This is a genomic window from Xanthomonas sp. NCPPB 3442 (genome assembly GCF_056725145.1).
Genome location: NZ_CM161514.1, coordinates 4,304,732 through 4,362,402 on the forward strand (window position 1 = coordinate 4,304,732; position 57,671 = coordinate 4,362,402).

The following is a 57,671-nucleotide window of genomic DNA, read 5'->3' on the forward strand; positions in this document are numbered from 1 at the left end:
TTTGCGCCGAACGTGCTGTGACACAGTGGTGCAGACGGTCGGGAAAGATGTTTCAGCAATGCCGGGCGTGTGCTGGACCCCGATCGCTGCGCCGCTGGTGCAGCGCGATGCGCTAAGGCAAGCAACACCGCGCGGTGGCGCCACGCATTTCTTCTTCCGCCGGGAGCAGGTGTCCGAAAGGCGGATGCGGATACGGCGAGCCCCCTTTGAGACGCGTCATCGCGTCGGCAGTGAGTTAACCATTCCGATGCCCGATCGGCTGCACGTTACCCGCGTTGCACAGGCACAACGCGCGCCTGGCCCTCCCATTGCGCGAGCAACTGCGTGCAATTGTGCAGGCGCCAGTCGGCGAAACCGGGCCAGGGATCGCCGGGTGTATTGACCAGCACAGTGCACGCACCGACGGCGCGGCCGCAGGCCAGGTCATTGTGATGATCGCCGACCATGACCAGCGCGCTGCCCTGCACCGACCAGCGCTGCGCGAAATAGTGCAGCCCGTCGGGCGCTGGTTTTGGGGCCGCCTCGTCGCGGCCGACGATGTCGTCCCAGGCGAACGCATCGTCCAGACCGATCGCCTGCAACGTGATCTTTGCCAGCTCGCGTGCGTTGCGGGTGAGCATGCCAAGCCGGCAACCGGCAGCATGCAGCGCGCGCACCAGCGCCACTGCGCCCGGCGCGGCGCGTGCGCCTTGGGCAAGCGCACGCTCGTGTTCGAGCAACCAGGCATGCTTGGTCGCCGCTTCGTCGGCCGGCAGCGCGGCCAGGTGGTGCAGGATGTCCGCCTCTGGCGGGATGTCCAGCGCGCGGCGGATCAGGGCGAAATCATGCGCAGCCTCGGTCAGCGTACCGTCCATGTCGAAGACCCAATGGCGGTAGTCGGACAACGTGGGAGCGCGCGCGGTGAGTGTCATGCTGTCCATCCGTGCAAAGACAAGAAAGTGATCGATTCGATGCGGCATGCGGCGGTGCGGCCAACTTGCAGGGCGCCATCAGCGACTTGGCCCAACGCGGTCGACATGGCGTCTGCACGCACCGCCAAGCCGGTGCGTGTGGCGCCCGGTCGGCATGTACTTGCGCGGACACTCCAACGCGCGCGCCCCTGCCACCGAACGAATGCGCGCCAGCTTTGCCGACCGCCCCGAGCGCGCAGTGCCGACGCGCTGCAGCGCCATCACAGCGGGGTACCGCACAGTCGATCAAGCCCGCCAGTGCTGCACTAGCCCGCACACACGTTCGATGTACGCCGGCATGTCATCGCGAGCCGGCCTACTTCCACCCGGGCATCTGCGTGGTGTCCAGGCCGCCGACCTCGAACTCTGCGGTGCGCGTACCGCCGGCCTTGACCGGGAACGTGATGCTGATGCGCTTGGCGTTGCGTACGAGCTTCCACAACGCCTTGTCATCGTCGATGAACATGGCAATGGCTTCGTCGGTGTCCGGGCGGTGCGCCGCCATGGCACGCGGCGCGCCGCCATCGGCCGCCACCTGCACCTTGCAGCCACCGTAGCAATTGAAATCGCCGGCCTTGAGCACGAGGTAGCTGTGGCGCTTCCACTGCGGATGATCGCGAAACACCAGGCTGACCGGCTTGGGCCCGCTGCCATCCACATCCACACGTTGCTTGGCGTCGATCATCGCCGAGCGCTGCGTACCGCCCTTGGCCGGCACCTGCGAGTACTGCCACAGCGCCTGCATGCGGCGCAGCTCGCGCGCCTGCTCGCCCTTGGCCTTGATATCGGCATAGCCCGGTTCGATACGCGTGGCAGCCGCGGTGCCGGCATAACCTTCGATCAAGGCCGCACCATGCGCACGCGCCATGTCCCAGTTCTGCGCTTTCACCGCTTCGTCGTATTGCTTGGCGAGCGCATCGGCCTGGGCTTCCCTGGCCTGCGCCTGCGCGGTGGCCTGCGCCTGACGTTGCGCCTCGCGGTCGGTGCAGGCACTCAAGGCGGCAACGCACAAGGCCGCGCTCAGCAGATACTTCATCGTCGACTCCGGAGAGAATTCAATGTCAACGATACCAGCCTGCCTGCCGTACCCGCGATCAAACCGCCGGCGACCGTAGGAGCGCACCTGGGCGCGATGGAGCATTCCCGGTAAAGCCACCTCGCGCCCGGGTGCGCTCCTACGGCAGCGATGGAGGTGGCCGGAGGGCGTCTGCAACGCCCTCCGCTGCCCTTACGGCTGCGCCGGCGGTGCCGCCTTGGCCTTGGCGATCATCTCGGCCACCGATGCGGTGGTGATCGGGTGGTAGCTGGGCTTGGCCTTTTCGAAAGCCTGTTCGGCGAACGCGATGCCGTCGGGCGTCTTCAACAATTCGGCGTAGATCGGCAGCACCAGCTTGCGGCGGCCGACGCGTTCGATGAACTCGCCCGCGGCAGCGCGCGCATCGGTGTAGCCGCTGCGAATGGCCAGCGGATACCAGCGCATGGCGATCTCGCCATTCGGCGTGCCGGTGAAGTGGTACGCCTCATCCAGCTGCTTGAGCTGCTCGGGCTTGAGCGTGGCGCCCATGCCGCTGAGGAAGTGCACCCATTCCTGCGTGCCCCACTCGCTGGTGACCTGCTTGTTCGGCAAGGTGCCGCTGCCGCTCCAGGCGATGCGTGCGGTATCCACGATCGAAAAGCTGCGCGAGCGCGCCTTGGCGGCGAAGGCCGGAATGCCAGGCTGCTTCAGCCACGCATCCACTTCGGCTGCGCTGACCGTGTTGGGATGCTTGTCCAGCAGGTTCTTCTTCAGGTAATCGACGAACTGGTCGGTGGTGGCGCTCTGGAAGGCATGATCGTCGAACCAGCCGCGCAGGAACGGGTCGAATACTTCGCGGCCGAAACGCTGCTCCAGGAACTGCAGGAACCACGCGCCCTTGACGTAGGCAACCTGGCTCAAGGCCTCGTCAGGGTCGCGCTGGGCCAGCGGCGGCAACTCCAATACCTGGTCGGCCGGCGGCATGTCTTTGACTTCGGCCAGCAAATCGCCCTGATCGATTTCGCGCTCCATCTCGGCCATCTCGTTGCCGTACAGCGCCTCGGTGATGCGGCCCTGCACGTAGGTGGTGAACCCTTCGTTGAGCCAGATGTCCTTCCAGCTGGCATTGGTCACCAGGTTGCCGGACCAGCTATGCGCCAGTTCGTGCGCGACCAGCGAGACCAGCGACTTGTCGCCGACGATTACGGTAGGCGTGGCGAAGGTCAGGCGCGGATTTCCCATGCCGCCGAACGGAAACGACGGCGGCAGCACCAGCATGTCGTAACGGCCCCAGCGATACGGGCCATACAGTTTTTCGGCGGCACCGATCATCTTTTCGGTGTCTTCGAATTCCTTGGCGGCCTTGTCGGCCATGGCCGGCTCGGCCCACACGCCCGAGCGCGCGGAAATCGGCTTGAACACCACGTCGCCGGCGGCGATCGCCAGCAGGTAGGACGGAATCGGCTCGGGCATCTTGAAGCTGTAATCGCCGTCGCGTGCCACCTTGGGGTCGTTGTCGGCGCTCATCAGCACCATCACGTCCGGGCGCGAGGTGACATGCGCGCTATAGGTGAAGCGCACGCTCGGGGTGTCCTGCAGCGGCACCCAGCTGCGCGCGTGAATCGCCTGCGATTGGCTGAACATGAAAGGCAGTTGCTTGCCTTCGGTCATCGACGGCTCCAGCCACTGCAGGCCCGAGGCGGTGGGTGCGGTGTGATAGGTGATCACCACCTTGCCCGGCTGATTCGGCGCTTCGATGGTGAGTTTGCTACCGAAGGTCTTGTCGGCCGGTGCCAGGGCGAACTGCAGCGACGACAGGCCGCCCTTGCCATCGTCCGCCTGTACCTGCGCAATGCTCAACTCGCGCGTATCCAGTACCAATTGTTTGGCGGCCTTGTCCTTCCACTCCAGCGTGTAGGTGGCAGTGCCGCCGATCTGCTTGGCATCGAAATCCAGCTTCAGGTCCAGCGCCAGGTCCTTGATGACCACCAGCTGCGGCTGGGCGTAGGAACTTTCGTCGTGGTTGCGGGCGTCTGCTTTCACGGGGGCCTTGGCAGTGGCGGCCGGCGCGGTGGGGGAGGCCGACGGCGTGGAGTCATTGGAACAGCCGGCCAGCGCGATGGACACGGCCAGGGACAGCGACAGGAACGGGAAGCGCATCGACGGCACCGCAGCAAGGAGAATGAGGCATTTTAACGCCCTGCGCCGCAGCCTGCCCGTGCCATCGGTGGCCATGCGCGCGATGGCCTGCCACGCGCTGTCGCAACCGGCTTGCCCAGGTCAGGCCACCGGATGGCCGCGCGGGGCGTCGTGCCCGTCGCGCACCAGACGCCGGCCGCCGGAGAACTTGGCGCGGTACATCGCCGCATCGGCGCGGCGATACAGTTCGGTGGCATCCAGCCCTTGTTCGCACACCGCACTGCCGGCGCTCACATGCAGCGGCGCCTCGTCGGCATCTTCGCGCTCGAGCATCGAGAGCCATTGGTTGAGCTTGAGCGTGGCGTCGTCTTCGCTGGCATGGATGCCGATCAGGAATTCGTCGCCGCCCCAACGCCCGACCCAGTCCTGCGCGCCCAACCAGCCGTACGCCGAGTTCACCAGACGCACCAGCACGCGGTCGCCAGCCAGATGGCCGAAGCGGTCGTTGATCTGCTTGAGGTTGTCCATGTCCAGCACGAACAGCACGAACGGCCAGCCTTCGCGCTGGGAGGCGATCACCGAATCGCGCATCGCCTGTTCGCAGCCGCGCCGGTTCAGCGCTTCTGTCAACGGGTCGAACAAGGCGTGTTTCTTGAGATCGCGCATGCCGGCATCGATGCCGCGCAGGCTGCGGTTGATGCCGCGCAACAGGCGGCCCAATTCATCGTCACCCTGTTCGGGAAGCGTAGGCAGGCGTTGATCGGCGTAATACGAATCCAGCGCATCGGCAGCGATGCGCAGCGGCGCCAGCAGCCGGTACAGCGCGACCAAGGTTAGCGCCGTGCCGGCCAGGGTGGCCAGCAATGCCACGATCACCACCGACCACAGCGGGCGCCCGTCCAGTTCGCTCTGCGCTGCCAACCAGGCGATCAACAACAGCAACGGCAGATGGATGCCCAGGAAGGTCACCGCCAGCAGTTTGGCGCTGAAGGAGCGGGGAAACACGCGCGAGAGCCCGGCGTACAAGCGCATCCAACACTCCGGCAAAAGAGCGTTTAGTGTCGCCGAGAGCGTGTGGAGCCAACGCGACGGAAGTCTCAGAACTTCGCTGGTGTATCCATGTGCGACACCGCTTCCACGCCACACGCGATCCCGTGCACGCGGTGGGCGAGCGCCAGCGCACGCTACGCGCGCCGACGCCAACCGGGCTGAAACGACCTGCTTAGATCTTGTAGCCGGAGTGGATGGCCACGATGCCGCCGGTCAGGTTCTTGAAGTGGCAACGCGCAAACCCGGCCTCGCCCATCATGCCCTTGAGCGATTCCTGCGGCGGATGCTTGCGGATGCTTTCGGCCAGGTATTGGTAGCTATCGGCATCGCGTGCGAACAGCTGGCCCAGCTTGGGCAGGATCTTGAACGAGTGGAAGTCGTAGATCGGCTTGAACCACTCGGCGGTGACTTCGGAAAATTCCAGCACGCGCGCCTGGCCGCCGACCTTCAGTACGCGGTACATCTCGCGCAAGGCGGCGTCCTTGTCGGTGACGTTGCGCAGGCCGAAGGAAATGGTCACCAGGTCGAAACTCTGGTCCGGGAACGGCAGCGCTTCGGCATTGCATTGCACGTAGTCGAAACCGGACACCAGCCCGCGGTTGGTCAGCCGGTCGCGGCCCACCGACAGCATGCCGGCATTGATGTCGCCCAGCACCACCGCACCTTCATTGCCCACGCGCTCCTTGAGCAGCACGGCGATGTCGCCGGTACCGCCGGCCAGGTCCAGCACGCGGTCGCCTGGCTTCACCTGCGCGGTCGCCACGAAGTAGCGTTTCCATGCGCGGTGCACGCCCAGGCTCATCAGATCGTTCATCAGGTCGTAGTTACGCGCGACCGAGGTGAACACTTCGCCGACCAGCTTCTGCTTGTCCTTGGCAGCGACATCGCGAAAGCCGAAATGGGTGGTACCGGAGGTATAGGGGGATTCGCTCATGGCTGGATTATCGCACTGCTGACGCCGCCATGACCGCAACCGGACCACAATCGCGTTTTCACCTGCGACCGGCCCTGCGAGCACTCAGTGCGCGACAAGTACGTCCAGCGCGACTGGCAGCCCCACGAGCGGCCCACCCTGCCCGGGTCGGCCTCCACCCCCCTGCACCCTATCCGGCGGCGTATTCAGTACGGCCTGGTGGGCGCGGTGGTGGCGCTCACCGGAGGGCTGAGCAACGCCCTGGTCACTGCCAACCTAACCTACCTGCAAGGCACGCTGGGCGCCTATGCCACCGAAATGGCGTGGCTGCCGGCCGCCTATGTGATGACCAACATGTCGGCGAACCTGCTGCTGGTGAAGTTTCGCCAGCAGTTCGGGTTGCGCCGGTTCACCGAAATCTTCCTGGCGCTGTACGCGCTCATCGCCTTCGCGCACCTGTTCGTGCACAGCCTGAGCTCGGCGATCACCGTGCGCGCCGCGCATGGATTGGTCGGCGCCGCGCTCAGCTCGCTGGGTCTGTATTACGTGATCCAGGCGTTCCCGAGCAAATATCGGCTCAAGGCCGTGGTACTGGGCCTGGGCATGACCCAGCTGGCGTTGCCGCTGGCGCGGGTGTTTTCCACCGACCTGCTGGAATTTGGCGAGTGGCAAGGCCTGTACCTGTTCGAGTGCGGGCTGGCGGTGTTCGCGCTGGCCTGCGTGCTGGCGCTCAAGTTACCGCCAAGCGACCGGTATCGCGTGTTCGAGCCGCTGGATTTCCTCACCTTCAGCCTGTTCGCCGCCGGCGCCGCCGGCCTGGCCGCGGTGCTCTCGCTCGGGCGCCTGCTGTGGTGGACCAGCACGCCGTGGCTGGGCGTGGTGCTGGCCGCGTCCATCGTGCTGCTGTGCACGGCGGCCTGGATCGAACACAACCGCCGCAATCCGATGATCAACACGCGCTGGCTGGCCAGTGCGGACATGTTGCGGCTGGGGCTGGCGATCCTGTTGATCCGCCTGGTGCTGTCGGAACAAAGCACCGGCGCCATCGGCTTCTTCCAGACGCTGGGCCTGGCCAACACGCAACTGCAGACCCTGTTTGCGCTGATGCTGCTGGGCGCGGTGGTCGGCGTGGCGGCCAGCGCGTGGCTGATCAACCCGGCGCGGGTTGCCGAACATCTGATCATCGCGGTAGCGGCCATCTGTGTGGGCTGCTTCATGGATGCCGATGCCACCAGCCTCACCCGCCCCGAACAGATGTATGTGAGCCAGTTCCTGCTCGCCTTCGGCAGCACGTTCTTCATCGGCCCGGCGATGGTGGCCGGCATCGGCCGGGTGATCGCGCAGCCGGGCAACCTGATCAGTTTCATCGTGCTGTTCGGCATGGCGCAGAACATGGGCGGCCTGCTCGGCAGCGCCCTGCTCGGCACCGTGCAGGTGGTGCGCGAGAAATACCATTCCAGCCAATTGGTGGAACATCTGGCGCTGACCGACCCGCAGGTGGCCGCGCGCGTACAGGCCTATGCAAGCCTGTATGGCCGCAGCATCGGCGACCCGGCACTGCGTCAGGCCCAAGGCGTGCGCACGCTGGGCACGGTCGCCACGCGCGAGGCCAATGTGCTGGCGTACAACGACGTGTTCCTGTTGATCGGCTGCATCGCCATCGCCACCGGCGTGTGGATCCTGTCCGTGCTGCTGTGGCGCCGCTATCTGCGCCCCTCGGTATCGCCCCCTCCTCCTCCTGCTCCCACTGCGCGCCCATGAAGACACCAGCAGATTCCTCCCCGCCTGCCGACCGGCAACGTCGTCGGCGTCGTCGTCTGGCCGGGGTCATCGGCTTCGGCGGGCTTGCCCTGATCGGCGTGGCGCTGGTGCTGTATGCCTGGCGCCTGCCGCCGTTCGTCAGTGCGATCGAACGCACCGAAAATGCGATGGTGCACGGTCAGATCACGGTGATTGCGCCGCAGGTGAGCGGCTATGTCACGCAGGTACCGGTGCAGGACTTTGCGCACGTCAAGCGCGGCCAGTTGCTGGCACGCATCGACGATCGCATCTATGCCCAGCAACTCGAACAGGCCAAGGCGCAAGTGCAGACCGCCCAGGCCAACCTTGCCAACTGGGATCAACAACGCCACAGCGCCGAAGCCACGATCGCCGAGCAACGCGCGGCGCTGAGCAGCAACCAGGCACAACGCGAGCGCACCCATTCGGCCTATGCACGGACGCAGCAGCTGGCCAGCCAGCAACTGGTCTCCGAGCAGGACCGCGACACCGCATTTGCCGCGCGCGCGCAAGCCGATGCCGGCGTGGCGCAGGCACGTGCCGCAGTGCAGGCTGCCGAAGAAAACGCCCGCAGCGTGACCGTCAACCGCGCCGCGTTGGAAGCCGCGCTCGCCAATGCGCAGGCCGCCGTGCAGCTGGCACAGATCAACCTGGACAACACGCGCATCCTGGCCCCGCGCGACGGCCAGCTCGGCCAGCTTGGCGTGCGCCAGGGCGCCTACGTCACCAACGGCACGCAGCTGATGTCGCTGGTGCCGGACACGCTGTGGATCGTGGCCAATTTCAAGGAAACCCAGATGGCCAGGATCCGCATCGGCCAGCGCGCCAGCTTCACCGTGGATGCGCTGGACAACGCGCGCCTGCATGGCCGCGTGCAAGACATCTCGCCGGCTGCCGGCTCCGAATTCAGCGTGCTGCCGGCCGATAACGCCACCGGCAACTTCGTCAAGATTGCCCAACGCATTCCGCTGCGCATCAGCGTCGATCCGGACCAGCCGTTGGCGCCGCGGCTGCGGCCGGGCATGTCGGTGGTGGTGGCCGTCGATACCGACAGCGCAGTCGACTAGGCACAAACCGGTATCCGCGCGTGGGCACCAGTGCCGGCGCAGGTCAGGCAGCCAGTACCCCACACCGGCATGACGTCGCAGCTCAACGGCGGCACTGCCGCTATCATGCAGTGATGCCCACCATGCCCCTTCCTGCCCTGCACTGGCAGCACCTGCGGTTTGCGCAACTGAACACCACGCAGCTGTATGCGCTGCTGCGGCTGCGCACGGATGTGTTCGTGGTGGAGCAGCAATGCGCCTATCCGGAACTGGATGGCAAAGATACCGATCCGGCGGTGCTGCATCTGCTGGGCACCGCCAATGACGCCGCGTTGGCGGCTTACCTGCGCGTGCTGCCGCCGGGCTTGAGTTATTCCGAACCGAGCATCGGCCGTGTGGTCGTCGCCGCTGCATTTCGTGGCACTGGACTTGCGCATGCGCTGTTAGGCGAAGGCATCCGGTTGGTGCACACGCAGTGGCCGGGTCACGCGATCCAGCTCGGTGCGCAGGCGCACCTGCAATCGTTCTACGCGGCGCACGGGTTTGCACCTGCTTCCGCACCGTACCTGGAAGATGGTATTCCCCATCTCGACATGCTGCGCCCTGCCGGCGCGGCCCCTTTGGAGTTCGCATGATCACCACCCCCGACTACCGCGCATTGCTGGACACCGCCATTACCGAAGCACGCCAGGGCCTGGCCGAAGGCGGCATCCCGATCGGCGCGGCGCTATACCACAACGACGGGCGCCTGCTCGGCTGCGGCCATAACCGCCGCGTGCAGGAAAACGACCCCTCGGTACACGGCGAGACCGACGCATTTCGCAAGGCCGGCCGCCAGCGCCGCTACAAGGACACCATCATGGTCACCACGTTGGCGCCGTGCTGGTACTGCAGCGGGCTGGTTCGCCAGTTCAACATCGGCACGGTGGTGGTCGGGGAATCGGTCACATTCCAGGGCGGCATCGCGTGGTTGCGCGAGCACGGCGTCAACGTGATCGATCTGCAGAGCCAGGAATGCATCGACCTGCTTGGCGGCTATATTTCCGCCAACCCGGATGTGTGGAACGAAGATATTGGCGAGGATTGAGGTCAGCGTCACTGCAGGTGCGTAGCCGTACGCGGTGACAGATGGCAGGCAATGCCACTGCGCAGTGGCGCTGCTGTTTGGCTTGCGTCGCAGTGCTAGTCTGCACCAAGACCTGGCTTGTTCGCAGTGCCTTCTGCAAACAAAAGACCCGCCAATGGCGGGTCTTTTCTAAACCGTTCGCACGTCACCGTGCAGCACCGTCAGAGGATGTAGCGGCTCAGGTCCGGATCCTGTACCAGCTCACCCAGCTGCGCATCCACATAAGCTGCATCGACGGTCACGCTCTGCCCATCGCGATCGGGCGCTTCATAGCTCAACACATCCAGCAGACGCTCCAACACCGTGTGCAGGCGACGGGCGCCGATATTCTCCTGGCGCTCGTTGACCTGCGCGGCAATCTCGGCAAGCCGATCCACCGCGTCAGACGCAAACGTCAATGCCACGCCTTCGGTCTGCAGCAAGGCCTCGTACTGCTTGATCAAGGCGGCCTTGGGCTCGGTGAGGATGCGCACGAAATCGGCCTTGGTCAGCGCGGTCAGTTCCACGCGGATCGGGAAGCGGCCCTGCAGCTCCGGAATCAGATCGCTGGGCTTGGCCAGATGAAACGCGCCGGATGCAATGAACAGGATGTGGTCGGTCTTGACCGTGCCGTACTTGGTGGACACGTTGGAGCCTTCCACCAGCGGCAACAGATCGCGCTGCACGCCTTCGCGGCTGACATCGCCGCCGCTGGAGCCGGCTTCGCCGCGCTTGGCCACCTTGTCGATCTCATCGATGAACACGATGCCATGCTGCTCGCACGCCTCGATGGCCGCAGTGCGCACGTCGTCTTCGTTGACCAGCTTGCCGGCTTCTTCCTCGATCAACAGCGGGCGCGCCGCCTTGATGGTGAGCTTGCGCTTCTGCGACTTGCCGCTGCCCAGATTGGAGAACATCTGCCGCAATTGCTGGCCCATTTCCTCCATGCCCGGCGGGGTCATGATGTCCATGCTGGCGTTCACCGCCACGTCCAGTTCGATCTCGCGCTCGTCCAGCTCGCCGTTGCGCAGCATGCGACGGAACTTGATGCGGGTTTCGTTGTCCTGCGACGAGGGCTCGTTGCGCGCCGCTTCCGGATCAAACCCAATCCCGGCCGCGCGACGTGGCAGCAATGCGTCCAGGATGCGGTCTTCGGCACGCTCTTCGGCCTGGTTGCGCACGCGCACCTTGGCCTGCTCGCGATACAGCTTGACGGACGTATCGGCCAGGTCGCGGATGATCTGCTCCACATCCTTGCCCACATACCCCACTTCGGTAAAGCGCGTGGCTTCGACCTTGACGAAGGGCGCATTGGCCAACGTCGCCAGGCGCCGCGCAATCTCGGTCTTGCCCACGCCAGTGGGGCCGATCATCAGGATGTTCTTGGGCATCACTTCGTTGCGGAGTTCTTCCGGCAACTGCATGCGGCGCCAGCGGTTACGCAGCGCGATGGCAACCGCGCGCTTGGCATCGTGCTGGCCAACGATATGACGGTCGAGCTCCTGCACGATTTCGCGCGGAGTCATGGTGGCGGTGTCGGGATTTGGCATTAGGGATTTGAGATTCGTAAAAGCGGAATGGGAACGATCGATGGATATCCGGGCGGAGGGAAAGGAGCGCTTTTGCGAATCCCCAATCCCGAATCCCGAATCACAGCTCTTCGACCACCACGTTGCGATTGGTATAGATGCAGATATCGCCGGCAATATTGATCGCTTCGGTGGCGATGGTCTTGGCATCCAGCTCGGTGTGCGCCAGCAGCGCGCGTGCGGCCGACAAGGCGTACGAGCCGCCAGAACCGATGGCGATGATGCCGTCTTCCGGTTCGATCACATCGCCGGTGCCGCTGATGATCAGCGAAGTTTCCTTGTCGGCCACGGCCAGCAGCGCTTCGAGCTTGCCCAGCCGGCGCTCGGTGCGCCAATCCTTGGCCAGTTCCACTGCAGCGCGCGTCAGCTGGCCGTGCTTGTCGAGCTTGGCTTCGAACAATTCGAACAAGGTGAACGCATCGGCTGCCGCACCGGCGAAACCGGCCAGCACCTGGCCCTCGCGCCCCAGCCGACGCACCTTGCGTGCATTGCCCTTCATGACCGTATGGCCAAGGGTGACCTGGCCATCGCCGGCGACGGCGACATGCCCACCGCGTCGAACCGAAATGATGGTGGTGGCGTGAACGATATTGGGGTTCTGGCTAGGGTCCATGGATCCTCCGAGGGTTTCCAAGGAGGTGGGGACGCCCATGCCGGGTTCAAGCACGCCGCGACCAGTCGCCGCAGGCAGGGATGGCGGCGCTCACTTGCGAGACAGCAACACGGTTGCACGCGACATGCAGACCGACCTGCGGCAATGAACCGCACGAATCGATGACGCCGGCTGCCGGCTGCTTACAGCTTGGCGCTCACTCTGCAGCTTTCTTGCGCCTGGCACGCGGATGCGCGGCATCGTAGACCTTGGCCAAGTGCTGGAAATCCAGATGCGTGTAGATCTGGGTGGTGGCGATGTCCGAATGGCCCAGCAACTCCTGCACGCCGCGCAGATCGCCGGACGATTCCAGGATATGGCTGGCGAAGCTGTGGCGCAGCATATGCGGGTGCACGTCCTTGAACATGCCCTGGCGCACGGCCAGCTGCTTGATGCGGATCTGCACTGCACGTTGCGAAATCGCACCGCCGGCACGGCCAGGGAAGACATGGCTGTCGGCGCTTGCACCACTGTCGCGTCGCCACTCGCGCAAGGCGGCGATCGCGTGCGAGCCCACCGGCACCAGGCGCTGCTTGCTGCCTTTGCCGAGCACCATCACCAGGCCGCTGTCCAGGTCCAGGTCGCGCCAGCGCAACGCGCACAACTCGCTCAGGCGCAGCCCGGACGAGTAGAACACTTCCAGCAGCGCGCGGTCGCGCAGGCCAAGTGGCGCATCGGTCGGCACTTCCACCAGACGCACGGCTTCGTCGGCGTCCAGCACCTGCGGCAACTTGCGCGGCGCCTTGGGCGCACGCAGCGCCGCCGCCGGGCTGGCCGAAATGCGGCCATGCTTGAGCAACCAGGCGTAATAACTGCGGCATGCCGACAGGCGGCGCTGCAGGCTCTTTGCCGACAGCCCGCGTCGATGCTCTGCCGCAACGAATTGCCGCAAGTGCGCGCTGTCGAGCTGTGCAGTCTCGCCAGGCACTGCAGCGTCCTGCACGCCAGCTTCGGTCGCCTGCTCGGCCGCCCAGACGACCAGGGCTGCAAGGTCGCGCCGATACGCGTCCAGCGTGTGCGCCGATACTTGCCGCTCGACCTGCAGGTACGTCAGGAACTCGTCGACCGATGACACCTCAGCGCTCCCGATTGCGCGGGGTGACTGCCGTCATCTGCAACACGCGCGCGACGCGCGCGCCCTGCAGGTGCAGACAACGCAGAGACTCGACTGCCAACACCTCACTCTCCCTGCTGCAGACGCAGCACCACCACCAGCGCCCCATGTCGCCAACGCCTGTGTGCGCAGCCATGGGCCTCACACGTCGAAGCGCTGCAACGCCACGCTCAACGATTCGCCCATCATGCGCAGGAACAGCGTGCCCATGCCGGGATAGAACCGGTTGGCATCGCTGCTCCCCACCACGATCAGGCCGATGCCCGGCAGCGGCAGCAACGCGGTGGAGTGCACCTGCCCCGCTTGTGCGCCGTAAAGCAGCGTGTGTTTTTCAGCTTGCAGGCGGCCGCAGATGGGCTCGCCATCGTTGAGGCAATCGCGAAACGGCGCCAGCCGTGCATCGTCGATTGCGATGGTCTGCAGCCAGTCCGCATCCAGCGCATCGACGGGCTTTAGCAACACCAGCCGCACCAGTTCGCCGTTGAAATCTTCCGCCAGCGAGGCGGCCATCGCCTTGAGCGTGTCGGCCGCGCTGGTCTGGCGCATCAACGCAAGCGTGAGTTGATGCGTGCGCACTGCCAGCCGCTCGTTTTCCTGCGCGTTGCTGCCGAGCTCGTGCAGGCGGCGCGAGAGTTCGCGGTTCTTGTCGCGTAGCACTTCCAGCTGATAGGTGGCCAACGAAGCGGTGGGACCGTCGTCGCGCGGCACCAGCAAGCTCACCGCCAGATCCGGGAACTGCTTGAGGAAGGTCGGGTGACGTCGCAACCAGGTGGCCACTTCGTGCGCGCCGAATTTGTCCGTGTTCTCGCTCATCGGTTCCATTCTCCATCGAAGACGAACACCGCCGGGCCGGACATGACCACCTGCTCCTGGTCGCCGGGCCAACGAATGCGTAACTCGCCACCGGGCAAGGACACCTGCACATCGCGCTCGACACGGCCGCGTTGCATCAACACCACCGCGGCCGCACAGGCGCCACTCCCACAGGCCAGCGTTTCGCCCACCCCGCGCTCGAACACGCGCAAGCGCACATGCGCGGGGTCGACCACCTGCACGAAACCCACATTGACCGAATCGGGAAACGCCGCGTTCTGCTGCAGCAGCGCGCCTACGCGTTCCACCGGTGCTGCATCGACGCGACCGACTTCGACCACCGCGTGCGGGTTGCCCATCGACACCGCGCCAAAGCGCACGGTCTCGCCGTGCACCGGCAGCGCATATTCGTCGCGCGCATGCGCAAACCCGGCCAGCGGAATCTGGGCGGGCTCGAACTGCGGGACACCCATCGCCACCGCGTAGCGGTCGCCGTCGAGGCGCTCGACCGCGTGCGCGGACATTGGGCTGTCGATGATGAAGCGCTCGCCCTGGGCCGTGCCGTCGCGCACCAGCCAGGCGGCGACACAGCGTGCGCCGTTGCCGCATTGGCGGGCGGCCGAGCCATCGGAATTCCAGATGCCGTAGGCCGCCACGGCACCTTGGCTGCGCGGTGCCTCGATGGTCAGGATCTGATCGCAGCCCACCCCGAAGTGGCGGTCGGCCAGCTGCGCCGCCAGTGCGGCATCCGGTGGCGGCGTACCGTCGCGCAGGTCCAGCACCACGAAGTCGTTGCCGGCGCCATGCATTTTGGTGAAACGCAGACGCCCGCTGCGACCGTCAGCGCTCATTGCCGCTGCTAGCGGGCTGGTCGGTGGTGGATGCGGGCTTGGTAGCGCCATCCACCGGCGCAGGCGCAGGCGTGGACTCGTCCAGCGGTTGCGACGCATCCGCCGGCTGCGGCACCGGCTGGGCTTCCACCGGCACCGGCTTCTGCGGCATCACCAGCGGGCCCTTGTTGCCGCAAGCGGCAAGCAGGAGAAAGGTCGCACCAACCAGTGCGAGACGAACAGACGGTCGGGACATGATGCTCATGGGCCGAAGTATAGCCAGAACGCCGTTACGGCCGTGCGCTGGCAGGCGCGCCGCGTTCAGTGCGCACCCGGCAGCGGGCGCGGCGGTGGCTCGGGGCGCAACCACAGCCAGATCGCCACCACGGCCATGCTGCCGATCGACAGGCATTTGACCCAGAGCACCGGCACGCACCACAGCATGATCGCGGCGCAGACCGTCATGGTCAGCGTCGCCATCCACTTGGCCTTGCGGCTGACTGCCCGGTAGGTCTGCCATTCCACGATCGCCGGGCCGAAGCGCGGATGCGACAGCAGCCAGTTGTGCAGGCGCTCGGAGCCATGCGAGGCCGCCCAGGCAGAGATCAGGATGAAGACCGTCGTCGGCAGCCCCGGGACGAAGATCCCGACGATGCCGGTAGCCAGGCTGGCGTAGGCCAGCAACCACCAGGCCCAGCGGAATCGAGTCGGTCGTGTCATGCGCAAATGATACGGCCAGCGCTGCGGTTTAGTGAGTCGGCCTTGAAGCGATGATTCTATCGCTGCAGAAGGGCGCGCTCTGCGCAGCGGGCGGCGTACAGCGCGCGCTGGCCGCCAGATCTGCCGCGTCGCCCCACCGCGCCGCGGTCAGACACGCAGCCCCAGCCGCAGCGACGCCTGACTGCGATGCCCGGCTCGCTGCAGGGCGAGGCAGCGAACGCACCGCGCCGATAAGGAAAAACGAAGGCGGTGAGGCGGAAAATGGAAGACGTGCAAGCCGCTCGCATCCCAGCGAGCAGCCAGCTCCCGCCCAAGCCATCCGCTCTAACGAATCCCGAATCCCGACTCCCAATCCCGGCCGTCCAGCTACTTCACGCCCAACTGATCCAGTACGAACGCATACGATTCGGCCAGCTCGCGGTAGCGGCGGAAGCGTCCGGATTTGCCGCCATGCCCGGCTTCCATATTGGTGCGGAACACGATCGGCTGGGTGCCGGTGTTGTCGTGGCGCAGCTTGGCCACCCACTTGGCCGGCTCCCAGTACTGCACCTGCGAATCCCACAGGCCGGTGCCCACGAACAGCGCCGGGTACGCCTGCTTGCGCACGTTGTCGTACGGCGAGTACGACAGCATGTACTGGTAATCGTCCTGGGTTTCCGGGTTGCCCCACTCGTCGTATTCGTTGGTGGTGAGCGGAATGCTGGCGTCGAGCATGGTGGTGACCACATCGACGAACGGCACCTGCGCGACCATCACGCGATAGTCCTGCGGCGCCATATTGGCCACCGCGCCCATCAGCAGACCGCCCGCGCTCCCACCGGATGCGGCAACCCGGTCCTTGGCGGCGTAACCTAGCGCGACCAGACCGCGGGTGACATCGATAAAGTCGTTGAAGGTGTTTTGCTTGTGCAGCAGCTTGCCGTCGTCGTACCACTGGCGCCCCATTTCCTGGCCGCCGCGGATGTGTGCGATGGCATACACCACACCGCGGTCCAGCAGGCTGATCGCCGGCAGATTGAATGCCGGGTCCATCGACATGCCGTAACTGCCGTACGCATACTGAAACAGCGCCGCGCTGCCATCCTTCTTGAAGCCCTTTTTGTACACCAGCGACACCGGCACCTTGACCCCGTCGCGTGCCGTCACCCACACGCGTTCGGTCACGTACTTGCTGGCGTCGTAGCCGATCACCGGTTGCTGCTTGAGCAACCGGCGCTCGCCGGTCTGGGTGTTGAGCTCGTAGGTGGTCACCGGCGTGGTCAGCGAGGTGTAGCTATAACGCAGCCAGACGGTATCCGGCTCGGCGTTGACAGATAGACCCATCGAATACGCCGGTTCATCGGCCTTGACGTATTCATGGCTACCATCGCGCATGAGCAAGCGCACACGCTCCAGTCCGCCCGAACGCTCTTCGATGGCGGTGAATCCATCGAACAATTCGAAGTCTTCGATGTAGACGTTGTCGTCGTGCGCCACCCAGTCGGTCCACTGCGTGCGCGTGGTCGCATCGGTGGGCGCAGTGACCAACTTGAAGTTCCTGGCGTCGTCGGCATTGGTGCGAATCACCCAGCGGCCATCGAAATGCTCGGCGTGGTATTCCACATCGCGCTCGCGCTTGGCCAGCACCGTGAAGGTGTCCGGCTTGGCGGCCAGCGCATAGCGGGTTTCCGAAGAAACCGTGCTTTCCACCGCGATGGTGATGTACTTGTCGTCGCGCGTGCGGCCGATGCCCATGTAGAAGCTGTCGTCCTTCTCTTCGTACACCAGCACATCGTCTTTGGACGGCGTGCCGAGCACATGCTTTTTCACGCGCACGGTGAGCAGCGTTTCCGGGTCGTTTTCGACATAGAACAGCGTCTTGTTGTCGTCGGCCCACACCACATTGGCCGAGACGGCTTCCACGGTATCCGGATAGAGTTCGCCGGTGTCCAGGTTCTTGAAGCGGATGGTGTATTGACGGCGGCCAACGGCATCGTCGGCCCAGGCGAGGATGCGGTTGTCCTGGCTCACCGCGGCATCGCCCACGCTGAAGTAGCCCTTGCCCTGCGCCATCTGGTTGACGTCGAGCAGGATCTGTTCCGGCGCCTCCATGCTGCCCTTGCGACGCGCCTGGATCGGATAATCCTTGCCGGTTTCGAACCGCGTGTAATACCAATAGCCGCGCTCGCGATACGGCACGCTGGCATCGTCCTGCTTGATGCGCCCGACGATCTCGGTGTACAGCGCCTCCTCCAACGGTTTCAGCGGCGCCATCACCTTGTCGGTGTAGGCATTCTCGGCGTCGAGATACGCCAGCACCGCCTTGTCTTCGCGCTTGTCGTCGCGCAACCAGTAATAGTCGTCGTTGCGGGTCGCACCGAACGGCGCCTTGACCACATGCGGGTGCTTGGCGACGTCTGGCGGCGACGGAAGGGCGGCGAAGGCAGGGGATGTGGTCATCAGGCTGGCGATCAGAAGAGTGAGGACGGCTTCATCAGATTGGGGTCCATTGGATGAACGCAATGCCATCCCGGCACCGGAGTGTGTGAGAGCCCCTTGTCGGGCGCCATGTGTCCTGGGTCATGCTGGTCTATCATCGAACCAATGGATTCCACACTTCCGTGCGCAGGCGGCTATAGCCGTCGCAGCCAGGACATCGCCCCGTTTCATGTCATGTCGCTGCTGGCGCGCGCCAATGCGCTCGAGCAGGCCGGCCACGACGTGATCCACCTGGAAATCGGCGAGCCCGACTTCACCACTGCCGCGCCGATCGTCGCTGCCGGCCAGGCGGCATTGGCAGCCGGCCACACCCGCTACACCGCCGCACGCGGGCTGCCGGCGCTGCGCGAGGCGATTGCCGGCTTCTATGCGCAACGCTACGCCTGCAACCTCGATCCGGAGCGGATTCTGGTGACACCCGGGGGGTCTGGCGCATTGCTGCTGGCCAGCAGCCTGCTGGTGGATCCGGGCAAGCATTGGTTGCTCGCCGACCCGGGCTACCCGTGCAACCGGCATTTTCTGCGCCTGGTCGAAGGCGCCGCGCAATTGGTCCCGGTCGGCCCGGACAGCGATTATCAGTTGACCCCTGCGCTGGTGGAGAGCGCCTGGAACGCCGACAGCGTGGGCGCCCTGGTGGCCTCACCGGCAAATCCCACCGGCAGCGTGCTGTCGCGCACGCAACTGGCTGCGCTTTCGCAGGCGCTGCATGCGCGCGGTGGCCATCTGGTGGTCGACGAGATCTATCACGGCCTGACCTACGGCCTGGACGCGCACAGCGTGCTGGAGGTGGACGATGGCGCGTTCGTGCTGAACAGTTTTTCCAAGTACTTCGGCATGACCGGCTGGCGGCTGGGCTGGCTGATCGCACCGCCCGACGCGGTGCCGGAATTGGAAAAGCTTGCGCAGAATCTCTACATCAGTGCCTCGACAATTGCCCAGCACGCCGCACTGGCCTGCTTCACGCCCGAGAGCATCGCCATCTTCGAAGCGCGCCGCGGTGAGTTTCAGCAGCGTCGCGATTACCTGCTGCCGGCCTTGCGTGCGCTGGGCTTCGAGATCGCAGTCGAACCGCAAGGCGCGTTTTACTTGTATGCCGACATCAGCGGATTTTCAGATGATGCGCAGGCGTTTTGCGCGCATTTTCTGGAAACCGAACATGTTGCGTTTACGCCCGGCATCGACTTCGGCCACTACCGCGCCAACCAGCACGTCCGCATTGCCTACACGCAAAGCCTGCCGCGTCTGCAGCAGGCGGTGGAGCGGATTGCGCGTGGGTTGAAGCGGTTGTAGCAGGCTGCGTGACCCGCAGTGCGCTGCACGGACGTTTTGCGTAAGGCGCCGACGCCTTGCGCATTGCGTAGCACGCGCGTTCTCCACTGCGCACCCGCTGACCGCCAACGCCATCGGCAAGGCCAACATCGCGCACGCTCGGGCATGTTGACCCACGACAAAACCCTCTGACGACACGAGGCCGCTGCAAACTGCCAGCGGCCTCGTGTCGCGCGACGCATCATGCCGCATGTGGACGGCGCCTCAGTCGGCCAACCGCTCCCACAGGAAGCTGTACGCCAGCGCCGCCATATGCGCGGCCTGTGCGTTGTTGGCCGCGCCGCCGTGGCCGCCTTCGATGTTCTCGTAATAGGTCACGTCCTTGCCGGCCTCGATCATCTTGGCGGCCATCTTGCGCGCGTGGCCGGGGTGCACGCGATCGTCGCGCGTGGAGGTCAGGAAGATCACCGGCGGATAGGTCTTCTTCGCATCGAACAGGTGGTACGGCGAGAAGGTCTGGATGAACTTCCAGTCGTCGGTGTCCGGGTTGCCGTATTCGGCCATCCACGAGGCGCCGGCCAGCAGGTGGCTGTAGCGCTTCATGTCCAGCAGCGGCACCTGCACCACCACCGCACCGAACAGCTCCGGATACTGGGTGAGCATGTTGCCGGTCATCAGGCCGCCATTGCTGCCGCCCTGCACGCCCAGATGCTTGGTCGAGGTGATCTTGCGCGCCACCAGATCCTTGGCCACCGCGGCCATATCTTCATACGCCTTGTGGCGGTTCTGCTTGAGCGCGGCCTGGTGCCAGCGCGGGCCGTATTCGCCACCGCCGCGGATATTGGCCACCACGTAGACGCCGCCCTTCTCCAGCCACGCGCGCCCCAGGCCACCGGAGTAATTGGGCGTCATCGAAATCTCGAAACCGCCGTAGCCGTACAGCAGGGTCGGCGCGCTGCCGTCGAGCTTCAAGGTCTTCGGGCGTACCAGGAAATACGGCACGCGGGTGCCGTCCTTGCTGGTGGCGAAGTGCTGCTCGATGGTGTCCTTGCCGGCATCGAAGAACGCCGGCATGGTCTTGAGCGGCTGCGGCGCAGAGCCCACCTCCACCCACGACAAGGTGGTGGGGGTCAGGTAATCGGTGACGGTGAGCCACAGCGCGTCGCTGTCGTCGCTATCCACCGCGCCGACATCCACCGTGCCGAAGCTCGGCGCACCGACGAACGCGCTCTTTTTCCAGCCATCGCGCGAAGGCGTGATCACGCTCAGACGGTTCTTGACGTCTTCCAGCACGTTCAACACCAGGTGCGACTTGGTCCACGCCATGCCGGCCAGCGAGGTGGTGTCGGTGGGTTCGAACAACACATCGAAGTTGCGCTTGCCGGCCATGAAATCGTCGAAACGCGTGGCCAGCAAGGTGCCGGGTTTGTAGGTCTTGCCACCCACCGTCCACGGCTCGCGCAGCTCCAGCGTCAGCCACTGGCGCTTGACCGACTTGCTGGCCGAATTGGGCACGTCCACCTTGACCAGCTTGCCGTCGGCGCCCTTGAGATACAGCTCGTCGTTGTAGAAGGCCAGCGTGCGGCTGACGAAATCGCGCTCGAAACCGGGCGTGTCGTCATGCATGGCCGCGATGTACATATCGGTCGGCTTGCCTTCGTACACCACGGTCGCAGCAGTCAGTGGCGTGCCGCGCTTCCACTGCTTGGCGATGCGCGGGTAGCCGGAGCTGGTCATGCTGCCGGCGCCGAAATCGGTGAACACGTAGACGGTGTCCCGGTCGATCCAGCCCAGCCCGCCCTTGGACTCGGGGCGGAAGAAACCGTCCTTGACCCATTGCTTGCTGCCCAGGTCGAACTCGCGCGTGACATCGGCATCGGCACCGCCGCGCGACAACGCGATCAGGCAGCGCTGGTAGTCCGGGCGCAGGCAGTCGGCACCGTGCCACACCCAGTTTTCGCCTTCGGCCTTGTTGAGCGCATCCAGGTCCAGCACCGTTTCCCACTTGGGCGAAGCCTTGCGGTACTCGTCCAGCGTGGTACGCCGCCACAGGCCGCGCTCGTGCTGCTTGTCCTTCCAGAAGTTGTAGTAGAACGCGCCGATCTTCTGCACGCCGGGAATCTTGGCGTCCGAATCCAGCACTTCGCGCATGCTGGTTTCCATCTGCTTGAACGCCGGCGTGCTGGCCAGCCGCGCCTCGGTCTTGGCGTTCTGGGTCTTGACCCAGTCCAGCGGCTTGGCGCCGGTGACATCTTCCAGCCAGGCGTAGGGATCATTGGACACGGGGGGTTCCTCTGCAGAGACGGCGCCAGCGGTGATCAGGCCGGCAACCAGGCAGATCGAGGCGAACTTGGACATGAATGTTTCCGGAAACACGAATGCCCGGAACGTAGCACAGCGCCCCGCCGGCCAACCCTGCCGAAGGTCAGGCTGCGCGCGCCTGTGTCGCCGTACGCGAAGCGCTGCGCCGGCGCTGGGCCTGCGGGCCACGCCGCCGGGGCGCAACACGGCGCGCGCCACGCGTTGCCAACGAAGGCAGGGCAAACCGGTGCAGGCTCCACCACGCCAGCATCGGCATGCCGACCAGCCACAGCGGCAACCAGCCGATCCACTCGCTGCTGCCTCGCGCGGCCGGCCAGACCAGCACCAGGGCCAGCCCGGCCAGGGCGATCTGCCGCACCGGGCGCAGCACGCGCGGGTCGGGACGTTCGGAACGGGAAGCAGGACGATGCGACATGGCGGCACTCCGTGGCAGGAAGGATCACAACAGGCGCGCAGGATTGCCGCAGCCCATCTCACAGGCTGCGACCTTGACGCGGGCATCCTGCGGGGCGCGATTGCGGGCGCCTGCCCAGGCGCGTCACCGGCCTCCACGCGTGCTGCTGACCCCTGCAACGTCGGCGCGCGGCACCGGCCCGACGCCGCGCGGCGCAGCCAGCCGGTCGATCGCGGCGCCGGCGCCTGATCGGCGCCCGCCAGCCGGCCCCAGCCGCCCGGCGTCTGCCGCGGATTGCCCCGGCTGCCGATGCCAGACCCGACCGTTGACGCGAACTTGCCCCCTGCATGCGGTAGTGTGCTGCTCCGATTGCCTCTTTGTGATGTTGCGATGCGCCTGACCGTTACGATCGCCCTCGCTGTTCTGCTCGTCCTCGGCCTGCCCGTGGCACATGCCAAGGACACGTCCGCCACGGAGCCGGCAATCGACCTGTCCAAGATCATGGGCACCTGGTACGTGATTGCGCGCATGCCCAACGCGGTCGAGCGTGGCCACGTCACCAGCCGCGACGAATACACCCTGGTCGAAGACGGCAAGGTGGCGGTGCGCTATCTGTACCGCGACGGGTTCGGCGAACCGGAAAAGCAAGTCAATGCGCGCGCCTCGGTGGATGCCGACAGCGGCAACCGCGACTGGCGCGTCTGGTTCTACAAGGTCATCCCGGCCAAGCAGCGCATCCTGGAGATCGCCCCCGACGGCTCGTGGATGCTGATCTCCTACCCGGGCCGCGACCTGGCCTGGATCTTCTCGCGCAAGCCGGACATGAGCCGCGACCAGTACCGCATGCTGGTCCACAAGATGCGCGACGACTATTCCATCTATACCGACAAACTCAAGCGGGTACCGCAGCTGCGCGAACAGGTGGACCGCCTAGGCTTTGAAGTGCCGAACAAGCGCTAGCGCGATCGGACGTCATCCGTTGGAGGTGTGGCTTGAAGGTTCAGTACCTGGAGATCGTTACCTGCAACACGGAGGAGGTCTGCGCCGCCTACGCGGTGCAGGGCGCTGAATTCGGCGAGCCGGTACCCGAACTGGGTAACGCCCGCACCGCACACCTGGCCGGCGGCGGCCTCGTCGGTGTTCGCGCACCTCTGCGCGAGTCGGAACGGCCCGTTGTTCGCCCCTACTGGCTCGTCGAAGACATCGAATCGGCTGTTTCGGCCATCGTGGAGGCAGGCGGCACGGTCGCAGTCCCACCGATGGAACTTCCCGGCCGGGGTCGATGTGCCATCTACCTGCTCGGCGGAAACGATCACGGCCTGTGGCAGAGCTAGCTCCTGTGATCGAGCCTGTCGCGCGGCCTGGCAATTCGTCCAAGCCGACGCCGCGTCGCGGCTCGGCTAACCCAGGTATCAGGCTCCATGCCGGAGCAAACCACAACTGACAGCATCGGCCTGGTCGTTCGGGTCGGTACGCGCGTCCAGGTCACGCATCTCCGCCAGTCCACTGTCTGCCACCTGCCGCAACTGGAAAGAGACCGGCTTCTCTCGATGCTCGGCGAAACGTTCGAGGTTTACGAGGTGGATCGGTGGGGACAGGCCTGGGTAGAGCAGCAGTGGCATCAGGGTGAGGATTTGGTTGACTTCCACTGCCTGGGCTTGCAGCCGCAGCAGATGCTCGCGGTGCAAGATGGGGCCTGAGACGTCATAAGGCCGAATCCGCTTCGCACCTCGGCCACTTCAGGCCTTGGGCGCCATTGATCGCATCTGCGCCTACCAGGGCTGATGCAGCTTCCAGACGCGTGCACGTGCCTGCCGCAACTGCGGCCCTGCCGTATGCGTCAACTGTCTACCACGCTCAGTCGTAATTGCTCAGCGCCAGCGACAACAACGCCTTGGCCTGCTCGCGCAGCGACATGGGCTCGACAATTTCTGCGTCCGAGCCGTAGTGCAGCACGTCCATCAGCAATTCGCGCGAGTTGCTGTAGGGCAACTTGAGCTCGTAGCGGCCATCGGGCAGAAAGCGGCCCTGCTGCTTGGAATGCCAATGTTCGTCGGCAACCCAGCGCGCGGCCTTGGAGCTGAACACGATGGTCGCCCACCCCTTGGGCGCCCCGGAAAAAATGCCGTAGCTGGCGGCAAGCTGCTCGTCCAGTTCGCTGTCGGGCACATCGCGCGGCGCCGCATCGAGCAGACGCGCGTGGTTGATGCGGTCCACCGCAAAGCTGCGCACGCCGTCGCGACCGTGATCCCACGCGTCCAGATACCAGTTGTCGCGGTAATGGGTGATGCGCTGTGGCGACACCGTCCGCTTGGTCGATTCGTCGGTGGAACGCGCACGGTAGTCGAAGCTCAGCTGCTTGCGCTCCAGCACGCCGGAGGCCACGGTGCGGAAGCTGGCTTCGTCCAGCTTGCGGCCGCGATGTGGAATGACCCGCACCCGATCCACTGGCCACTGCGAGACGCCGGCCTGGGCAGCCAGCAGTCCTTCGATGCGCTGCTGCAGCGGTGCCAGCATCGAAGACAACACTCCGCCGCCGGTGCGCGCGAGCAGCTGTTGCGAGGCCAGCAGCGCGTGCAGTTCTTCCGAACTCAGCCACAGGCCGGGCAATTCGAAGCGGTCGCTTTCGCCGGAGAGATAGCGAAAGCCCGATTCGCCGTCGCCTTCCACCGGTGCCATCAGCGCGTCGCGCAGAAACGCCAGATCGCGGTAGACAGTCGCGCGGGAACAGCTCAGCTCGTCCTGCAGCCGCGCCACCGTGACCGGGTAGCGTGCCGATTTGAGCAAGCGATGCAGGGAGTTGATGCGTTCGTAGCGGTCCATGCGTCGATTATGTCCGAGTCTTTGCGTGGCGGGGTGAGCATCGCGATGTGACGGCTGGCAGACAGCGGCAAGCGCCCGGAGGATGTGCGATGCAGCGGCCTGGTCTGTTGGGTCGGTCGCACAGCCACTGCGTGCCGGGGTCGTGCGCGCGGTCGCGCAGGCCCCGGGTTGGCAGGCATCGCCGGTAACGCTGGCACGCGACGCCCCGGGCCGCTCAGGCTCCTGCCACTGGCTGGCCAGAAGTCCTGATGACATCGCCAGGCCGCCTGCCATGCGCACGCGCACCCGGGCAGGTCGCTGCGGTTCACGCCGGGCATTCGCCCCGAACCACCATTCATTCCCCTGACAACGACCTCGCAGGTCGCTCCAGCCACTGCGACCACATCGCCGACCGCTTCAAAAATCGCCTTTCATCGCCGCACCCGTCTGCAGGGCCGCTCCGGTCCATGCCGCCTTCGGCGTCCCAACCGGCAATGAAGCGGATATTCACTTGGCGATGACGTCACCGCACAGTCCGTTATCATGAAATCGCTTCCACCCCTCTCCCGCCTTCCAAAGCGAGCTGCCCATGTCCCGCCGTGTCCCGTTGTCTGCCCTGTTGCCGCTGTTGTTGATCACGCCCTCCGTCTGGGCCCAGGCAGTCGCACCGGCGCCGGCAGACCCGGCCGCCGTGGTACTGCCGTCGCCGTGGAGCGGCAGCAGCGGCGAGCTCGGCTACGCAGCGGCGCATGGCAACAGCACCACCGACAGCCTCAACGGCCGCGTGCGCCTGCGCTACACCGACGGTGACTGGATCCATAGCCTGGATGCCACCGCGTTGCGTTCGAGTTCGGAATACACCAACACCAACGACGACGGCAGCACCACGCGCGAGCGCCAGACCACCGCCGAGCGTTACACCGGCAGCGTCGGCAGCGCACTGCAGCTGGGCGAACACCGCCAGCTCACGGCCACCGGCCGCTACGAACACGACGACTTCGCCACCTACGACCGTCTGGCCACCTTCGGTATCGGCTATGGCACGCGCCTGATCGACGCCGACCGCTTCTACCTGGATGCGCAGGTGGGCCCGGGTGTGCGCCGCGCGCACAACAGCGACGAAGACCGTAACGAAACCGGGTTGATCGGCCGCGGCCTGTTCGACCTGAAGTACACCGTCACCGACAACACCGATCTGATCAACACGCTGCTGGTGGAATCGGGCGAGTACAACACCTATGCGCAAAACGATTTCGGCGTGCAGGTCAGCATGAACTCGCACTTTGCATTGAAGGCGGCGTGGCAGATGCGTCACAACAGCGACGTCAGCGACGGCGACAAGAAGACCGATACGCTGACCACGGTCAATCTGGTCTACACGTTCAAGTAAGCGACCGCGAACGGTAGGAGCGGACCTGGCCGCGAGGGCGTTCCCGATAAAGCCTCTCGCGCCAGTGCCGCTCCTACGAAGAGCGGGCGCTGCGTGGGGGCGGCATTGCGTGTGTAGCGGCTAGGTCTGGAGCTTGCGCTTGGGCGCCGGCGTCGATGTCGGTCGCGTTACACGTTGACGCGACAGCGCGTTACAGCTCGGCCAGCAGCTGCGCGGCGCCCTTGTCGAACAGCCCTTGCGCAACGCGGCGGCCAAGCGCTTCGGTATCTTCGGCGCTGCCGTGCGCATCGGCGTGGATCAGGCGGCCGTCGCTGGCGCTGCCCACCATGCCCTGCAGGAACAGGCCCTGCCCTTCCCAGCGCGCGAAGGCGGCTACCGGCACATGGCAGCTACCGTGCAGGGCGCGGTTCATGGCGCGCTCGGCTTCTACGCAGGCACGCGTGCGGCCAGCATCCAGCACCGCCAGCAGACTGTGGATGCGTGCATCGTCGCCACGGCATTCCACCGCCACCGCGCCCTGCGCAGGTGCCGGCAACCATTCCGGCGCGTCCAGCCGCGCGCTGATGCGTGCTTCCAGCCCAAGCCGCTGCAGGCCGGCGCAGGCCAGCACGATGGCGTCGTAGCCGCCGTTGTCGAGCTTGGCCAGCCGCGTGTTGACGTTGCCGCGCAGGTCGATCAATTCCAGATCCGGGCGCGCGGCACGCAACTGGGCCTGGCGACGCAACGAGGAGGTGCCCACGCGCGCGCCCAGCGGCAGCGCCTGCAGGCTGGCGTAGAGATTGGACACCAGCGCATCGGCCGGGTCGCCGCGTTCCAGGATGGCCGGCAGCACGAACGGGGCGTCCAGTTCCATCGGCACGTCCTTGAGCGAATGCACCGCGCAATCGGCTTCGCCGCGCAACATCGCCAACTCCAGCTCCTTCAGGAACAGGCCCTTGCCGCCAATGGCGGCGAGCGACCGGTCCAGCACTTCGTCGCCGCGGGTGCTCATCGGCACCAGCACCACCTCCAGGCCGGGATGGTGCTGACGCAGCGCGGCGGCGACATGTTCGCTCTGCCAGAGGGCAAGCGGGCTTTTGCGGGTGGCGATACGGAGCGTGGTCATGCCGGCATTATCGCGGAGCCGGCACCGAACTCACAGTTGGCGTAGTTGATCGCGCAGGCTGGCCACGCAGCGACGACTCACTTCCAGGGTCTGCGGCACGTTGCGCAGCACCGCGTGGACCTGGCCATCGCCGCTGCGGCGCAGTTCCACCAGTTCATCGCGGGCCACCAGACAATTGCGATGGATGCGCACCAGGCGGTCGGCAAATTCGTCTTCCAGCGATTTCAGCGACTCTTCGATCAAGTCCTCGCCACGCGTGTGATGGACGATGACGTATTTCTCTTCGGCCTGCAGGTAGCGAATGTCGCCGATGGCGATCAGCCGCAGGCTGCCGCGCAGGCGCGCGCACAAATGGGTGCGCAGCGGCCTGGACGCGGTGCCGGGCACGCGGCCGGCCAGGAAGGTGGCAACTTTCTCCAGTGCAGATGCCAGCCGTTCCGGGCGCACCGGTTTCATCAGGTAATCCAGCGCGGCCGCGTCGAACGCCGACAAGGCATGCTGGTCGTAGGCGGTGCAGAACACCACCGCCGGCGGCGGCTGGCTCTGCCGCAGCAGCCGCGCGGTTTCCAGGCCGTCCACGCCGGGCATGGCGATATCCAGCAGCACCAGGTCCGGGCGCAGCTGTTCGCACTGCTGCAGCACTTGCTGGCCGTTTTCGGCCTCGCCGATCACCTCGACCTGCGGATGCTCGCCCAGCAGCATGCGCAGGCGCTCGCGCGCCAGTGGCTCGTCATCGGCGATCAGCACCCGCACTTGCGTGGCCGTCATGGACTCCCCCTCGCTGCAGTGACTTTCCCCTCACGGCAGCGGCAATGTGATCTCACAGGCATAGTAGCCTTCAGCCCAGCTGGCCGCCATCCGTGCCCCGGCGCCGAACTGGAACGCCAACCGGTGCGAGATGCTGGCCTGGGCATGCCCGGCGCCGGCCAGCAGCGGCAACTGGGTGCCGGGCTGCGGCGCCGGGTTGACGATGCGGATCTGCAGCTGGTTGCCGCGCTGACGCAGCGACAGGTACAGCGTACCGCCTTCGGGCATGCGCGAAACGCCATGCAGTACCGCATTTTCGACCAGCGGCTGCAGCACCAGGCGCGGCATCGGCAGCTCCCACGGCAACGGTTCCTGGCGGTGCCAGCGCACTTGCAGGCGCTCGCCCAGGCGCAGCGATTCGATTGCCAGATAGCGTTCGGCCAGTTCGCATTCGGCACGCAAGGTGGAGACGCCCTCGCCGGCGCCGAGGGCGGCGCGGAACAGATCCGACAGGTCCAGCACCGCCTGTTCGGCCACCACCGGATCGCGCCGCAGCAGGCTGACGATGAGGTTCATGCTGTTGAACAGGAAGTGCGGGCGAATGCGCGCCTGCAGGGCATCCGCCTCGGCGCGTGCATTGGCCTGCACCTGCGCCTCCCAGCGGTCGCTGACATAGAAGTAGCGCAGCGCCAGCGCAGTGATCAGCACCACCGTGGCCGCACTGCCGAGCGTGAACCGCCAGAAGCCGACCTGCGCGCCCAGCGGGACCTGCCCGAGCACCGCATACAGGCCGTGCACGATGCCGGCACCGAGCATCGCCACCACGGCAGCGATCAGCAAGGCGCTCAGCCCGCCCAGCCGTGGCGGCAATCGCGACAAGGTGGGCCGTAACACGCACAGCAGCACAGTGACCGCCAACGCCAGCCACAGCGCCAGGCCGCTGGCGGAGAGGAACCGCGACAATGTGATGTTGCGCGCGCCGGCGTCGGGGACCAAGGTCACCACCAGCACCACCAACTCGGCCAGGCCCAGCATCGCGCCCAACCGCGGCAGCCGGCACAGGTCCGGCATCCAGGCGATCTGCGGTGCGCGCTGGGCCATGGGCTCAGGCAGCGGTGAAGCGTGCCTGCATCCAGTTGCGCAAGGCCTCGATCTCTTCCAGGCAGACCTGGTGACCCATCGGGTAGGTGTGCCAATCCAGTGCGAAACCCAGCGTGCGCAAGGTCTGCATGCTGGCCTGGCCGGCCGCGAACGGCACCACCGGGTCGGCCGTGCCATGCGCCATGAACAGCGGTTGGCGCAGGGCGGCCGGCTGCAACTGGCTGGCGGCCGCGGCCGGATCCGGCAGATAGGTGGACATGGCGATCAGCCCGGCCAGCGGCACGCTGCGCTGCAGGCCAACGGCCAGGGTCACGGCGCCGCCTTGCGAGAAGCCGGCCAGCAGGATGCGCTTCGGCGCGATGCCGCGGCTCTGCTCATGGGCGATCAAGGCCTCGACCTGGGTGACCGATTCGGCGATGCCGGCCTTGTCGGCGCGCTGGGCGAAATCCATGCCGACGATGTCGTACCAGCCGCGCATGCGCACGCCATTATTGATGGTGATCGGGCGGATCGGCGCATGCGGGAACACGAAGCGCAGCGCGGGCCACTGCGGGCGTACCAGCTCGGGCACCATCGGGGCGAAGTCGCTGCCATCGGCGCCCAGGCCATGCAGCCACAGCACGCTCCATTGCGGGTTCGGTCCGGTCTCGCGTTCGATCACTTCCAGCATCATCCAGCTCCGCTTGCGGGCTGGGCATTATGCCTTGCGCGAGGGGTGGGCCAGATCAACCGGCGCCAGAGGCTTGAGGCCCGCCGATCGCCACGGGCCTCTGCAGGCGACCGCGCCACAGCGCCGGCCAATGAGGCCGGCGCCGACGCACACTCAGATCAGCGACGGTTCCAGCGCAGCGGCGCGGCGCAGCTCGGAGGCACGCACCAGCACCTTGGGCGGGTCGAGTTCTTCGGGGATGCAGAAAATGCCGGCGCGGCGTAGCGCCATGCCGGTGCGACGCAGCGAGGTCAGCGCCACCACCGGAATCGACAACGCCATGCCGACGATCACAGGCCCCATCCAGGCGGCCAGCGCGGGCGAGACCGCGTAGGCCACCGCGCCCATGAACAGGCCGAACACGGTCAGACCGCCATAGCTGCGAAACAGCGCCGGCCACGACAGCTTGCCGTCGTCGCGCACCTGCGCATCCCAGCCCGAATCCTTGCCCGCCAGGACCTCGAACACACCGCGCGACTGCAGGTACATCACCACCGGCGCCATCAGGGCGGCCAGCACGGTCTCCAGCAGGATGCTCACCGCAGCGCGGAAGGCACCACCGCAGGCGCGCAGTTCGCGCGGGTTGAGCAGCAACGCGATGTAGCCGAGCAGCTTGGGCGCCAGCAACACGAACATGGTGCAGATGAAGATCCAGATCGCATTGCCCTGGCTGCTGCCGTGCCAGTAACGGGCGGGCGAGAACGGCAGGTCGCCGGCCAGATCGATACCGCCGCCGGCCAGCGGAATGCCGATGCCGATCAGCATCAACAGACCCCACATCGGCGCGGTGAAGTAATGCCCGATGCCGATCAGCATGTGCATGCGGCTGATCCAGTGCAGGCCTTTGGCGCTCACCACCTTGGCGTGCTGCAGGTTGCCCTGGCACCAGCGGCGGTCGCGGATCAGCAGGTCGGTCAGCGTGGGCGGGCCTTCTTCGTAGCTGCCCTGCAGGTACGGCACCATGTGCATGGCCCAGCCGCCGCGCCGCATCAGCGCCGCTTCGACGAAGTCGTGGCTGAGCACATGCCCGCCGAACGGCTTGCGCCCGCGCAGCGACGGCAGGCCGGCGTGATCGGCGAAGGCCTGGGTGCGGATGATGGCGTTATGGCCCCAGTAATTGCTCTCGGCGCCGTGCCACCAGGCCACGCCGAAGGCGATGATCGGCCCGTACACGCGCCCGCCGAACTGCTGCATGCGGGCGAACAGGGTCTGCCCGTTGACCACTGCCGGCAAGGTCTGGATCAGGCCCACGTCCGGGTTGTTTTCCATGCCGGCGACCAGCCGCACGATGGTGTCGCCGGTCATCACGCTATCGGCGTCCAGGATCAGCATCTGCGGGTAGCTGCCGCCGAAGCGACGCACCCAGTCGGCCACATTGCCGGCCTTGCGCGCGGCGTTGTCGGCGCGGCGGCGGTAGAAGATGCGGCCGTGCCCGTCGACGCGATCGCAAAGTTCGTTATAGACCAGCTCCTCGGCGCGGCCGATGTGCTCGCGGGTGGTGTCGCTGAGCACGAAGAAATCGAAATGCTCCAACTGGCCGGTCTCGGCGACCGATTCGTAGATGGCCTGCAGGCCGGCCAACAGCCGGCGCGGGTCTTCGTTGTAGGTGGGCATCAGCAACGCGGTGCGCGAACGCAGCGTGGGCAGGGGTTGCTCCGGGTCGATGCCGAGCTTGCGGCCGGCGCGCGCCACCACGGTGACGAAACCAGCCACCGCGCTGGCGAAGGACATGGCGATCCAGGCGAACAGCAACACGAACAGGCCGAGCAGGCAGCCTTCCAGCACGCTGATGCCGTCGGGCCACAGCACGCTGAGCATCACCCACACGGCGATGGCGGTGGTGGCGAAGGTGCCGCCGATCAAATAGAAGCGGCGCACGCCGATGCCGGGCGGCGAAGTGCGCTGGTGGCGCACTTGCAGGCTGCCTTCGCGCAGGTTCTGTTCGGGCATCGCCAGCGGTGCTTCCGGCGGCAGCGTGGGCGTGCCGGCATCGAGGGCGGAAACGGGGGGCATTGCAGTCGTTGTCGGGGAAGGAGTCACGGTGCCATCCATCAGGGCTGCCCGTCGCGCGAGGACGACAGTGCGGGCTGACACGGGAGGTCCATCCCCGCCATGCAGTGCGATGTTGCCTGGCACGCGGCCGAGCGGGCGAGCCCGACGGTGTACGACCAAGACGCTCTGAAACCACTCCGATGCACAAGTTCTCCTGGCTGCAATCTCACCTCGCAGCTCATCCTAAAGAATCGACCGTTAAAGGAACGAACGCCGCGTACGGTCTTCGCCCTCCCCCACGAGGACCGCGCGGCAGACTACGCCGCACCGACCGAACGCAACCCCAACAGATTGCAGCCTAGCGCAGACGCTGTCACGGACCGCTGGCCGGGCCATCCTGCCGGAGAGGTGCAATTGGTGTGCCATGGCGTGCAATCGGTTGCGGCGACGGGGCGCTGGCGTTGCGTTGTGCCGATGCGGTCAGAGGTTGGGACAAGCGATTGGTTGGTCGCTCTGCATCGCTCAAGGCGCTCTGGAATTCCAGGCATTGCGGTGGTCGAACGTTCTCAAGGCCTGCGGCAACAGCTTGATTGGTCGAGTATGCGGCGTCCTCGCCGCACCAGACAGTTGCGCGATGCCCGGGAAAGCGGCTCATCGCACGTGGTTTGTTTGCTGATGCAACCGCTTGATCGAGGCATCAATGACGTCTGCGAGCGCTCGGCGATCCTCAGGCCCGGCGTGTCGCGTGCGCAGTGCCCTCGCCGCTCGCCGGACACGCCGTGAATGCATCTGGGGCGCGATGCGGCATCCATGCCGCCAGCAGGAGGGCATTGCACCGAACGTTCGCCGCTTGCTGACCGACAACGGCAAGCACAAACCGCATGGCAGGCAAGGCTTATTCAAACGCGGCATATCGATATGGCGCATGCGCCATCGCGCAAGGGCAGCCGCCCTGGTCCTCACGCAATGACGTTGTGAGCCGCCTTACTTGCGTGCCGCCGCGCTGGCGTCGCGGGTAGCGCGGAACTCCGAATCCTGGCTCCAGTTCGGCCACTGGCGCGAGTCGGCCAGCTGCTGGCCCAATGCATACAGCACGCCCAGGTCGCGGGCGGCGCCGGCGAAGGTCCAATCCGGCTTCCATTCGTCGCCTTGCTGGTGATAGCGCTTGGCGGTGTAGTCGTCGGCGGCCGCCTTTCCTGCCACCACGCCGCCCACTTCCCAATCCTGGCCGGCTGCATACGACAGCGCCGGCACGCCGCGCTTGGCGAACGAGAAATGATCGGAACGGAAGAAATACCCGGCCTGCGGCTTGGGATCGGGCGTGTAACGCAGCTTGGATTGCGCGGCCACGCTCTTCAGTTGATCGAGCAGCTCGAGCTTTGCCGTGCCGTAGATGCCGAAGTCGCGCGAGGGCACGAACGGATTCATGCCGTCCATGTTGATCACCGCCACCGTGGTGTCCAGCGGGTACAGCGGCTTGGAGGCGTAGAACTCCGAGCCCAGCAGGCCCTTTTCTTCGGCGGTGACCGCCAGGAAGACCACCGAGCGCTCAGGCGTTGGCCCCTGGGCGAAACCACGCGCCAGCTCCAGCAGCGCGGCGGTGCCGCTGGCATTGTCCAGTGCCCCGTTGAAGATGGTGTCGCCGCGTGCATCCGGCTTGCCCACGCCGATATGGTCCCAGTGCGCGCTGTAGATCAGCGTCTCGTCCGGATGTTTGCTGCCTTCCAGCCGCGCCACCACGTTGTGCGAGGTGATCACATCGGATTTGACCTGGTAGCTGGCGCTCAAACGTTGGTCCTTGAGCTCGACCGGCTTGAACCCGCGCGTCTGCGCCTGCTTCTTCAAGGTCTCGAAATCCAGCCCGGCGTGCTTGAACAGCTCGGTGGCCAGATCGCGCTGGATCCAGCCTTCCAGCGTGGGATGCGCGCTGCGCGGGTTGTCGCGCACCACGTCGAACATGGTGTTGGTGTTGGAGCTGGCCACCGTGTCCCAGCCATACGAGGCAGGCGCGGTTTCGTGCACCACCAGCACGCCGAGTGCGCCCTGGCGCGCGCCTTCTTCGTACTTGTAGGTCCAGCGGCCGTAGTAGGTCATGCCGGTGCCGTCGAAGTCGCCCTTGCCGGTTTCGAAATCCGGGTCGTTGATCAGCACCACCGCGATCTTGCCCTTCAGGTCCACACCCTTGAAATCGTCCCAGTTGCGCTCGGGCGCCTTGACGCCGTAGCCGACGAACACCAGCGGCGCGTTGGCGATCTCCACTTTGGATGAGCCATCCAGCGCGGCACGGATGGCGATTTGCTTGCCTTGGGTCAGCGTTTGCGGCTTGCCCGCGTTCTGCACCGCAATGGTCGGCGTGCCGACGATATCGGCGCGCCGCAACGGCACCGCCTGGGTCCAGCCGCGCTTGCCGTTGGCCAGGTCGCCGCCCGGCTGCAGGCCGGCTTCGGCGAACTGCTCGCTCAGATAAGCAATGGTCTTTTCTTCGCCGGCAGTGGCCGGGCCGCGGCCTTCATAGGCGTCGGAGGCCAGTTCCTTGACGTCGCGCGAGATGCGCGCGCCATCGAAACTCGGCGTGGCCGCCATCAGTGCGGTCGAGACCGCCATTGCCAGAAGTCCCACGGCAACTCGCTTCATTGCACACCCCGCATCATGGATAGCCCTGGAGTGTAGCCAGCATCGCGTGCAGGCCGATACCTGCGGCTGCGCCGAAGCATGCGATGCGGGTGCGATGAATACTGCAGAAGCTTCGTGTCTGCATCCACGGCAAAGAGCTCTGGCCTGTTTCAGCGCCGCGCTGGCGCCTAGAACAGATCGATGCTGCCCACTGGTTGCGCAACCTGCTGCAATTGCCCACCGGCAATCAGCTCAGCATAGACCGCCGCGCGATTGCGGCCGTTCTGCTTGGCCCAGTACAGCGCTTTGTCGGCTTCGTCCAGCATTTCGCTGATCAGCCGACCGTGCGTCAGTTCGACGATGCCGGTGCTGAGCGTGACCTGCCCCACCTGCGGGAACAGGTGCTCGGCCACCGCCAGCCGGAATCGCTCGAACAGACTCACGGCCGTGTCGCGGTCCACGCCGCGCAACACGATCACGAACTCTTCGCCGCCGAAGCGGAACAGCAGGTCGTCCTGGCGAAACGCACGCTGCATCAGCTGTGCGACCAGCAGCAGTACCTCATCGCCATACAGATGCCCGAAGGTGTCGTTGACGCGCTTGAAGTGATCGATGTCCACGATGCCCAGCCACACGCCCTGCTCTGCGGCGGAGTCGGCACCACCGGCAAACAGCCGCAGGATCACATCGTCGAAGGTCTTGCGGTTGCGCAGGCCGGTCAGCGCATCGCGCTGGGCATCGTCGAGCAGGCTGCGGTAGTTCTGGAAGAAGCGCGCAAAGCCCTGCAGCATCGCTTGCTCGGCAACGCCGGGAATGCGCGTCCCGCCCACCCGCAGGCAGGTCCGGATGCCGCGCGCTTCCATCATCGGGTAGACCAGCAGGGCGCGGCCGTCTTCGTGCAGCTGCACCACATCGCCCGGCCCATGCACCTCGGCCAGCTGGATGCGCGTGCGCGCATCGTGGATCTCCGCCACCGTCAGCGCCAGCCGGCCATCGTCGCGAAGGCGCGTTTCGGCGATGCTGTTGCTGTCCGGGGCGATGCGCAGCAGCGAAAGTTCTTCGGCCGCGCAGACTTCGCGCACGGTGCGCAACAGGCTCAGATCGAGCAGGTCCGCATCGCGGATGGCGGTCAGGTCCACCATCCGCTCCAGCAACGGTGCGTTGGTCACGGCTGCGCCCTCCGGCGGGCGGACACGAACCCGTCATGCCGGGCTTGGCACGCAGGTACACATCTCGGGCTGAAACCCACTGGCATCACAGCGACGACCGGCAATGAGGATGCCGAATCATCGGCGCCGCCCACCGGAACTTGAATTCGCTCGCAGCCGCGCTCAGCGCACGGACGGCCCGGGATGACGCGCTGCAGGCGTGCCAGGCGCATTCCATCTCAACGTGAATAACACGCTCTAAGGCAGTGCCGATTCCAGCGCGTCTTCGCCCAAGGCATGCCGCTGCATCAGGCGGCGGCTGCCGGCATTCAGGCCTTTCACCTGCACGTCCAGCCCGTGATGACGCAAACGCTGCACCACCTTGTCCAGTGCCGCCACCGCGGTGATGTCCCAGAAGTGCGCGCGGCCGACATCGATCACCACTGCGCGACCGGGCACCTCGCGTGCGTCGAAGGCGTCGATGAACACATCGGCCGAGGCGAAGAACACCTGCCCGCGCACGCTGTAGGTGCGCACGCCGTCCGTGCCATCGTGATGCGCGATCTGCAGCAGCCCGGCCACCTTGAAGGTGAAGAACACCCCGCTCAGCAGCACGCCGACCGCCACACCTGCCGCCAGGTTGTGCGTGAACAATGTGACCGCCACGGTGGCCAGCATCACCACGCTGGAGGTGCGCGGGTGGGTCACCACGGTGCGCAGCGAGCGCCAGTCGAAGGTCTCCGCCGACACCATCACCATGATCGCCACCAGCGCCACCACCGGCACCTGCGACACCCACGGCTTGAGCAGCACCATCAGGATCAGCAGGAACACGCCGGCAAACAACGTGGACAGCCGGCCGCGGCCGCCGTATTTCACGTTGCCCACGGTCTGCCCGATCATGCCGCAGCCGGCGATGCCGCCGAACAGGCTGGCCGCCGCGTTGGCGATGCCCAGGCCGGTGCATTCGCGGTTCTTGTTGCTGGGCGTGTCGGTGAGTTCATCGACCACGCGCGCGGTCATCATCGACTCGAGCAGGCCCACCATGGCAATGGCCAGTGCCGGCAGCGCGATGATGCGCAGCGTCTCCAGCGTCAACGGCACCGCCGGCCATTGCAGGAACGGCAGCGCGTTGGGCAGCTTGCCCAGATCGGCCACCGTCTTGAGCGGCAGATGCAGCGCGGTACCGGCCACGCTGAGCAGCAGGATGCACAGCAGGGGCGAGGGAATCGCCGACAGCCCCGGCAGGCGCAGACGCGGCAGGCCGTAGATGATGGCCAGGCCTGCGCCCAGCATGACCCAGGTGGTCAGGTTGGCCCCGATCAGATGCGGCAGTTGCGCCGCGAAGATGAGCACGGCCAGCGCGTTGACGAAACCGGTACGCACCGAACTGCTGACAAAGCGCATCAGCACGCCCAGGCGCAACAACCCGAACAGGATCTGCACCACGCCAGCGAGCAGGCCGGCGGCCAGCAGATAGGGCAACCCGTGCGCGGCCACCAGCGGTGCAGCCACCAGCGCCACCGAGCCGGCGGCAGCCGAAATCATTGCCGGCCGCCCCCCGCAAAACGCGATCACGATGCCGATCACGAAGGATGCGAACAGGCCCACCTGCGGATCCACCCCGGCGACGAACGCGAATGCAATCACTTCGGGAATCAGCGCAAATGTGGCGACCGCACCGGCCATGAGTTCGCGCGCGGGGGAGGCGCGCCATTGCGCCATTTCGGCACGCAACAAGGACATTGAGGGACACTCCGGGGGACAAAAAGGACAGCCTGCGGACAGCACGCAGCAGCGATAGTGTGCGGGAAAGCGACCTCGCCCGCAGCTTGCGTGTGATCGGTGCGCCACTGCGCTCTTCTGTGGCAGCGGTCACGCCACACGGCGCAGCCGAAGACCAAGATGCCCCCCTCACCGCACTCGGCCGTCGAGTTCGGTCATCCAAGGAGACCATCATGTCCATTTTCAGGACTGCAAGTACGCTCGCATTGGCAACGATGTTAGCGCTCACAGCCGCACCGGCTTTCAGCTATTCGGTCAGCAACAACAAGATCGTCGACGACAACGGCAACGTGGTTCAGCTCAAGGGCGTCAACGTGTTCGGCTTCGAGACCGGCAACCATGTCATGCATGGCCTGTGGGCACGCAACTGGAAGGAGATGATCAACCAGATGCAGGGCCTGGGCTTCAACGCGGTGCGCCTGCCGTTTTGCCCGGCCACGCTGCGTAGCGGCCAGATGCCCAGCAGCATCGACTACAGCCGCAACGCCGATCTGCAGGGCCTGACCTCGCTGCAGATCCTCGACAAGGTGATCAACGAATTCAACGCACGCGGCATGTATGTGCTGCTGGATCACCACACGCCCGATTGCGCGGCGATTTCCGAGCTGTGGTACACCAGTTCATATTCCGAAGCGCAATGGCTGGACGATCTGCGCTTTGTCGCCAACCGCTACAAGAACGTGCCGAGGGTGATCGGCGTGGATCTGAAGAACGAGCCGCACGGCGCCGCGACCTGGGGCACGGGCAACGCCGCCACCGACTGGAACAAGGCCGCCGAGCGCGGTTCTGCCGCCGTGCTTGCGGTGGCGCCGAAGTGGATCATTGCGGTGGAAGGCATCACCGACAACCCGGTGTGTTCGACCAATGGCGGCATCTTCTGGGGTGGCAGCCTGCAGCCGCTGGCCTGCACCCCATTGAACATTCCGGCCAACCGACTGTTGCTGGCACCGCATGTGTACGGCCCGGACGTGTTCGTGCAGTCGTACTTCAACGACAGCAACTTCCCCAACAACATGCCTGCGATCTGGGACCGCCATTTCGGCCAGTTTGCCGGCAATCACGCACTGCTGCTGGGCGAATTCGGCGGCAAGTACGGCGAAGGCGATGCGCGCGACAAAGTCTGGCAGGACGCGCTGGTGAAGTACCTGCGTGGCAAGGGCATCAACGAAGGGTTCTATTGGTCGTGGAACCCCAATAGCGGCGATACCGGCGGCATCCTGCGCGACGACTGGATCAGCGTGCGCGAAGACAAGATGACCTTGTTGCGGACGCTGTGGGGAACGGTAAGCAACAGCACACCGACGCCAACGCCGACCCCCACGCCGACACCGACGCCAACCCCGACGCCAAGCGCGGGCTTCAGTACCAAGGTGATCCCGGACAGTAGGTGGAACGGAGGCTACTGCAACCGCGTGCAGGTCACCAATACCGGCACCGCCAGCGGCAACTGGTCGATCTCGCTGACAGTCACCGGCACCGTCAACAACGCCTGGAACGTTACCTGGTCACAGAGCGGCACCACACTCCAGGCCAGCGGCGTGGACTTCAACCGCACGCTGGCGCCCGGCGCCACTGCCGAGTTCGGCTTCTGCGCTGCAGGTTGATGCAATGCGGCGGACACGCAGTGCGTGTCCGCCGTTGCATCGATGGACCAATGCTGATGCTTCCGTAGCAGCGCGCGGGCGCGAGGAACGTTACCGATACGTCTTGTCGCGGCCGGTGCGCTCCTACATTGCATTGGCACGTTGTTGCATCGCCTGAGCGGACGCTGCCGCAGTTAGTATTCAACCTGCATGTGAATCAGCCGCTATCCATGATGTAGCGCCGTGCGCGCGTTCTGGATGTCGTTGTCATGCCTGTTGTTTCCCTCTTGCGTCGTTCTGTTGCCAATCTCCCGCTCACCCGAAAGTTCGTCCTGTTGTGCACGCTATTGACCGTGGGCGTGATCCTGCTGGCGATGGCCGCCGCGCGCCTGCAATATCTGGATCTGGTGGAGGCGCGCAAGCTCAGCGTCAAGACCGAGGTGGAGATGGGCCTGACGGTGATGCAGCACTATGCCGACAAGGTCAAAGCCGGCGAGCTGAGCCTGGAGCAAGCCAAGGAAGCCGCGCGCACCACGCTGGCCGACATGCGCACCAACGACGGGGTGGATTACTTCTTCATCGTCGACCCGCAGATGCGCATCCTGATGCATCCCAAGCGCCCGGTCGGCACCGACATGACCGACTACAAGAGCGATGCCGGGCAATACGTGTATCGCGACATCAAGACCGCCATCGATAGCGGCGACGGCTTCAGCTATTACGACGCGCCCAAGCCGGGCAAGAAGGAACAGCTACCGAAGATCAGCTATGCCAAGACCTTTCCGGCCTGGAACTGGGTGCTGGTGATGGGCGTGTATGCCGAAGACATCCAAGTGCAGGCGTGGGGTTTCACGCGCACCCTGACCTTGATCGGCGGCGCCCTGGTGGCGCTGGTGATCGGGCTGTGCTGGCTGATCGCCTCGGCCATGGCCGCGCCGCTGCGCGCTGCCTCGCGCACTGCCGAAGCCATCGCCTCGGGCCGCTTCGACAACGACATCCGCGTGGAATCGCGCGATGAAACCGGCCAGCTGATGCACAGCATGCAGCAGATGCAGACCCAGCTGCAGCGCTTCAACGGCGAGATGCAGACCATGATCCGCCTGCAGCAGGGCGAGAACATCGCGCACCGCATTCCGGAAGATTTCCCCGGCGATTACGGCACGCTGGCGCACGGCGTCAACACGGTGGTATTCGAACATCTAGATGCCATCAACGAAGCGATGGACGTGATGAGCGACTACGGCCGTGGCGATCTGCGCCGCGACATGCGTCGCCTGCCCGGCCAGCGCGCAGCCTTGCATCAGGCGCTGGATACGGTGAAAGAGAATCTGTCTGCAATCAACAGCGACATCGCGCGCCTGGCCGATGCAGCTGCGCGCGGCGATTTCTCCGCACGTGGCGACCAATCGCATTACCAGTTCGCGTTTGCGGAAATGGTGCAGGCGCTGAACCGGCTGATGCAGCAGGCCGACGCCGGGTTGGACGATGTGGGCCGCATCATGGCCGCGATCGCCGACGGCGACCTGTCGCAGCGCGTGGAGTCGCATTACGAAGGCGCGTTCGGTCGCCTGGCCGATGCAGCCAACCGCACCGCCATCCAATTGACCAGCATCGTGCAGGGCATCCAGCACTCGGCCGAGATGATCAATACCGCGGCAGGCGAGATCGCCAGCGGCAATGCCGACCTGTCCACGCGCACCGAGCATCAGGCAGCGAACCTGGAAGAAACCGCCGCTTCGATGGAAGAACTCACCTCCACCGTGCGCCAGAACGCCGACAACGCGCGCCAGGCCAACCAACTGGTCAAGGGCACCGGCGATGTCGCCGAGAGCGGCGGCCGCGTGGTGCAGGAAGTGGTGAGCACCATGCAGGCGATCACGCAATCGTCGGCGCGTATTTCCGACATCATCGGGGTGATCGACGGCATCGCCTTCCAGACCAACATCCTGGCGCTGAATGCGGCCGTGGAAGCAGCGCGCGCAGGCGAGCAAGGCCGTGGCTTTGCCGTGGTCGCCACCGAAGTGCGCGCCCTGGCGCAGCGCTCGGCCGGTGCTGCCAAGGAAATCAAGCAGCTGATTTCCGATTCGGTGGAAAAAGTGGCGCAGGGTTCGGAGCTGGTGCAACAGGCCGGCAGCACCATGACCGAGGTGGTCAGCTCGGTGAAGCGCGTGACCGACATCATGGCCGAGATCACCGCGGCCAGCACCGAACAAAGCGCCGGCATCGAACAGGTCAGCACCACGGTGATGCAGCTGGACGAAATGACCCAGCAAAACGCCGCACTGGTGGAAGAAGCCACCGCGGCCGCGCGCAGCATGGAAGACCAGGCAGCAGACCTGACCCGCGCCGTGGCGGTGTTCCGGCTGACATCGGATGCCGGAACACCGCCGGTACGTGGCGCAACGAACGCGCTTGCCGCTACGAAGCCGGCGGCCGCCAAGCACGCTGTGCACGAGCACAGGCGACGTGCGTGAGCGATATCGCCTGCCACGCACACGAGCGCTCGCGCCTGTGCGGCAGGCGATGTCGGTGGCATGTGCAGCAATCACGGCGACTGATGGTTTGGGATCGGCACAATAAGCCCGCCATCTGCCATGCGTCCGCATCAGGGTTCGCCGCAATCGTGGGCCGACCCCACCACGCCAGCCTGCGCGAAGCGATGGTGGGGTGCTGTAAAGCGACTGACCGGGCACCTGAGCATCAACCGCGGCGCGCAACGTGCCGGGGTCGGTCTCGACGCGCTCTATCGAGCGTTCCCCAGGCACGGACGCGTATCGTTGCCTTTTTGCGACGCGGGCGCGGCGTCTTCCCGGCGAGGCTGTCCCACGCGATAGCCCGTTGGCGTGTGCCATCGGTGTGCTCTGCGTCGTCCCACTCGCTTGACGCCGCCGGCAACCGTTGGCTGCCGCGCCGATCCGATGCCCACCGTCACGCAGTCAGGCACTGACTATTCGCGGTTTGCGGTTTGCGGTTTGCGTTTGAACCTAACAGCAGAAGTACGCAGTTTCCGGCAGTGCGCATGAGCTGCCCCGCACCCACACCACGCCTAAGATCAAGGCGCTTGCCCATCTGGCTGCCGCGCGCGCTTGGCTGCATACATCGCCTCGTCAGCGGCATGCATCAAACTGGACGCCTCGGCCTGTGCGCCGTGTTGCCAGGCCACACCGATGCTGGGCTGGATCGGCAGATGCTCATCGCCAAACGTGGCGCCTTCCGCGGCAAGCGTGCGGATACGCTCTGCCACCGCGGCGCATTCGGCCTGCGCATCTTCCAACCCGTCCAGCAACACGACGAATTCGTCGCCGGCCAGACGCGCCACCAGATAGCGCTCGCCTGCCGCGCGTTGCAGGCAGCTGCCGAACGCCACCAGCACCGCATCGCCGGCACGGTGTCCGTGGACATCGTTGATGCGTTTGAAGCCGTCCAGGTCCAGGAACATCACGGCCACCGCGCGTTGCTGCTGTTGCGCCTGCGCAACCGCCACCTGCAGCGCTTCGGACCACGCGTGCCGGTTCGGCAGGCCAGTCAAGGCATCGCGGGTGGCGCGCTCGTGCATCAGGCGGTGCAGGGTCTTGTGCGCAGTGACATCGTGCGCCATCAGGAAAAAGCCCTGCGTGGGCGTGGCAGTCTGCGTTTCGGGCACCAGGGTGACTTCCACATCGCGCGGCGTGCTGCCGCCCAGGACATGTTCGAAACTGGCGCGCTGCCCGGCTACCACCTGTGCCAGCGCAGCGCGCGCGGCGGTGCTGAGGTCTTCGCCCAGTACCTGGGTAATGTGGCGACCGACCAGGCTGGCAGGCTCCACGCCGAGCCAGTGGCGATGCGCTTCATTGGCGAACAGGTAGCGCTGCCCGGCATCGAACTGGGCCACCAGGGTGGGCGTGGCGTCGCTGATCGCGCGCAGGCGCGCTTCGCTTTCGGCCAGCCGCTCGGCGGCCACGTGGCGCTCGGTCACGTCCTGGATCTGCGAAACGAAATGCACCGGCGCACCGCTGCTATCGCGCACCAGCGACACCGACAGCTGCGCCCAGATCACCGCACCGTGCTGGCTGATGTAGCGCTTGGCCAGGCTGTAGCTGTCGCGTTTTCCGTCGATCAGGTCCTGGACCAATTGCAGGTCCATCTGCAGATCGTCGGGATGGGTGATCTGCTGGAAGGTGGTGCGCAGCAATTGCTCGCGCGAATAGCCCAGGATGCCGCACAGCGCCGGATTGACGTCGCGCCACTCACCTTCCAGCGACACGATGGCCATGCCTTGTGGCGCGGTTTCGAATGCGCCGGTGAACCGTTCGGCGGCCAGCTGCGCGGCCGCTTGCGCCTGCAATTCGGCAGTGACGTCGATGGCCATCGCCAGATACCCGGCCAGGCCCTGCTGCGCATCGTGGATCACGTTGAAACACAGGCGCACGCGACGCAGATCGCCGTCCTTGCGTACCAGCGTCCAGAGTTCTTCGGCCAGCACATCGCCAGCCGCGGCCGCAGCCAGTTTCAGGTACGAAGGGGGCGACAACGCCAGCGTCGCCATGTGCCGCTCCAGTTCGGCCGGCAGATGGAACTGCGCCGGGCAGGTGCCCAGCACCTCCTCGGCACGGTAACCGAGCAGGCGCTCGGCGCCGGGATTGAAGAGTTCCAGACGGCCCTGCACGTCGAATGCCATGATGGCCACGTCCTGCGAGGCGTCCACCAGAGCCTGCAGGCGCGCGCGTTCGCCGGCCAGTGCGGCCGAGGCATCCTTGAGCTGGGTGATGTCGTGCATCACGCACACCGCGCCCAACGCCGTGCCCTTGTCGCCGACCACCGGGTCCGCATTGCAGAGCACGCTGCGCGGCGGCTGGTTGGTGGCGCGAATGACCAGTTCGGCATTGCGCACGTGTTTGCCACGCCAGGCACGCAGCAGCGGGATTTCCTCGGTGGGCAGCAGGCTGTTGCCATCGGCGGTGTACAGATCGAAATGCAGCGCCCATTGTTCAGGTGGCAGCAGGCGCGGATCGGTGCCATGCCATTGCCGGGCGGCGTGATTGAACTCGCGCAGCAAGCCGTCGGTGCCGCACGCCACCACGCCGTCGGGCATGGCTTCCAGCAACATGCTCAAGGTCTGCCGCTGCGCCTGCGCGTCCAGCCGGTCGCGCCGCGCTTCCAGCTGTTTGGCGGCCTGGCGGGCGAGACGGACCAGGGCCTGCTTCTGGCTGTCCTCGAGCATGCGCGGCTGGGTGCTGAGCGTGCACAAGGTGCCGTAGGCGTAGCCTTCGCGCCCGATCAACGGCACCCCGACATACGAGCGCACGCCGGGGGCAGCGATCACCAGTGGGTTGTTGACGAAGCGCGGGTCGGCTTCGGCATCGGGCACTTCCATCAACTCGGTGCCCATGATCGCGTGGGCGCAAAACGAGGCGCTGCGCGGGGTGCCTTCCAGATCGGTGCCGCAACGCGCCTTGAACCACTGGCGGTCGGCATCCAGCAGCGACACCAGCGCCATCGTGGCGCCGCTGACGTGCGCAGCCAGCCAGGCGATATCGTCGAATTCGGCCTCGGCCTCGGTATCCAGCACGCCCAGCCGGCGCACCGCCTCCACGCGCAGGGCGTCATCGACGGGCATCGGCACGGGCGGCAACAGGACGGTCATGGCGTGATCGGCAGGCGGCGTCTGGTCAGGATAGGTCGCCCCAGGTAACGGCGAGGCGACGAGCAACTTGAGTCGTGGCGCTGGCGCTCGCCTGGCCGTCGTGCCGTGGCAATGCGCCGCGCGAGCGACGCGCCGGCGCCCGGCTCCTGCCCGGCACCGAACGCGGTGAGCCGCCAGGCCGGCCCCTGCCGATCCGCATTTGCCCCGCCGCCAAGCAGCCACTACCCTCGGCCGATTGCCCTGTCCTGGAGTGTCACATGCTGCGTCCGCTGTCCCTGTTGATCGCCGGTGTGCTTGGCGTCGCTGCCGGTTCCGTTGCCCCCGCCGTTGCTGCCGCCCCGGCCAGCCTGTCCAAGAGCGCGGCCAGCAGCGCCATTCCCGATATCGCCTATACCCGCTTCACCCTGCCCAACGGCCTGACCGTGGTGGTGCACGAAGACCACAAGGCGCCGGTGGTGGCGGTGAGCATCTGGTACCACATCGGCTCCGGCGACGAGCCGGCCGGCAAGACCGGCTTTGCCCACCTGTTCGAGCACCTGATGTTCTCCGGCTCGGAAAACAACAAGGGCAGCTTCTTCGCGCCGCTGGAAAAGGTCGGCACCACCGACATGAACGGCACCACCTGGTTCGACCGCACCAACTATTTCGAGACCGTGCCGACCACCGCGCTGGATACCGCACTTTGGCTGGAATCAGACCGCATGGGCCACCTGCTCGGTGCGATCGGCCAGCAGGAACTCGATACCCAGCGCGGCGTGGTGCAGAACGAAAAGCGCCAGGGCGAGAACCGCCCGTATGGCCGCGTGGACCAGAACATCCTGTCCAACCTGTTCCCGGCCAACCACCCCTACCAGCACGACACCATCGGCTCGATGGAAGACCTGGACGCGGCCTCGCTGGCCGATGTCAAACAGTGGTTCAACGACAACTACGGCGCCGCCAACACCACCCTGGTACTGGCCGGCGACATCACCGTGGCGCAGGCGCGCGCCAAGGCCTTGCAGTACTTCGGCGATATCCCGTCCGGCAAGCCGGTGGCGCGCCAGCAGCCGTGGGTGACCCCGCTGGCGGCGCAGAAGCGCGGCGTGCAGCACGACCATGTCTCGCAGCCGCGCATCTACCGCACCTGGGCCGCACCGCAACTGGGCACCGACGACCTCATCCATCTGGATCTGGCCACCACCGTGCTCGGCGGCGGCAAGACCTCGCGGCTGTATCAGCGCCTGGTCTATCAGGACAACCTGGTGGACGACGTCTCGGCCTCGGTGCAGCCGTTCGCGCTGTCCAGCCAGGTACAGATCCAGGCCGACGTGAAGGACGGCGTGGACCCGGCCAAGGTCGAGGCGATCATCGACGAAGAACTCAAGAAGTTCATCGCCCAGGGCCCCACCGCCGACGAACTGCAGCGCGCGCAGGTGGCCTACCGCGCCGGCTTCGTGCGCGGGCTGGAAAAGGTCGGCGGCTTCACCGGCAAGGCGGTGATCCTGGCCGAGGGCCAGGTCTATCGCGGCGACCCCGGCGCCTACAAGAAAGATCTGCAGCGCGCCCAGGCCGCCACCGCCGACAGCGTCAAGCAGGCCTCGGCCACCTGGTTCGGCAAGGGCGATTACCTGCTGACCGTGCTGCCGGCCGGCAAGGACTTCGACCCGGCCGCCGAAGACAAGGCGGTGGTGGCACGTGGCGAAGAACCCGGCAAGCCGGCGCCCAAGCTGCCGGCCGCGGGCACGTTCAAGGTCACCGCCTCCACGCTGGACCGCAGCAAGGGCGTGCCGCAGACCGATCGATTCCCGGACCTGAGCTTTCCGAAGCTGCAGCGCGGCAAGTTGAAGAACGGCATCGAGGTGATCCTGGCCGAACGCCACACCATCCCGGTCACCCAGGTGGAGTTGCTGTTCGACGCCGGCTACGCCGCCGACCAGGGCCACAAGCTCGGCACCGCCAGCTTCAGTGCCGCGCTGATGAACGAGAGCACCACCGCGCTGGATTCGGTGGAAGTGGCGCAGCGCCGCCAGCGCCTGGGCGCGATCACGGCGGTCGGCTGCGATCTGGACAGCTGCAGCGCTTCGCTGGATGCGCTCAACGACCAGCTGCAGCCCTCGCTGCAGCTGTTCTCCGACATCGTGCGCAACCCGGCATTCAAGGCCGCCGACATCGAACGCGTCCGCGGCCAGTGGCTGTCCGGCATTGCCCAGGAAAAAACCCAGCCCAACAGCCTGGCGCTGCGTGCGTTGCCGCCGTTGCTGTTCGGCAACCAGCACCCGTACGGCATCCCGCTCACCGGCAGTGGCACCGAGGCGGCGATCAAGAGCCTCAAAGCGCAGGATCTGCAGAATTTCCACAGCCAGTGGCTGCGCCCGGACAACCTGCGCATCCTGGTGGCCGGCGATACCACGCTGGCGCAGATCATTCCCCAGCTCGATGCCGCCTTCGGCGACTGGAAGGCCCCGACCACGGCATTGCCGAAGAAGAACCTGGCCAACGTCGCCGCGCAGCCCAAGCCGCGCGTGTACCTGATCAACCGCCCGGACGCACCGCAATCGGTGATTCTGGCCGGCTTGCTGGCTCCGTCCACCAAGGCGCCGGACAACCTGGCGATTGGCGTGGCCAACGGCGCCTTCGGCGGTACCTTCACCTCGCGCCTGAACATGAACCTGCGCGAGAACAAGCGCTGGGCCTATGGCGCCGGCACCCGCATGATGGACGCGCAGGGCCAACGGCCCTATCTGTTCTCGGCACCGGTGCAGACCGACAAGACCGCCGAATCGGCCAACGAGATCTTCAAGGAAGCCACCGCCATCATCGGCGACAAGCCGCTGACCAGCGAGGAAATCGAGAAGATCAAGAACCAGCGCATCCGCGCCCTGCCCGGCAGCTTCGAAACCACCGGCGCGGTGCTCGGGGCGATCGAGGGCATCGTGCAGTTCGACCGCCCCGACGACTACGTGCAGACGCTCAAGGCGCGCCTGGAAGCGATCGACCAGCCGGCCGCGCAAAAGGCCATCAAGGAAATCATCAAGCCGGAGGCGATGACCTGGGTGATCGTCGGCGACCTGAAGAAGATCGAAGCCCCGGTGCGTGCACTCAAGCTGGGCCAAGTGCAGGTGCTGGACGTGGACGGCAAGCCGGTCAAGCGCTGATCGCACCTGCGACACCGGCTGCGCTGCTGCATGCAGCGTGGCCGGTGCCGGCGGGGTATGGTGATGCAGCGTGTGGTTGTCTGCCGCGTCAGTCGTTGCCCGAACGAGCGTCGCCACCGCGAGTGTTCCCGCGTGGTTGTGGCGCGACAGCACCAGGGGCACATGCACTGCTGCCCTGTGATCGCGGCCTGCAGGCGTGCTCGACAGCAGCAGGGATACGGCAGAGTGCCTGTCATGCGCTGTGCTGTTGAAGCAGCGATCGCATTGGCTCGCCACTGCCGGGTGGGCCCGTCTGCCGCTGTGCAATCTTGCTGCAGACGGCCCGGGCGAAACCTCGCCAGAGCGGGCGGTACACCCAGCACGTGTCGAACACCTTGCCTGTAGCGAGTTCGCCATGGCAGCCCTGCCCGCTCGGCACGCAACCACGACACACGCGGTCGTTGTCGGCATGCGGTGTTGGTGTCTCACGCTGCGCGCTCCGCGGGCCGGCATCCACGCCACGTTACCGGCGCTGCCGGTATGCTTGCGGCTTTCGCGTTCGCGCTTGCCTGGCTTATTCGATGAAAGACATGCCCGTGGCTGACGAATCCTCTCGCCAACACGTCCTGGATGGCTATCGCATCGTCGACAGCCTGCCGGAGGACACCTATCAAGACGTCGTGCAGGTTGCCGCGTCCCTGTGCGACACACCGATCGCGCTGATGTCGCTGGTGGACCGCGACCGCCAATGGTTCAAGGCGCGGCTGGGGCTGGGCCTGCAGCAGACCGAACGTAGCCAGGCAGTGTGCGACCACGCCATCCGCAGCCCCGATCAGTTGATGGAAGTACCCGACTTGCGCAAGGACAGCCGGTTTGCCGATATCTCGGTGGTCACCGGCGACACCGGCGCGCGGTTCTATGCCGGCATGCCGCTGGTCACCGAAGAAGGCGTTGCACTGGGCACGGTCTGCGTGCTCGACACCGAGCCACGCACGCTCACCGAGTTGCAGCGCACCGGCCTGCAGGCGCTTGCACGGGTGGCCATGCGCCTGCTCGACGAGCGCAAGCGCGAGCTGCAACTCGAGCGCGATGCCATCCTGCAGCCGGTCGTCCCGGTCGCCAGCCAGGCCGTTGCCGACACGGGTTATCACCTGGTGATTCTGGAAGTGCAGGAATTGGCCGCACTGGCCGAGCGCCAGAGCGAACGTCTGCTCGGGCGCAACCTGCAGCAGCTCGACCAGGCCTTCGCGGCATTGGTGCAGGGGCCAGGCAACAGCATCGACCGCGTCACCGACAGTGCGGAATTCATCGCCGTGCTGCGCGGCCCCGACGCCGAGCGCACCTTGCAGAGCCTGCGCGAGATCGCCCAGCAACAACATGCGCTGGGCCTGACCGTCTTGTTGGGCCAAGCGCAATCCACTGCCCCGGACGAGCCGATCGGCCAGGTGTTTCTACGTGCCGAGGTCGCGCTGAGCGCAGAAAAGGACCGTTACCGGCAGAGTCTGGCCTGAGGCCTGCGAACCGGTCTGCTGCGTCGCAGACGTACCCTCACCCCAGCGCGCACTGCTTCAACTGGCGATCGGCGTACCACAGCGCGCGGCGGGCCAGGTCGTAGGCGCTGTCGGCCTGACGCGGCAACATCTGTGCGGCCATCACCGGGTCGGCGCCGTTGTTCAAGGCGTGCTCGGCGCGTTCCAGATCCGACAGGTGCGTGCGTACCGGCGACAACAGCGATGTGCGCCTGGAGGCATCGCAACGCGCACTGCGCTGTTCCAGCGCCGCCAATGCCTCGCGGATGCGACGGCTGGCTTCACCCTTGAGGTCGGGCAGCGTTTCATGCGCAATCGGCGCCGATTTATAGGCATCGCCCGTCGCCTCGCTGCCCATCTCGGCCTGATTGCCGGCAAGCGCGGGATTGAAGCGCACATCCGGCGGCGGCCGCGCCTTGGCAACCTGGGTCTGCGGCCCGTTGAGCATGTCGTTGAACTTCTTCATGCCGCGATTCATTTCCTGCACCGCCACATCGCCCAGGGTGCCATCGCTCTTCCAGTCCTTGGCGAAGCGGGTTTGCTGGTACTGCACCGGGTTGACCCGCTCCATGATCTTGCGTGCCTTGGCCTGCGCGCGTTCGTCGGCCATTCCCGGCGGCACCGCACTGCCGGTCTGCGCCATGGGGTCCACCTGCGCCATGCGCAGGCGCCCGTCACGGGTATACAGCTGGGCGGACATCGAATCGCTGGCAGGGGCAGTGGCGGCGGCCGGCTCCCGCGGCGGTGGCGGCGTGTGCGTGGCCGGCGGCGTCGCACGCGCGGCCGATGCAACGCGCGGTTTGCGCTCGGGCTCCTGCGGCGGTTGCTGCGGTGCCGGCGGCGTCTGTTGCGGCCGCGGCACGAAATACACCTGCAACGTGTCCTCGTGTTGCGCGGTTTCGCGCGGCGGCGGCATGTACAGCAACAGGCAGGCAAGAAAGAACAGGATGGCGCCCGTGCATGCGACAGCGGCGACATGCGGGACAAGCGCTTCCTTCCTGCGGGTAATCACAATGCGGGAGACCGATGAGATGAGAGTGCCGATGCCGCACACGGCGAACCCTGGTGTGCGACGCGCAAATCTAGCGGGCGCCGCGCCGGCGCGCGTTTGGAATTCGTTGTTTGGCCAGGAAGGGCCAGCCGCCATTCACATTGCGCCGCAGGTTGCGCAAGCGAATTGCCAGTGCGCCACGGGCCAAACAGCGGGCGCGCCGCTGTCGACACCAGCATCCGAAAACAGGCAAGGCACATCGCCGGCCATGCGATGCGCAGGCCAACCGCCAGCACCGCGAAAAACTGCGCACCCGGCGACGCCCAACCGCGCAGTGCATCTGCCCGAACGCTGTTGCACCGGTACGCCAGCGCTCCCACCGAAGACGCATCGCCATCCGCTCATTGGCAAGCCAACGACAGGCGCACGCAGGTCTCGGCTAGTGCGAGCTGGTGCTGAGTGACCGCAATCCGTCGGCAGGCCTTACCCGATCTGCCCGCCGCTTTCCCGGCCGCGGCGCGGCGCAGCTCAGGCCTCGTCGGCGCGGTACAGACGCTGGCAGACCTCGCAGAAAAACGCGCGACGCCCGGCCTTGCCCAGATGCTTGCGGTACTGCAGCGGCGCGCCGTCGCGCGGGCAACTGGTCTTGGTGTGCACCTGATAATGCTTCTTCAGCACGAAGGCTTTTTTCCAGGTGTAGAAGTCGAAACTGTAGTCGCGTGCCTGGGTGACCAGTTCGCCCAGCTTGCGCGCCGGTAGTGCGCCCACGGTGCTTTCCGGATGCACGCGGATACGATGCAGCACCTCGTTCTTGATGATGTTGCCCACGCCGGCAAAGATGGTCTGGTCCAGCAGTGCATCGGCCGCCAGCAGTGCCGGCGCGGCGCGTAATTTGCGGCGTGCCTGCGCGGGGTCCCAGAGCGGGTTCATCACATCCGCCGTCCAGTCGTAGACCTCGTCCAGCGGGCGCTCGATGAACTGCACCGAGCAGGCATAAAAGTTCAGCCGCTGGCCATTGGAAAATTCCAGGCACAAGCGCGGCACCGCGTTGGGCTTGTCTTCGTTGATGCGGTAGCTGCCGAACAGCAGGAAATGGATGCGCACGCTGAAGTGCGCAAATTCGATCAGGAAGTGTTTGCCCCAGCTGCGCAGTGCCAGCACTTTTTGCTGGTCCAGACGGGCGATGTCCTGCTTGCTATTGCCGGACACGCGCACGATCTTGCGACCGACAAACGCTTGGGTATCTTCGCGCAGGATGACAAGTGAGGGACCTTCTGGCATGCGCCCAGTATCGAAGCGCTGCGTGATTCGCCCGTGATCGCGATGCACACGACATCCTGACGCACGCGCATGCATAGAGTGCTGCCACCCTCCGCTTGCCTGCCATGCCAGCTCGTCCATCCGGTGCCATTGCACGTGTGCGTTGTGGTTGCGCGGGCTGGTCGATTCCTGCCGCCGACCGTGCACAGTTCGGCGAGGGCGCCAGCGTGTTGCAGCGCTACGCCACGCGTTTTGACGCGGTGGAAATCAATTCCTCGTTCTATCGCCCGCATCGCGCCAGCACCTACGCACGATGGGCCGACAGCGTACCGGAGGACTTTCGTTTTTCGGTCAAGCTGCCGCGCAGCATCAGCCACGACGCGCGCCTGCACGGCACCGGGCCGCTGCTGGATGCCTTCCTGGCGCAGGCCGGCGCGTTGGGAACACGACTGGGCTGCCTGCTGCTGCAACTGCCGCCCAGCGCGGCCTTCGATGCCGCGGTGGCCTCGCGGTTTTTCGCGATGCTGCGCCGGCGTTGGGACGGCGGCGTGGTCTGCGAACCACGCCACGCCAGTTGGTTCGCCGCACCTGCGCAGGCGCTGCTGGCACGCCATCGCATTGCACGCTGCGCCGCCGACCCGGCGCCGGTGCCCGCGGCCTCCCTCCCGAGCCTGGCTGCTGCGCCGCTTTACTGGCGCTGGCATGGCGCCCCGCGTATCTACTACAGCAGCTACGCGCACACCGCACTGCAGGCGCTGGCCGCCACGGTGCGCGCCAGCCACCCGGATAGCACGCCGCCACCGCCCGAACGCTGGGTGATCTTCGACAACACCGCAGCCGGGTGCGCCACCTCCAATGCGCTGGAATTACAGCGCCTGCTGAAGAACGAGCGCTAGCGCAAGCGGGCAGGTGGCGGTCTTCCGGCACGTCACTGGCGCGCATCTTGCAGCAGCCAGACTGCAGGGATGCCGGCGCGCCACCATTCAAGCTGCCTGAGTGCCGCGCCGATATGCCTGGACAGACGCACGTTGCGGCACCACGCCGATCAGCTTGCTGAATCCAGTCGTCCCCGTGCGAAGCCTGTCGGCGTGCCGGCACCCCGCTCGGTCCCGCCCGCCACATCGGTCGTTTACCATGCCCTACGCCACTGCCCGTTCTGGAGATGTCATGAGTTCTGCCGCGCCCCCGTGCTGCACGTCGCTGCTTGGCCTGTCGCTGAGCATGTTTGTTGCGCCGGGCACGCTGACCGCCGCGCCGCTGGACCCTCCGGTCGTCAATGCGCCGGCGCCCACGCCGCCCACGCCCGACCTGGCCTACCCGGAACTGTTCCAGGCCGTGCAGCGCGGTGAGCTGTTCGACGACCAGAAGCACTTTGTCGACTTCCTGCCGCTGCGCGACCCGGCGCTGATCAATGCCGACTATCTGGCGCAGCACGATCACCCCGGCTTCGACCTGCGCAAGTTCGTGGATGCCAATTTCGAAGAATCGCCGCCGGTGCAGACCGACGCGATCCGCCAGGACACCGCGCTGCGCGAGCACATCGACCTGCTGTGGCCCAAGCTGGTGCGCAGCCAGAACCACGTGCCGCCGCACAGCAGCCTGCTGGCGCTGCCGCATCCGTATGTGGTGCCGGGCGGGCGCTTCCGCGAGGTGTATTACTGGGATTCCTACTTCACCATGCTGGGCCTGGTGAAGAGCGGCGAAACCACGCTCAGCCGCCAGATGCTGGACAACTTCGCCTACCTGATCGACACCTACGGGCATATTCCCAACGGCAACCGCACCTACTACCTCAGCCGCTCGCAGCCGCCGTTCTTCTCCTACATGGTGGAGCTGCAGGCCGGCGTGGAAGGCGAGGCGGTGTATCAGCGCTACCTGCCGCAGTTGCAGAAGGAATACGCCTACTGGATGCAGGGCAGCGATGACCTGCAGCCCGGCCAGGCCGCGCGCCACGTGGTGCGCCTGGCCGACGGCAGCGTGCTCAACCGCTATTGGGACGAGCGCGACACCCCGCGCCCGGAGGCCTGGCTGCACGACACCCGTACCGCCGCAGAAGTGAAAGACCGCCCGGCCGCCGAGGTCTACCGCGACCTGCGTGCCGGCGCCGAAAGTGGCTGGGACTACACCAGCCGCTGGCTGGCCGACGGCCAGAACCTGCGCACCATCCGCACCACGGCCATCCTCCCGATCGACCTCAACAGCCTGCTCTACCACCTCGAGCGCACGCTGGCGCAGGCCTGCGCGCAAGCCGGCGCAGAGTGCACCCGCGATTACGCCGCACTTGCACAACAGCGCAAGCAGGCCATCGACGCGCATCTGTGGAATGCCGCCGGCTACTACGCCGACTACGACTGGCAGACGCGCACGCTGAGCAACCAGGTCACCGCCGCCGCGCTGTACCCGCTGTTCGCCGGCCTGGCCTCGGACGATCACGCCAAGCGCACCGCCAGCACCGTGCGTAAAACGCTGCTGCGCCCCGGCGGCCTGGCGACCACCGCAGTGAAGACCGGCCAGCAATGGGACGAACCCAACGGCTGGGCGCCGCTGCAATGGGTGGCCGTGGATGGCCTGCGGCGCTACGGCGAAGACGCGCTGGCACGCACCATTGGCGAACGTTTTCTGGCCCAGGTACAGGCGCTGTTCGCACGCGAGCACAAGCTGGTCGAAAAGTACGGCCTGGAGACCGATGCGGCCGGCGGCGGCGGTGGCGAATACGCCTTGCAGGACGGCTTCGGCTGGACCAACGGCGTCACCTTGATGCTGCTGAACCTGTATCCGGGCAAGGATGCCAAAACCGCACCCGCCAAGCGCGTGCGCAAGCCCGAGGCGGCCGCGCGCTGAGGATGGTGCCGCTGCCGCGCAGTGCGTGGCAGCGGCAGGGTCGGATCATTGGCGTCGGGTCTCGGACGGTGCACGTCACCGATGCGCAGCACCGCCGTCGCGGCGACATGACGCGCTCTGCCTTTGCTGGCAACACGTTGCGAACAGGCGTGCGATGGGGCATTGCCCGCACGAGCCGTGGCAGACGGGCCACCATGGCGATCCTGCGCACCGGCGACGCGCTCTGATGGTGTGCGCAGCCGCGTGGAGCGCAGCTCTTCGATCCGCACCTGGTTCGCCCGCAAGCGTAGAGCGCGATTGCTGATCGCCACATTGCCGCTGTCATCGCGTGCGGCGATGCGCAGCACTTATGCTCCCGGCGCCGGCCCGCGACTGCACCGCAGAGGGCCGCGTATCATGCGCACTCTTTCACTCCAGGACGGACCCATGGCCGTACGCACGCTCAACGAATTTCTCGCCCATTCCAAGGAAAAGGACGTCAGCCCCGATCCGTTCGAACTGGAAAACCCGCATCTGCTGGAAGTGCGCCTCGACGGCATGGTGTGGTCCAAGGCCGGCGCCATGGTGGCGCGCACCGGCAACGTCAAGTTCACCCGCGAGGGACTGCTGGAACAGGGCCTGGGCAATCTGCTGAAAAAAGCCGTGAGCGGCGAAGGCATGCAGTTGATGAAGGCCGAAGGCCAGGGCCGCGTGTATCTAGCCGATGTCGGCAAGATGATCACGCTGCTGCGCTTGAACGGCGAGGCGATCTTCGTCAACGGCAACGACGTGCTGGCGTTCGAATCGGGCGTCGAACACAAGATCACCATGATGCGCAAGGTGGCCGGCATGCTCTCGGGCGGGCTGTTCAACGTGCGCCTGAGCGGCCACGGCATCGTGGCGATCACCTCGCACTACGAGCCACTGACCCTGCCGGTCACCGCCGCCAGCGGTCCGGTGTTCACCGACCCCAACGCCACCGTCGCCTGGTCCGGCACGCTGACCCCCGAGCTGGTCACCGACGTCTCGATCGGCACGCTGTTCGGCCGCGGCTCGGGCGAAAGCCTGCAGATGCGTTTTGCCGGCGAAGGCTGGGTGGTGGTGCAGCCGTACGAAGAAGCCAGCTTCCAGGCCAAGGGCTGACCAGGCCGCCCGACAGCAGCAAGCACTGCACATTGCCCGGTTGCACGCCATGCACCCCGGGCAGTTTTCCGGCCAACCCCGTAGGAGCGCCCCTGGGCGCGAGGGCCTTCCCGGTCACGCCATAGCGCGCCCAGCAGCGCTCCCACGGTTTACGGGCGCTGATGCGTCACACCCAGCCACGCTTGCGAAACCACGCCAGCGGCACCACTACGCTCAGCGCGATGATGCCCAGCGCCCAGAAGTAATGGTCGTGCCCCTTGAGTTCGGGCATGTAAGAAAAGTTCATGCCCCAGATGCCGACCAGCACGGTGGGCGGAATGCCGACGACCGACGCCACCGCCATCACCTTCATCACGTTGTTCTGGTCCATGTTGATCATGCCCAGCACGCTGTCGAGCAGGAACTCGATGCGGTCGTCCATGTGCTGCTGGAATTCGCTCAAGGTGGTCAGGTCCTTGTGCAGCAGGGTGATGCGTTTGGCTGCATCGGCCCCGAACCAGTCCGGGGCGGCGCCATCCAGATAGGTGACCAGGCGCAGCATGCCTTGCCCTGCGTTGTGCAGGCCGCCAAGCTGGCGGCCCATGTCGCCGACCTGGTGCAACATGCGCTCCAGGCCCTTGGTCTTGTGTGGGCTGTCGAATACCAGCCGCGTGGTTTCGGTGACCGCCGCTTCCAGTCCCTCAAGCCGGTCCGCCAGACGCCCGACCAGTTGATCGAACATGCGTAGCAGCAAATCGTCAGAGCTGTGGCAGGGCTCGTGTTCCAGCCGCGTCGTCAGGGCCTCCAATGAGCCGATGCGCTGCTCGCGCAAGGTCACCAGCATGGTGGGCGACAGCGCAAACCCCAACGGCGCCGTGGGGCCGTCCTCGTCCTGGAAACGCGGCACATTGAGAAACAACACATCGCCCTGGCGACGCACCCGGCTGCTGAATTCGATTTCGCCGATCGCCGCACGATCAGGCAAGGCAAACCCCACTTTCTCAGCGGCTTGCGCCAGCTCCTGCGGGCTTGGCTGGCACAGGTCGACCCAGCAACCTGGGGTGTGCTGGGTTCCGGCAATCGGGTGGATCGTGATCATGCATCGACGGTGAGATGAAAGAGTCCAAGCATCCTCCGCGTCCACCATGGCGTCAACGCCGGCACATGCTCATCGGCGACGGCGACGACGGCCGTCCCTGGTCACACCTGCAATTCGCCGTGCGGTTTCTGCAAGGCAGCGAAAGCGTTCGCCAAATCGCACATCGATTCTGCTGTGCGCGGTATGCAGTTTCTGGCTGTCTTACATTTTCCGCTCACGCATTCCAGGAGTACGCGCATGAAGATCTCCGGCTCGGCGTCTGGCGGGCTACACGAGCCTATCGGTCATGTGGATCCGCGACATGCCCCAGCGGTGTGCGACGACATCCAAATCGGCGTCCATTCCCAGCTTCGCGAGCTGCCCCGCCTGCGCCGAAGCGCATCAGCCAAGGGGCGATCGCCGGCGTTCGTCGCAGACAGCAGCCATCTCGATACGCTGTTCGGCAGCACCCAGCCTGCGCGCGGAAAGCATCTGAAAGACGGTACCCACCGGACGCCGATCCAGGCTCAGGAAATAACGGAGGCTCCCGAGCACGTCAAGATCAATCCAACACGCCTGTTCGTCTCGACCGGTCCGGCACTGAAGACGCTGCATCGTCTCGATCCAGCCAAGCTATCCAACGATCTCGGGCTGAGCGAGGACGCCATCGATCGCATCAGGAGCACCCCGACGTTCCGCGGACAGACTGCAACCGACGTCCCGCCCAGTACGCCACTGGCTCAGCGCCTGCGCCTGGACGATCTGCGCGACAAGAAGGTGGAGTACAAATGGAACATCGCCAGCAATGGTAGCTTGGTCATCGGCGAAGGGCATCCTGGCGTGGTCCTGGACGAGCCGATGACAAGCAAGGACGCGCGCAAGAAGAAACAGCCATACGCGCAAGGCCATGTCACCCTCGTGGGCGGCCAACCATGGAACAAGACCCCCTGGCAGGAAAATCGCCGCATACCGGAAGCGC

At 65.9% G+C, this 57,671-nt stretch carries 45 protein-coding genes (1 of these 45 cut by a window edge); 17 read left to right on the forward strand and 28 right to left on the reverse strand.

Annotation, left to right across the window (positions count from 1 at the left end):
- Nucleotides 1–266: 266 nt before the first annotated feature.
- The 5 genes from AC1POX_RS18670 to ubiE form a co-directional block, all read right to left on the reverse strand.
- Nucleotides 267–920: an HAD family hydrolase gene (locus AC1POX_RS18670; RefSeq protein ID WP_008577294.1), complete on the reverse strand. Its 654-nt coding sequence runs from the start codon at nucleotides 918–920 to the stop codon at nucleotides 267–269.
- A gap of 346 nt (nucleotides 921–1,266) precedes the next feature.
- The gene (locus tag AC1POX_RS18675) at nucleotides 1,267–1,986 is read right to left on the reverse strand and encodes a hypothetical protein (protein WP_008577295.1); all 720 of its coding nucleotides are present in this window, start codon (nucleotides 1,984–1,986) and stop codon (nucleotides 1,267–1,269) included.
- Between the two features lie 192 nt (nucleotides 1,987–2,178).
- Nucleotides 2,179–4,125, reverse strand: a complete 1,947-nt coding sequence (locus AC1POX_RS18680) for a M1 family metallopeptidase (protein ID WP_372356469.1) — start codon at nucleotides 4,123–4,125, stop codon at nucleotides 2,179–2,181.
- A 120-nt stretch (nucleotides 4,126–4,245) separates the two neighbouring features.
- Nucleotides 4,246–5,136: a GGDEF domain-containing protein gene (locus AC1POX_RS18685; RefSeq protein WP_008577298.1), complete on the reverse strand. Its 891-nt coding sequence runs from the start codon at nucleotides 5,134–5,136 to the stop codon at nucleotides 4,246–4,248.
- 190 nt (nucleotides 5,137–5,326) lie between these two features.
- Nucleotides 5,327–6,088, reverse strand: coding sequence for a bifunctional demethylmenaquinone methyltransferase/2-methoxy-6-polyprenyl-1,4-benzoquinol methylase UbiE (gene ubiE, locus AC1POX_RS18690; protein WP_008577300.1), 762 nt, complete (start codon nucleotides 6,086–6,088; stop codon nucleotides 5,327–5,329).
- Nucleotides 6,089–6,175: 87 nt separating this feature from the next.
- Between ubiE and AC1POX_RS18695 the strand changes: the two genes are divergently transcribed.
- From AC1POX_RS18695 to AC1POX_RS18710, 4 genes are all read left to right on the forward strand, one after another.
- The gene (locus tag AC1POX_RS18695; protein ID WP_031420951.1) at nucleotides 6,176–7,828 is read left to right on the forward strand and encodes an MFS transporter; all 1,653 of its coding nucleotides are present in this window, start codon (nucleotides 6,176–6,178) and stop codon (nucleotides 7,826–7,828) included.
- A complete protein-coding gene (locus AC1POX_RS18700; protein ID WP_122273313.1) occupies nucleotides 7,825–8,913 on the forward strand; it encodes an HlyD family secretion protein in 1,089 nt (362 codons plus the stop codon). Before AC1POX_RS18695 ends, AC1POX_RS18700 begins: the two co-directional genes overlap by 4 nt.
- Before the next feature lie 113 nt (nucleotides 8,914–9,026).
- Entirely contained in the window at nucleotides 9,027–9,527 is a 501-nt protein-coding gene (locus AC1POX_RS18705; RefSeq protein ID WP_008577306.1) for a GNAT family N-acetyltransferase, read from the forward strand.
- Nucleotides 9,524–9,979, forward strand: a complete 456-nt coding sequence (locus AC1POX_RS18710; RefSeq protein ID WP_008571705.1) for a nucleoside deaminase — start codon at nucleotides 9,524–9,526, stop codon at nucleotides 9,977–9,979. The genes AC1POX_RS18705 and AC1POX_RS18710 overlap by 4 nt, the downstream gene beginning before the upstream one ends.
- Before the next feature lie 200 nt (nucleotides 9,980–10,179).
- On the opposite strand, the gene hslU is transcribed toward AC1POX_RS18710, so the two are convergent.
- The 8 genes from hslU to AC1POX_RS18750 form a co-directional block, all read right to left on the reverse strand.
- Entirely contained in the window at nucleotides 10,180–11,547 is a 1,368-nt protein-coding gene (gene hslU / locus AC1POX_RS18715; protein WP_029818597.1) for an ATP-dependent protease ATPase subunit HslU, read from the reverse strand.
- A gap of 100 nt (nucleotides 11,548–11,647) precedes the next feature.
- A complete protein-coding gene (hslV, locus tag AC1POX_RS18720; RefSeq protein ID WP_005997221.1) occupies nucleotides 11,648–12,199 on the reverse strand; it encodes an ATP-dependent protease subunit HslV in 552 nt (183 codons plus the stop codon).
- A gap of 196 nt (nucleotides 12,200–12,395) precedes the next feature.
- Nucleotides 12,396–13,313: a tyrosine recombinase XerC gene (xerC, locus tag AC1POX_RS18725; RefSeq protein WP_008571702.1), complete on the reverse strand. Its 918-nt coding sequence runs from the start codon at nucleotides 13,311–13,313 to the stop codon at nucleotides 12,396–12,398.
- 180 nt (nucleotides 13,314–13,493) lie between these two features.
- The gene (locus AC1POX_RS18730; protein WP_372356470.1) at nucleotides 13,494–14,165 is read right to left on the reverse strand and encodes a DUF484 family protein; all 672 of its coding nucleotides are present in this window, start codon (nucleotides 14,163–14,165) and stop codon (nucleotides 13,494–13,496) included.
- Nucleotides 14,162–15,016, reverse strand: a complete 855-nt coding sequence (gene dapF / locus AC1POX_RS18735) for a diaminopimelate epimerase (RefSeq protein WP_014089309.1) — start codon at nucleotides 15,014–15,016, stop codon at nucleotides 14,162–14,164. The genes AC1POX_RS18730 and dapF overlap by 4 nt, the downstream gene beginning before the upstream one ends.
- The gene (gene lptM, locus AC1POX_RS18740) at nucleotides 15,006–15,260 is read right to left on the reverse strand and encodes an LPS translocon maturation chaperone LptM (RefSeq protein ID WP_014089308.1); all 255 of its coding nucleotides are present in this window, start codon (nucleotides 15,258–15,260) and stop codon (nucleotides 15,006–15,008) included. The genes dapF and lptM overlap by 11 nt, the downstream gene beginning before the upstream one ends.
- Nucleotides 15,261–15,316: 56 nt before the next feature.
- On the reverse strand, nucleotides 15,317–15,715 hold the full coding sequence (locus AC1POX_RS18745; protein WP_127167573.1) for a YbaN family protein: 399 nt from the start codon (nucleotides 15,713–15,715) through the stop codon (nucleotides 15,317–15,319).
- A 366-nt stretch (nucleotides 15,716–16,081) separates the two neighbouring features.
- The gene (locus AC1POX_RS18750; RefSeq protein WP_136733536.1) at nucleotides 16,082–18,154 is read right to left on the reverse strand and encodes a S9 family peptidase; all 2,073 of its coding nucleotides are present in this window, start codon (nucleotides 18,152–18,154) and stop codon (nucleotides 16,082–16,084) included.
- Nucleotides 18,155–18,298: 144 nt separating this feature from the next.
- Here AC1POX_RS18750 and AC1POX_RS18755 point away from each other — a divergent pair, with 144 nt between their 5' ends.
- Nucleotides 18,299–19,483 (forward strand): pyridoxal phosphate-dependent aminotransferase, encoded by a 1,185-nt coding sequence (locus AC1POX_RS18755; RefSeq protein ID WP_372356471.1) that lies wholly within the window; start codon nucleotides 18,299–18,301, stop codon nucleotides 19,481–19,483.
- Nucleotides 19,484–19,726: 243 nt separating this feature from the next.
- On the opposite strand, the gene AC1POX_RS18760 is transcribed toward AC1POX_RS18755, so the two are convergent.
- Nucleotides 19,727–21,820 carry a prolyl oligopeptidase family serine peptidase gene (locus tag AC1POX_RS18760; RefSeq protein WP_372356472.1) on the reverse strand — a complete coding sequence of 698 codons (2,094 nt, stop codon included), beginning with the start codon at nucleotides 21,818–21,820 and terminating at the stop codon, nucleotides 19,727–19,729.
- 67 nt (nucleotides 21,821–21,887) lie between these two features.
- Nucleotides 21,888–22,199: a hypothetical protein gene (locus AC1POX_RS18765; protein WP_014089304.1), complete on the reverse strand. Its 312-nt coding sequence runs from the start codon at nucleotides 22,197–22,199 to the stop codon at nucleotides 21,888–21,890.
- 369 nt (nucleotides 22,200–22,568) lie between these two features.
- Here AC1POX_RS18765 and AC1POX_RS18770 point away from each other — a divergent pair, with 369 nt between their 5' ends.
- From AC1POX_RS18770 to AC1POX_RS18780, 3 genes are all read left to right on the forward strand, one after another.
- Nucleotides 22,569–23,138 carry a lipocalin family protein gene (locus AC1POX_RS18770; RefSeq protein WP_218489892.1) on the forward strand — a complete coding sequence of 190 codons (570 nt, stop codon included), beginning with the start codon at nucleotides 22,569–22,571 and terminating at the stop codon, nucleotides 23,136–23,138.
- Nucleotides 23,139–23,170: 32 nt separating this feature from the next.
- Nucleotides 23,171–23,512, forward strand: a complete 342-nt coding sequence (locus AC1POX_RS18775; RefSeq protein ID WP_372356473.1) for a VOC family protein — start codon at nucleotides 23,171–23,173, stop codon at nucleotides 23,510–23,512.
- Between the two features lie 87 nt (nucleotides 23,513–23,599).
- Nucleotides 23,600–23,878 (forward strand): hypothetical protein, encoded by a 279-nt coding sequence (locus AC1POX_RS18780; RefSeq protein ID WP_008574343.1) that lies wholly within the window; start codon nucleotides 23,600–23,602, stop codon nucleotides 23,876–23,878.
- A gap of 157 nt (nucleotides 23,879–24,035) precedes the next feature.
- Here AC1POX_RS18780 and AC1POX_RS18785 read toward each other — a convergent pair whose 3' ends face one another.
- A complete protein-coding gene (locus tag AC1POX_RS18785; protein ID WP_005916857.1) occupies nucleotides 24,036–25,001 on the reverse strand; it encodes a helix-turn-helix transcriptional regulator in 966 nt (321 codons plus the stop codon).
- A 568-nt stretch (nucleotides 25,002–25,569) separates the two neighbouring features.
- On the opposite strand from AC1POX_RS18785, the gene AC1POX_RS18790 reads away from it, so the two are divergent.
- A complete protein-coding gene (locus AC1POX_RS18790) occupies nucleotides 25,570–26,370 on the forward strand; it encodes a DUF481 domain-containing protein (RefSeq protein WP_008574344.1) in 801 nt (266 codons plus the stop codon).
- Nucleotides 26,371–26,560: 190 nt separating this feature from the next.
- Here the strand turns inward: AC1POX_RS18790 and hemC are convergent, their stop codons facing one another.
- The 8 genes from hemC to AC1POX_RS18830 form a co-directional block, all read right to left on the reverse strand.
- Nucleotides 26,561–27,475 (reverse strand): hydroxymethylbilane synthase, encoded by a 915-nt coding sequence (hemC, locus tag AC1POX_RS18795; protein WP_008574345.1) that lies wholly within the window; start codon nucleotides 27,473–27,475, stop codon nucleotides 26,561–26,563.
- A gap of 30 nt (nucleotides 27,476–27,505) precedes the next feature.
- Nucleotides 27,506–28,243 carry a LytR/AlgR family response regulator transcription factor gene (locus AC1POX_RS18800; protein ID WP_039416989.1) on the reverse strand — a complete coding sequence of 246 codons (738 nt, stop codon included), beginning with the start codon at nucleotides 28,241–28,243 and terminating at the stop codon, nucleotides 27,506–27,508.
- Between the two features lie 30 nt (nucleotides 28,244–28,273).
- Nucleotides 28,274–29,323, reverse strand: coding sequence for a sensor histidine kinase (locus tag AC1POX_RS18805; RefSeq protein ID WP_008574347.1), 1,050 nt, complete (start codon nucleotides 29,321–29,323; stop codon nucleotides 28,274–28,276).
- A gap of 4 nt (nucleotides 29,324–29,327) precedes the next feature.
- Entirely contained in the window at nucleotides 29,328–29,996 is a 669-nt protein-coding gene (locus AC1POX_RS18810; RefSeq protein WP_008574348.1) for an alpha/beta hydrolase, read from the reverse strand.
- Nucleotides 29,997–30,146: 150 nt separating this feature from the next.
- Nucleotides 30,147–32,045: a glucans biosynthesis glucosyltransferase MdoH gene (gene mdoH, locus AC1POX_RS18815; protein WP_008574349.1), complete on the reverse strand. Its 1,899-nt coding sequence runs from the start codon at nucleotides 32,043–32,045 to the stop codon at nucleotides 30,147–30,149.
- 963 nt (nucleotides 32,046–33,008) lie between these two features.
- A complete protein-coding gene (locus AC1POX_RS18820) occupies nucleotides 33,009–34,658 on the reverse strand; it encodes a M28 family metallopeptidase (RefSeq protein WP_136733533.1) in 1,650 nt (549 codons plus the stop codon).
- Nucleotides 34,659–34,825: 167 nt separating this feature from the next.
- Entirely contained in the window at nucleotides 34,826–35,806 is a 981-nt protein-coding gene (locus AC1POX_RS18825) for a GGDEF domain-containing protein (RefSeq protein WP_011346297.1), read from the reverse strand.
- A gap of 237 nt (nucleotides 35,807–36,043) precedes the next feature.
- On the reverse strand, nucleotides 36,044–37,531 hold the full coding sequence (locus tag AC1POX_RS18830) for a SulP family inorganic anion transporter (RefSeq protein ID WP_372356474.1): 1,488 nt from the start codon (nucleotides 37,529–37,531) through the stop codon (nucleotides 36,044–36,046).
- Between the two features lie 212 nt (nucleotides 37,532–37,743).
- On the opposite strand from AC1POX_RS18830, the gene AC1POX_RS18835 reads away from it, so the two are divergent.
- The gene (locus tag AC1POX_RS18835; RefSeq protein WP_039416984.1) at nucleotides 37,744–39,174 is read left to right on the forward strand and encodes a cellulase family glycosylhydrolase; all 1,431 of its coding nucleotides are present in this window, start codon (nucleotides 37,744–37,746) and stop codon (nucleotides 39,172–39,174) included.
- Nucleotides 39,175–39,440: 266 nt separating this feature from the next.
- The gene (locus AC1POX_RS18840) at nucleotides 39,441–41,627 is read left to right on the forward strand and encodes a methyl-accepting chemotaxis protein (protein WP_029818585.1); all 2,187 of its coding nucleotides are present in this window, start codon (nucleotides 39,441–39,443) and stop codon (nucleotides 41,625–41,627) included.
- Nucleotides 41,628–42,205: 578 nt separating this feature from the next.
- Here the strand turns inward: AC1POX_RS18840 and AC1POX_RS18845 are convergent.
- Nucleotides 42,206–44,998, reverse strand: a complete 2,793-nt coding sequence (locus AC1POX_RS18845; protein WP_372356475.1) for a PAS domain S-box protein — start codon at nucleotides 44,996–44,998, stop codon at nucleotides 42,206–42,208.
- Nucleotides 44,999–45,033: 35 nt separating this feature from the next.
- On the opposite strand from AC1POX_RS18845, the gene AC1POX_RS18850 reads away from it, so the two are divergent.
- Both AC1POX_RS18850 and AC1POX_RS18855 read left to right on the forward strand, forming a co-directional pair.
- The gene (locus AC1POX_RS18850; protein WP_218211139.1) at nucleotides 45,034–47,913 is read left to right on the forward strand and encodes a M16 family metallopeptidase; all 2,880 of its coding nucleotides are present in this window, start codon (nucleotides 45,034–45,036) and stop codon (nucleotides 47,911–47,913) included.
- A gap of 560 nt (nucleotides 47,914–48,473) precedes the next feature.
- The gene (locus AC1POX_RS18855) at nucleotides 48,474–49,403 is read left to right on the forward strand and encodes a GAF domain-containing protein (RefSeq protein WP_008577841.1); all 930 of its coding nucleotides are present in this window, start codon (nucleotides 48,474–48,476) and stop codon (nucleotides 49,401–49,403) included.
- A 37-nt stretch (nucleotides 49,404–49,440) separates the two neighbouring features.
- Here the strand turns inward: AC1POX_RS18855 and AC1POX_RS18860 are convergent, their stop codons facing one another.
- Nucleotides 49,441–50,346 carry a hypothetical protein gene (locus AC1POX_RS18860; protein ID WP_171309880.1) on the reverse strand — a complete coding sequence of 302 codons (906 nt, stop codon included), beginning with the start codon at nucleotides 50,344–50,346 and terminating at the stop codon, nucleotides 49,441–49,443.
- A gap of 594 nt (nucleotides 50,347–50,940) precedes the next feature.
- Nucleotides 50,941–51,693: a DNA-formamidopyrimidine glycosylase family protein gene (locus AC1POX_RS18865; protein ID WP_008577537.1), complete on the reverse strand. Its 753-nt coding sequence runs from the start codon at nucleotides 51,691–51,693 to the stop codon at nucleotides 50,941–50,943.
- 104 nt (nucleotides 51,694–51,797) lie between these two features.
- Here AC1POX_RS18865 and AC1POX_RS18870 point away from each other — a divergent pair, with 104 nt between their 5' ends.
- The 3 genes from AC1POX_RS18870 (at nucleotide 51,798) to AC1POX_RS18880 (ending at nucleotide 55,635) form a co-directional block, all read left to right on the forward strand.
- Nucleotides 51,798–52,568, forward strand: coding sequence for a DUF72 domain-containing protein (locus AC1POX_RS18870; RefSeq protein ID WP_014089288.1), 771 nt, complete (start codon nucleotides 51,798–51,800; stop codon nucleotides 52,566–52,568).
- 271 nt (nucleotides 52,569–52,839) lie between these two features.
- A complete protein-coding gene (gene treA / locus AC1POX_RS18875; protein WP_029818577.1) occupies nucleotides 52,840–54,513 on the forward strand; it encodes an alpha,alpha-trehalase TreA in 1,674 nt (557 codons plus the stop codon).
- 426 nt (nucleotides 54,514–54,939) lie between these two features.
- Nucleotides 54,940–55,635 (forward strand): AIM24 family protein, encoded by a 696-nt coding sequence (locus tag AC1POX_RS18880; protein WP_014089286.1) that lies wholly within the window; start codon nucleotides 54,940–54,942, stop codon nucleotides 55,633–55,635.
- Nucleotides 55,636–55,801: 166 nt separating this feature from the next.
- On the opposite strand, the gene AC1POX_RS18885 is transcribed toward AC1POX_RS18880, so the two are convergent.
- Nucleotides 55,802–56,713, reverse strand: a complete 912-nt coding sequence (locus tag AC1POX_RS18885; RefSeq protein ID WP_014089285.1) for a CorA family divalent cation transporter — start codon at nucleotides 56,711–56,713, stop codon at nucleotides 55,802–55,804.
- A gap of 237 nt (nucleotides 56,714–56,950) precedes the next feature.
- On the opposite strand from AC1POX_RS18885, the gene xopV reads away from it, so the two are divergent.
- A protein-coding gene (gene xopV, locus AC1POX_RS18890; RefSeq protein ID WP_218488918.1) for a XopV/AopV family type III secretion system effector crosses the window boundary here: on the forward strand, nucleotides 56,951–57,671 show its 5' portion. 266 nt of this gene lie beyond the right edge of the window; the window shows 721 of its 987 coding nt (coding positions 1–721); it begins with the start codon at nucleotides 56,951–56,953; its stop codon lies off the right edge, out of view.

Coding starts and splice junctions, on each gene's coding strand:
- AC1POX_RS18800 (WP_039416989.1), bottom strand. CDS start 28,243: ATGACGGCCACGCAAGTGCGGGTGCTGATCGCCGATGACGAGCCACTG.
- AC1POX_RS18770 (WP_218489892.1), top strand. CDS start 22,569: ATGCGCCTGACCGTTACGATCGCCCTCGCTGTTCTGCTCGTCCTCGGC.
- lptM (WP_014089308.1), bottom strand. CDS start 15,260: ATGAGCATCATGTCCCGACCGTCTGTTCGTCTCGCACTGGTTGGTGCG.
- AC1POX_RS18885 (WP_014089285.1), bottom strand. CDS start 56,713: ATGATCACGATCCACCCGATTGCCGGAACCCAGCACACCCCAGGTTGC.
- ubiE (WP_008577300.1), bottom strand. CDS start 6,088: ATGAGCGAATCCCCCTATACCTCCGGTACCACCCATTTCGGCTTTCGC.
- AC1POX_RS18680 (WP_372356469.1), bottom strand. CDS start 4,125: ATGCGCTTCCCGTTCCTGTCGCTGTCCCTGGCCGTGTCCATCGCGCTG.
- hslV (WP_005997221.1), bottom strand. CDS start 12,199: ATGGACCCTAGCCAGAACCCCAATATCGTTCACGCCACCACCATCATT.
- AC1POX_RS18780 (WP_008574343.1), top strand. CDS start 23,600: ATGCCGGAGCAAACCACAACTGACAGCATCGGCCTGGTCGTTCGGGTC.
- mdoH (WP_008574349.1), bottom strand. CDS start 32,045: ATGCCCCCCGTTTCCGCCCTCGATGCCGGCACGCCCACGCTGCCGCCG.
- AC1POX_RS18850 (WP_218211139.1), top strand. CDS start 45,034: ATGCTGCGTCCGCTGTCCCTGTTGATCGCCGGTGTGCTTGGCGTCGCT.
- AC1POX_RS18805 (WP_008574347.1), bottom strand. CDS start 29,323: ATGGCCCAGCGCGCACCGCAGATCGCCTGGATGCCGGACCTGTGCCGG.
- AC1POX_RS18710 (WP_008571705.1), top strand. CDS start 9,524: ATGATCACCACCCCCGACTACCGCGCATTGCTGGACACCGCCATTACC.
- AC1POX_RS18670 (WP_008577294.1), bottom strand. CDS start 920: ATGGACAGCATGACACTCACCGCGCGCGCTCCCACGTTGTCCGACTAC.
- AC1POX_RS18870 (WP_014089288.1), top strand. CDS start 51,798: ATGCCAGCTCGTCCATCCGGTGCCATTGCACGTGTGCGTTGTGGTTGC.
- AC1POX_RS18675 (WP_008577295.1), bottom strand. CDS start 1,986: ATGAAGTATCTGCTGAGCGCGGCCTTGTGCGTTGCCGCCTTGAGTGCC.
- AC1POX_RS18830 (WP_372356474.1), bottom strand. CDS start 37,531: ATGTCCTTGTTGCGTGCCGAAATGGCGCAATGGCGCGCCTCCCCCGCG.
- AC1POX_RS18865 (WP_008577537.1), bottom strand. CDS start 51,693: ATGCCAGAAGGTCCCTCACTTGTCATCCTGCGCGAAGATACCCAAGCG.
- AC1POX_RS18705 (WP_008577306.1), top strand. CDS start 9,027: ATGCCCACCATGCCCCTTCCTGCCCTGCACTGGCAGCACCTGCGGTTT.
- AC1POX_RS18790 (WP_008574344.1), top strand. CDS start 25,570: ATGTCCCGCCGTGTCCCGTTGTCTGCCCTGTTGCCGCTGTTGTTGATC.
- AC1POX_RS18880 (WP_014089286.1), top strand. CDS start 54,940: ATGGCCGTACGCACGCTCAACGAATTTCTCGCCCATTCCAAGGAAAAG.
- hemC (WP_008574345.1), bottom strand. CDS start 27,475: ATGACCACGCTCCGTATCGCCACCCGCAAAAGCCCGCTTGCCCTCTGG.
- AC1POX_RS18755 (WP_372356471.1), top strand. CDS start 18,299: ATGGATTCCACACTTCCGTGCGCAGGCGGCTATAGCCGTCGCAGCCAG.
- AC1POX_RS18820 (WP_136733533.1), bottom strand. CDS start 34,658: ATGAAGCGAGTTGCCGTGGGACTTCTGGCAATGGCGGTCTCGACCGCA.
- AC1POX_RS18730 (WP_372356470.1), bottom strand. CDS start 14,165: ATGAGCGAGAACACGGACAAATTCGGCGCGCACGAAGTGGCCACCTGG.
- AC1POX_RS18750 (WP_136733536.1), bottom strand. CDS start 18,154: ATGACCACATCCCCTGCCTTCGCCGCCCTTCCGTCGCCGCCAGACGTC.
- hslU (WP_029818597.1), bottom strand. CDS start 11,547: ATGCCAAATCCCGACACCGCCACCATGACTCCGCGCGAAATCGTGCAG.
- AC1POX_RS18700 (WP_122273313.1), top strand. CDS start 7,825: ATGAAGACACCAGCAGATTCCTCCCCGCCTGCCGACCGGCAACGTCGT.
- dapF (WP_014089309.1), bottom strand. CDS start 15,016: ATGAGCGCTGACGGTCGCAGCGGGCGTCTGCGTTTCACCAAAATGCAT.
- treA (WP_029818577.1), top strand. CDS start 52,840: ATGAGTTCTGCCGCGCCCCCGTGCTGCACGTCGCTGCTTGGCCTGTCG.
- AC1POX_RS18760 (WP_372356472.1), bottom strand. CDS start 21,820: ATGTCCAAGTTCGCCTCGATCTGCCTGGTTGCCGGCCTGATCACCGCT.
- AC1POX_RS18810 (WP_008574348.1), bottom strand. CDS start 29,996: ATGATGCTGGAAGTGATCGAACGCGAGACCGGACCGAACCCGCAATGG.
- AC1POX_RS18785 (WP_005916857.1), bottom strand. CDS start 25,001: ATGGACCGCTACGAACGCATCAACTCCCTGCATCGCTTGCTCAAATCG.
- AC1POX_RS18685 (WP_008577298.1), bottom strand. CDS start 5,136: ATGCGCTTGTACGCCGGGCTCTCGCGCGTGTTTCCCCGCTCCTTCAGC.
- AC1POX_RS18855 (WP_008577841.1), top strand. CDS start 48,474: ATGAAAGACATGCCCGTGGCTGACGAATCCTCTCGCCAACACGTCCTG.
- AC1POX_RS18765 (WP_014089304.1), bottom strand. CDS start 22,199: ATGTCGCATCGTCCTGCTTCCCGTTCCGAACGTCCCGACCCGCGCGTG.
- AC1POX_RS18745 (WP_127167573.1), bottom strand. CDS start 15,715: ATGACACGACCGACTCGATTCCGCTGGGCCTGGTGGTTGCTGGCCTAC.
- AC1POX_RS18835 (WP_039416984.1), top strand. CDS start 37,744: ATGTCCATTTTCAGGACTGCAAGTACGCTCGCATTGGCAACGATGTTA.